The organism is Rossellomorea sp. FS2 (assembly GCF_047915635.1).
GTDB classification, from domain to species: Bacteria; Bacillota; Bacilli; order Bacillales; family Bacillaceae_B; genus Rossellomorea; species Rossellomorea marisflavi_A.
In genome coordinates this window covers 1-54052 of the sequence record NZ_JBLRVS010000009.1, presented here as the reverse complement: position 1 = coordinate 54052, position 54052 = coordinate 1, and the positions used below count along the sequence as shown (strand labels likewise).

55 protein-coding genes and 2 tRNA genes are annotated in these 54052 nt (G+C 48.6%); 54 read left to right on the top strand and 3 right to left on the bottom strand.

The genetic code is table 11. The features are described 5' to 3' along the window. Positions 1-720: 720 nt before the first annotated feature. The 10 genes from ACNA6I_RS22960 (at position 721) to rsmI (ending at position 7870) form a co-directional block, all read left to right on the top strand. Entirely contained in the window at positions 721-921 is a 201-nt protein-coding gene (locus ACNA6I_RS22960; RefSeq protein ID WP_048007703.1) for a sigma factor G inhibitor Gin, read from the top strand. Positions 922-1037: 116 nt separating this feature from the next. Continuing rightward, positions 1038-2468, top strand: coding sequence for an aminotransferase class I/II-fold pyridoxal phosphate-dependent enzyme (locus ACNA6I_RS22955; RefSeq protein WP_048014333.1), 1431 nt, complete (start codon positions 1038-1040; stop codon positions 2466-2468). Continuing rightward, positions 2468-3106, top strand: a complete 639-nt coding sequence (gene tmk, locus ACNA6I_RS22950; RefSeq protein WP_197082335.1) for a dTMP kinase — start codon at positions 2468-2470, stop codon at positions 3104-3106. The genes ACNA6I_RS22955 and tmk overlap by 1 nt, the downstream gene beginning before the upstream one ends. A gap of 65 nt (positions 3107-3171) precedes the next feature. Further along, entirely contained in the window at positions 3172-3501 is a 330-nt protein-coding gene (locus ACNA6I_RS22945; protein WP_048007747.1) for a cyclic-di-AMP receptor, read from the top strand. Positions 3502-3516: 15 nt separating this feature from the next. After that, entirely contained in the window at positions 3517-3957 is a 441-nt protein-coding gene (locus tag ACNA6I_RS22940; protein WP_048014334.1) for a YaaR family protein, read from the top strand. A gap of 15 nt (positions 3958-3972) precedes the next feature. After that, on the top strand, positions 3973-4956 hold the full coding sequence (gene holB / locus ACNA6I_RS22935; RefSeq protein ID WP_048007707.1) for a DNA polymerase III subunit delta': 984 nt from the start codon (positions 3973-3975) through the stop codon (positions 4954-4956). Positions 4957-4963: 7 nt separating this feature from the next. Then, on the top strand, positions 4964-5791 hold the full coding sequence (locus ACNA6I_RS22930) for a PSP1 domain-containing protein (RefSeq protein WP_416314218.1): 828 nt from the start codon (positions 4964-4966) through the stop codon (positions 5789-5791). A 14-nt stretch (positions 5792-5805) separates the two neighbouring features. Further along, positions 5806-6174: a DNA replication initiation control protein YabA gene (gene yabA, locus ACNA6I_RS22925; protein WP_048007709.1), complete on the top strand. Its 369-nt coding sequence runs from the start codon at positions 5806-5808 to the stop codon at positions 6172-6174. A gap of 72 nt (positions 6175-6246) precedes the next feature. Continuing rightward, positions 6247-7020 (top strand): tRNA1(Val) (adenine(37)-N6)-methyltransferase, encoded by a 774-nt coding sequence (locus tag ACNA6I_RS22920; protein ID WP_048007710.1) that lies wholly within the window; start codon positions 6247-6249, stop codon positions 7018-7020. Next, positions 6998-7870, top strand: coding sequence for a 16S rRNA (cytidine(1402)-2'-O)-methyltransferase (gene rsmI, locus ACNA6I_RS22915; protein ID WP_048014336.1), 873 nt, complete (start codon positions 6998-7000; stop codon positions 7868-7870). Before ACNA6I_RS22920 ends, rsmI begins: the two co-directional genes overlap by 23 nt. A gap of 50 nt (positions 7871-7920) precedes the next feature. Here rsmI and ACNA6I_RS22910 read toward each other — a convergent pair whose 3' ends face one another. Then, positions 7921-8202, bottom strand: a complete 282-nt coding sequence (locus tag ACNA6I_RS22910; RefSeq protein ID WP_048007712.1) for an AbrB/MazE/SpoVT family DNA-binding domain-containing protein — start codon at positions 8200-8202, stop codon at positions 7921-7923. 607 nt (positions 8203-8809) lie between these two features. Between ACNA6I_RS22910 and metG the strand changes: the two genes are divergently transcribed. The 26 genes from metG to ACNA6I_RS22780 all read left to right on the top strand — a co-directional run bounded on the left by metG (position 8810) and on the right by ACNA6I_RS22780 (position 34062). Beyond that, a complete protein-coding gene (metG, locus tag ACNA6I_RS22905) occupies positions 8810-10762 on the top strand; it encodes a methionine--tRNA ligase (RefSeq protein WP_416314219.1) in 1953 nt (650 codons plus the stop codon). Between the two features lie 362 nt (positions 10763-11124). Continuing rightward, complete coding sequence (locus tag ACNA6I_RS22900; protein WP_048007713.1) at positions 11125-11892, top strand: TatD family hydrolase; 768 nt, start codon at positions 11125-11127, stop codon at positions 11890-11892. 250 nt (positions 11893-12142) lie between these two features. After that, positions 12143-13384 (top strand): G5 and 3D domain-containing protein, encoded by a 1242-nt coding sequence (locus ACNA6I_RS22895; protein ID WP_187427121.1) that lies wholly within the window; start codon positions 12143-12145, stop codon positions 13382-13384. A 120-nt stretch (positions 13385-13504) separates the two neighbouring features. Further along, entirely contained in the window at positions 13505-14065 is a 561-nt protein-coding gene (rnmV, locus tag ACNA6I_RS22890) for a ribonuclease M5 (protein WP_048007714.1), read from the top strand. Next, positions 14058-14939 (top strand): 16S rRNA (adenine(1518)-N(6)/adenine(1519)-N(6))-dimethyltransferase RsmA, encoded by an 882-nt coding sequence (gene rsmA, locus ACNA6I_RS22885; RefSeq protein WP_416314217.1) that lies wholly within the window; start codon positions 14058-14060, stop codon positions 14937-14939. The genes rnmV and rsmA overlap by 8 nt, the downstream gene beginning before the upstream one ends. 147 nt (positions 14940-15086) lie before the next feature. Beyond that, complete coding sequence (gene yabG, locus ACNA6I_RS22880) at positions 15087-15965, top strand: sporulation peptidase YabG (RefSeq protein WP_048007750.1); 879 nt, start codon at positions 15087-15089, stop codon at positions 15963-15965. 268 nt (positions 15966-16233) lie between these two features. Beyond that, entirely contained in the window at positions 16234-16503 is a 270-nt protein-coding gene (gene veg / locus ACNA6I_RS22875; RefSeq protein ID WP_048007716.1) for a biofilm formation stimulator Veg, read from the top strand. A gap of 117 nt (positions 16504-16620) precedes the next feature. Beyond that, a complete protein-coding gene (locus ACNA6I_RS22870) occupies positions 16621-16803 on the top strand; it encodes a small, acid-soluble spore protein, alpha/beta type (RefSeq protein WP_048007717.1) in 183 nt (60 codons plus the stop codon). A 168-nt stretch (positions 16804-16971) separates the two neighbouring features. Beyond that, on the top strand, positions 16972-17826 hold the full coding sequence (ispE, locus tag ACNA6I_RS22865) for a 4-(cytidine 5'-diphospho)-2-C-methyl-D-erythritol kinase (RefSeq protein ID WP_048016357.1): 855 nt from the start codon (positions 16972-16974) through the stop codon (positions 17824-17826). A gap of 72 nt (positions 17827-17898) precedes the next feature. Continuing rightward, the gene (gene purR, locus ACNA6I_RS22860) at positions 17899-18735 is read left to right on the top strand and encodes a pur operon repressor (RefSeq protein WP_048007719.1); all 837 of its coding nucleotides are present in this window, start codon (positions 17899-17901) and stop codon (positions 18733-18735) included. 20 nt (positions 18736-18755) lie between these two features. After that, positions 18756-19130, top strand: a complete 375-nt coding sequence (locus ACNA6I_RS22855; RefSeq protein WP_048007720.1) for a RidA family protein — start codon at positions 18756-18758, stop codon at positions 19128-19130. Positions 19131-19324: 194 nt separating this feature from the next. After that, a complete protein-coding gene (spoVG, locus tag ACNA6I_RS22850) occupies positions 19325-19618 on the top strand; it encodes a septation regulator SpoVG (RefSeq protein WP_048007721.1) in 294 nt (97 codons plus the stop codon). 315 nt (positions 19619-19933) lie between these two features. Continuing rightward, complete coding sequence (glmU, locus tag ACNA6I_RS22845; RefSeq protein ID WP_048014340.1) at positions 19934-21307, top strand: bifunctional UDP-N-acetylglucosamine diphosphorylase/glucosamine-1-phosphate N-acetyltransferase GlmU; 1374 nt, start codon at positions 19934-19936, stop codon at positions 21305-21307. 13 nt (positions 21308-21320) lie between these two features. After that, positions 21321-22280, top strand: coding sequence for a ribose-phosphate diphosphokinase (locus ACNA6I_RS22840; RefSeq protein ID WP_048007723.1), 960 nt, complete (start codon positions 21321-21323; stop codon positions 22278-22280). A gap of 212 nt (positions 22281-22492) precedes the next feature. Next, positions 22493-23143 (top strand): 50S ribosomal protein L25/general stress protein Ctc, encoded by a 651-nt coding sequence (locus tag ACNA6I_RS22835; RefSeq protein ID WP_048007724.1) that lies wholly within the window; start codon positions 22493-22495, stop codon positions 23141-23143. Positions 23144-23226: 83 nt separating this feature from the next. Further along, positions 23227-23784 carry an aminoacyl-tRNA hydrolase gene (pth, locus tag ACNA6I_RS22830; RefSeq protein ID WP_048007725.1) on the top strand — a complete coding sequence of 186 codons (558 nt, stop codon included), beginning with the start codon at positions 23227-23229 and terminating at the stop codon, positions 23782-23784. A 67-nt stretch (positions 23785-23851) separates the two neighbouring features. Further along, positions 23852-24079, top strand: a complete 228-nt coding sequence (locus ACNA6I_RS22825; protein WP_048007726.1) for an anti-sigma-F factor Fin family protein — start codon at positions 23852-23854, stop codon at positions 24077-24079. Between the two features lie 90 nt (positions 24080-24169). Beyond that, positions 24170-27703 (top strand): transcription-repair coupling factor, encoded by a 3534-nt coding sequence (gene mfd, locus ACNA6I_RS22820; RefSeq protein WP_416314216.1) that lies wholly within the window; start codon positions 24170-24172, stop codon positions 27701-27703. Between the two features lie 303 nt (positions 27704-28006). After that, positions 28007-28543, top strand: a complete 537-nt coding sequence (spoVT, locus tag ACNA6I_RS22815; protein ID WP_048007728.1) for a stage V sporulation protein T — start codon at positions 28007-28009, stop codon at positions 28541-28543. Between the two features lie 212 nt (positions 28544-28755). Beyond that, entirely contained in the window at positions 28756-30330 is a 1575-nt protein-coding gene (locus ACNA6I_RS22810) for a putative polysaccharide biosynthesis protein (protein WP_375540512.1), read from the top strand. Positions 30331-30339: 9 nt separating this feature from the next. Next, positions 30340-31803, top strand: a complete 1464-nt coding sequence (gene mazG / locus ACNA6I_RS22805; protein ID WP_063190663.1) for a nucleoside triphosphate pyrophosphohydrolase — start codon at positions 30340-30342, stop codon at positions 31801-31803. 44 nt (positions 31804-31847) lie between these two features. After that, positions 31848-32117, top strand: coding sequence for an RNA-binding S4 domain-containing protein (locus tag ACNA6I_RS22800; RefSeq protein ID WP_048014352.1), 270 nt, complete (start codon positions 31848-31850; stop codon positions 32115-32117). Positions 32118-32195: 78 nt separating this feature from the next. Further along, positions 32196-32498, top strand: coding sequence for a sporulation protein YabP (yabP, locus tag ACNA6I_RS22795; RefSeq protein ID WP_048007754.1), 303 nt, complete (start codon positions 32196-32198; stop codon positions 32496-32498). After that, positions 32495-33145, top strand: coding sequence for a spore cortex biosynthesis protein YabQ (gene yabQ / locus ACNA6I_RS22790; RefSeq protein WP_048007729.1), 651 nt, complete (start codon positions 32495-32497; stop codon positions 33143-33145). Before yabP ends, yabQ begins: the two co-directional genes overlap by 4 nt. A 27-nt stretch (positions 33146-33172) precedes the next feature. Then, positions 33173-33550, top strand: coding sequence for an FtsB family cell division protein (locus ACNA6I_RS22785; RefSeq protein ID WP_048007730.1), 378 nt, complete (start codon positions 33173-33175; stop codon positions 33548-33550). 89 nt (positions 33551-33639) lie between these two features. Further along, the gene (locus ACNA6I_RS22780; RefSeq protein WP_048007731.1) at positions 33640-34062 is read left to right on the top strand and encodes a S1 domain-containing RNA-binding protein; all 423 of its coding nucleotides are present in this window, start codon (positions 33640-33642) and stop codon (positions 34060-34062) included. 132 nt (positions 34063-34194) lie between these two features. Here ACNA6I_RS22780 and ACNA6I_RS22775 read toward each other — a convergent pair. Together ACNA6I_RS22775 and ACNA6I_RS22770 are read right to left on the bottom strand one after the other, a co-directional pair. After that, positions 34195-34266, bottom strand: a tRNA-Glu gene (locus ACNA6I_RS22775). 9 nt (positions 34267-34275) lie between these two features. Then, positions 34276-34352 (bottom strand) — tRNA-Met (locus ACNA6I_RS22770). 274 nt (positions 34353-34626) lie between these two features. Here ACNA6I_RS22770 and spoIIE point away from each other — a divergent pair. From spoIIE to lysS, 18 genes are all read left to right on the top strand, one after another. Then, complete coding sequence (gene spoIIE, locus ACNA6I_RS22765) at positions 34627-37119, top strand: stage II sporulation protein E (RefSeq protein ID WP_048014345.1); 2493 nt, start codon at positions 34627-34629, stop codon at positions 37117-37119. A gap of 89 nt (positions 37120-37208) precedes the next feature. After that, positions 37209-37970, top strand: coding sequence for a VWA domain-containing protein (locus ACNA6I_RS22760; protein ID WP_079513602.1), 762 nt, complete (start codon positions 37209-37211; stop codon positions 37968-37970). Beyond that, complete coding sequence (locus ACNA6I_RS22755; protein ID WP_416314215.1) at positions 37939-38925, top strand: protein kinase domain-containing protein; 987 nt, start codon at positions 37939-37941, stop codon at positions 38923-38925. The genes ACNA6I_RS22760 and ACNA6I_RS22755 overlap by 32 nt, the downstream gene beginning before the upstream one ends. Positions 38926-38990: 65 nt before the next feature. Beyond that, entirely contained in the window at positions 38991-40391 is a 1401-nt protein-coding gene (gene tilS, locus ACNA6I_RS22750; protein ID WP_148796195.1) for a tRNA lysidine(34) synthetase TilS, read from the top strand. A 3-nt stretch (positions 40392-40394) separates the two neighbouring features. After that, positions 40395-40943 (top strand): hypoxanthine phosphoribosyltransferase, encoded by a 549-nt coding sequence (gene hpt, locus ACNA6I_RS22745; RefSeq protein WP_048007735.1) that lies wholly within the window; start codon positions 40395-40397, stop codon positions 40941-40943. A 103-nt stretch (positions 40944-41046) separates the two neighbouring features. Then, positions 41047-43017 carry an ATP-dependent zinc metalloprotease FtsH gene (ftsH, locus tag ACNA6I_RS22740; RefSeq protein ID WP_416314214.1) on the top strand — a complete coding sequence of 657 codons (1971 nt, stop codon included), beginning with the start codon at positions 41047-41049 and terminating at the stop codon, positions 43015-43017. A gap of 381 nt (positions 43018-43398) precedes the next feature. Then, a complete protein-coding gene (locus ACNA6I_RS22735) occupies positions 43399-44169 on the top strand; it encodes a type III pantothenate kinase (RefSeq protein WP_197082337.1) in 771 nt (256 codons plus the stop codon). A gap of 15 nt (positions 44170-44184) precedes the next feature. Beyond that, complete coding sequence (gene hslO / locus ACNA6I_RS22730; protein WP_048007737.1) at positions 44185-45063, top strand: Hsp33 family molecular chaperone HslO; 879 nt, start codon at positions 44185-44187, stop codon at positions 45061-45063. Between the two features lie 25 nt (positions 45064-45088). Further along, positions 45089-45976, top strand: coding sequence for a peptidyl-prolyl cis-trans isomerase (locus ACNA6I_RS22725; protein WP_082139822.1), 888 nt, complete (start codon positions 45089-45091; stop codon positions 45974-45976). Between the two features lie 208 nt (positions 45977-46184). Beyond that, positions 46185-47114 carry a cysteine synthase A gene (gene cysK, locus ACNA6I_RS22720; protein ID WP_048007739.1) on the top strand — a complete coding sequence of 310 codons (930 nt, stop codon included), beginning with the start codon at positions 46185-46187 and terminating at the stop codon, positions 47112-47114. A gap of 99 nt (positions 47115-47213) precedes the next feature. Then, positions 47214-48647, top strand: coding sequence for an aminodeoxychorismate synthase, component I (gene pabB / locus ACNA6I_RS22715; protein WP_416314213.1), 1434 nt, complete (start codon positions 47214-47216; stop codon positions 48645-48647). Next, positions 48644-49231, top strand: coding sequence for an aminodeoxychorismate/anthranilate synthase component II (gene pabA / locus ACNA6I_RS22710; protein ID WP_416314212.1), 588 nt, complete (start codon positions 48644-48646; stop codon positions 49229-49231). Before pabB ends, pabA begins: the two co-directional genes overlap by 4 nt. A 1-nt stretch (position 49232) precedes the next feature. After that, complete coding sequence (pabC, locus tag ACNA6I_RS22705; protein ID WP_048014348.1) at positions 49233-50090, top strand: aminodeoxychorismate lyase; 858 nt, start codon at positions 49233-49235, stop codon at positions 50088-50090. Positions 50091-50104: 14 nt separating this feature from the next. Next, entirely contained in the window at positions 50105-50938 is an 834-nt protein-coding gene (folP, locus tag ACNA6I_RS22700) for a dihydropteroate synthase (protein WP_048007743.1), read from the top strand. Beyond that, a complete protein-coding gene (gene folB / locus ACNA6I_RS22695; RefSeq protein ID WP_048007744.1) occupies positions 50931-51290 on the top strand; it encodes a dihydroneopterin aldolase in 360 nt (119 codons plus the stop codon). The genes folP and folB overlap by 8 nt, the downstream gene beginning before the upstream one ends. Before the next feature lies 1 nt (position 51291). Further along, the gene (gene folK, locus ACNA6I_RS22690; protein WP_048007745.1) at positions 51292-51816 is read left to right on the top strand and encodes a 2-amino-4-hydroxy-6-hydroxymethyldihydropteridine diphosphokinase; all 525 of its coding nucleotides are present in this window, start codon (positions 51292-51294) and stop codon (positions 51814-51816) included. Further along, positions 51768-51983 carry a helix-turn-helix domain-containing protein gene (locus ACNA6I_RS22685; RefSeq protein WP_063190656.1) on the top strand — a complete coding sequence of 72 codons (216 nt, stop codon included), beginning with the start codon at positions 51768-51770 and terminating at the stop codon, positions 51981-51983. Before folK ends, ACNA6I_RS22685 begins: the two co-directional genes overlap by 49 nt. Before the next feature lie 207 nt (positions 51984-52190). Further along, positions 52191-53675 carry a lysine--tRNA ligase gene (gene lysS, locus ACNA6I_RS22680; protein ID WP_048007746.1) on the top strand — a complete coding sequence of 495 codons (1485 nt, stop codon included), beginning with the start codon at positions 52191-52193 and terminating at the stop codon, positions 53673-53675. The last annotated feature ends 377 nt before the right edge of the window (positions 53676-54052 follow it).

The following is a 54052-nucleotide window of genomic DNA, read 5'->3' as shown; positions in this document are numbered from 1 at the left end:
TCAGATAAAGTATTCACTTATGTCCCTGACACCATTCGACATTCCTCGCAACATCTTTTCCCCATTTTGAGCACTTAAGGACCCATCGTTCCCCTTCAGGCACGAAAATACCTGCGAAATTCAACCATCTACTTGCGACATTTTTGATTTTATTTGTGAAAAACGACTTTTAATTTGCGAAACGTACCAATGGTCATTTTTCTATTTGCGATCCGACCCGTGTATTTGCGCAAGTCCGTGCATATTTGCGACCTTTCAATCGTAGTTTCAAGTTCGTAAGGGATAAAATTATTACGCTAGTCCCAAAAAAACCCATAACTTGACGTTCTGTCTGTGTACAATAAATGCGAAAAATGGTAAGAGGCACTATAAAAATAAATCGAAATATCCAATACCTCCCATAACTTGACGCTTTGTCTGTGTACAAAAACCATCGAATATGCTAACGATGTAAACCCCACCCTTGATCAAATTAGAAATTCCTCCCCATCAACCAGTTCATACCAAAACTTGACGTTCTGTCCCTGTACAAACCCAGAAAAGGATGATACAGTTCATCGTCACGAAGCGCCCAACTTTTTTCAGCCTGTGAACACAGACCAAGCCGGTGATACATAAGATGGTAGTACACCGTGATAATTCAGTTAGTTGAAAAGTTGATAATTGCGTATACAATTCGGCAGTTGGTGGCAGAATAGATGTATGGAGGAGGAGAGCCCTATGAGTAATGTGAACGCGAAGGCGGTTGGTGAATGCTGCATTGTTTGCAGTGAGGAGAAGCGGATCGGGATCCATCTGTATACATCGTTTATATGCTATGAGTGCGAGCGGGAGATGGTGGAGACGGAGACAAGTGATCCTCTTTATAAACTGTTCGTGCAAAGGTTGAAGAAAGTGAATACTCCAGAAATCTATTCATAGCCGATTTGGTTATGATTTTTTTTTTGCCCGGGAAGCTCAGGAAGAATAAGCCTGAGCGCAATGGAGCCTGGATATGATACGATAGATGGATAGAGTGTTGGAAGGGTTAGTGGAAGATGAACGTTGATCAATCAAAGATGCCGCTTGTGCAGGCAATCAATAAACATAGTAAAAACGATCCGATTTCGTTTCATGTACCGGGTCATAAAAATGGCATCCTTACGGGAGATCCTGCTCATAAAGGGGATTTGACGGAACTCACGGGTCTGGATGATTTACACGATGCCGAAGGGCCGATTGCGGAGGCGCAGGCGTTGCTTTCGGAATTGTATGGGAGCAGGTCGAGTTATTTGCTTGTGAATGGCAGTACATCAGGGAATATGGCGGCGATCCTGGCTACTTGTGAGGCCGGGGACTATGTACTCGTCCAGAGGAATTGTCATAAGTCGGTTTGGAATGGGATCAGGCTTGCGGGTGCTGTTCCGGTCCTGCTCGAAGCGGAGTGGGAGGAAAAGGGGCAATCCGTTCGTGGTGTCTCTTTAGATACGGTACAGGAGGCACTTGAGGCGTTTCCGGCGGCCAAAGCTTGTGTGCTGACCTATCCGACCTATTATGGATTTACCTACCCCATCCAAGAGATCATCGCGGAACTACACGGGAGGGGGATTCCCTGTATCGTGGATGAAGCGCATGGCGCCCATTTTCAGGCAAGCAATATGTTTCCCGATTCGGCACTCGCTCTTGGAGCGGATATCGTCATCCAATCCGCTCATAAGATGCTGCCTGCCATGACGATGGGTTCTTATTTACATCTGAAGGGTTCCAGGGTGGATGAGCACCGGTTGAAGGAGTATCTCTCCATGCTTCAATCGAGCAGTCCGTCCTATCCCATCATGGCATCCCTTGATTATGCCCGTTCTTACCTTGGGACGATGACACCATCCGATGTGGACAAGGGGTTAGCGGATATCGCCGGGTTCATCTCGGAACTTAGCAGGCTTCATCCGGGACTAAGGGTGGAGAAGCCGGATGATCCCCTTAAGGTTCTTGTCAGATTTTCCGGATGGTCCGGCTACCGCCTTCAGAAAAAGCTGGAGGAAGAGGGTATTTTTGCAGAGCTTGCCGACCCCAATCAGGTGTTGCTCATTTTTCCACTGATGAAGGAATCCGCTGCCTTTCCTTATGGGGAGGCCCTGAAAAGGATCAAGGGTATGCTTGAGGGGGAACCGGCCGGGGTGGAAAGGAAAGAGACGTTCATCCCACCGGCATCCAGCCGATCTTATAGTCTCTTGTCCATGGAGTGGAAGGAAATGAAGGTTCGGGAGGAAGAGGCAGTGTCTCTTCAATCGGCTGCAGGCCGCATTTCTTCCCAGATGGTCATACCGTATCCTCCGGGAATCCCCCTGCTCCTGAAAGGGGAACCCGTCACGGATGATGTGATTGGACGACTGAAGGAATATCTGGATGTGGGCGCAGCGATCCAGGGGCGTCACGAACTGAAAGAAAACAAGATTTTTGTGTTCAAGGAATTGGAGGAACAATCATGATGAATGGTAGCTTCATAACGGTTGAAGGGCCTGAAGGGGCCGGGAAGTCGACTGTATTGGCCGTACTGGCAAAACGATTGGAAGAGGATGGCGTACCCGTTGTCATTACCAGGGAGCCTGGTGGCATCAAGATTGCCGAACAGATACGGGAAGTCATTTTACATACAGAGAATACAGAGATGGATGAGCGAACGGAAGCTTTGCTTTATGCTGCAGCGAGGAGGCAACATCTCGTCGAGAAGGTGCTGCCGGCCCTCCGGGAAGGGAAGGTGGTCCTGTGCGACCGGTTCATCGATAGCTCCCTTGCTTATCAGGGAAAGGCGCGGGGAATCGGGATGCGCGCCATCGAGGAGATCAATGCGTTTGCCATCGAGGATCATATGCCTGACCTTACCCTTTACTTTGATATCGAGCCCGAGGAAGGTTTGAACCGCATCAATCAGCATAAAGGGAGAGAGGTCAATCGTCTAGATCTTGAATCGGTTGGATTCCACCATAAGGTACGGGAGGGGTATTTGGAACTTGTGAATAAATATCCAAACCGCATACAAGTGGTCGATGCGAGTCCTGATGTGACAGTTGTATCCGATGCGGCGTACGACATCGTAAAGGGCTTTTTACAGAAACGGACAGTGTAAGAAAGCACCGTTCAGTGCTATAATAGTAGGAAGTATATGGATGATTGAATGAGAGGATGATTCAGATGAAATTGATTATGGCTGTAGTTCAGGATAAGGATAGCAATAAATTATCAAATGCTCTGCGGGATCATAATTTTCGTTCGACAAAATTGGCGAGCACCGGTGGTTTCCTGAAATCGGGAAATACCACATTCATCATCGGAACGGAAGATATCAGGGTGGATAAAGCCCTTCAAGTCATCAAGGATAACTGTCAGTCCAGGGAACAGATGGTGGCCCCTGTCTCACCTATGGGTGGAAACGCCGATTCATACGTTCCCTATCCGATCGAGGTCGAAGTCGGCGGAGCGACGGTCTTTGTCATGCCGGTTGAGCAATTCCATCAGTTCTAAGAAGGACGTGTAGGGATGAAGATTAATCAGGACCTGCGGATACCCGTCGATAAGATGCCGAAAGATCAACGCCAAGCGGGATCGATGCAAGCCCGCTTCGGTCAAATGGTACAGCAGCATGATCAGAAGCTGCATCTGGAGCAGTTGAATCAACTGTTGTCGACCATCGGGAACGCCGGCTCCCGCTTAGGGAAGAGCCGGTCATTCCGGGATCTGGCCAAATATAAGACGCTAGTGAAGAAGTTCCTCAAGGAAGCGGTGGACTACGGGGTGGAGCTCCAGGAATCCCATACGTGGAATCAGTTTGGTGAAGGCAGGAAGCTTCGCCTCGTCGAGACCATCGACCAGCACCTGATCGATCTTGCCGAAGCGGTGATGGATCAGGAGAGGCCATCCATCGAAATCCTTGATAAAATCGGGGAAATCAAAGGATTGCTCATCAATTTATACAGGTAAGAGAGTGATTAGGAAATGATGATTGAAGAATTACAACCGTTCCAGCCCGTCGTTCTCCAAATGCTTCAGAACAGCATCCTGAAGGACCGGGTGGCCCATGCCTATCTGTTTGAAGGGGAGAAGGGGACAAGGAAAAAGGAAATGAGCCTGCTGTTTGCCAAGGCGCTCCTGTGTGAGCGGAAAGTGGACGGGCTTGCCTGCGGAGGGTGCTCCAACTGCAAGCGGATCGATAATGGGAACCACCCTGACCTCCATTTACTGGAACCGGATGGCCTTTCCATTAAAAAAGAACAGATCAAAGCGCTCCAGGAGGAGTTCTCCAAAACCGGAGTGGAGTCCAAGAAAAAGGTATACATCATTGTGCATTCGGATAAAATGACTGCCAATGCTGCCAATTCCCTGCTGAAGTTCCTCGAAGAGCCCCTTGCTGATACGACGGCGATCCTCGTCACGGAGAATGTGCATCGCATCCTGCCGACCATCCTGTCAAGATGCCAGGTTGTATCCTTCAAGCCCCTTCCGAAAGAGCAGCTCGTCAAACAGTTGCTGGAAGAAGGAATCGAACCCCAATTCGCATCTTTGGCCGCGAATTTGACCAATCATTATGAAGAAGCTGTAGAATTATGTCGCAATGAGTGGTTTGCACAAGCAAGAATAATAGTGTTAAAATTATATGAAGTCCTTCAGAAAAGTCCCTTCCAAGCGATGGTGAAAGTCCAGGAGGATTTTGTACAGCACTTCAAAGAGAAAGATCAAGTCGATCGCGCACTGGATCTTTTACTTCTGATATATAAAGACTTACTCCATATCCAGCTGGGAAAAGTCGAACAGCTTGTATACCCGGACCAAAAGGAAAACTGGAAATCCAACGCACTTCATGTATCGACGAACCGTCTTTCTACTAATATGACGGCCATACTTGAAGCCAAACGCAAGTTGAACGCCAATATGAATTCGCAGCTGCTGGTAGAACAGCTTATGCTAAAACTGCAGGGGTGATGGTCCTTTGTACGATGTTGTAGGAGTACGCTTTAAAAAAGCGGGGAAAATCTATTATTTCGATCCGGGTCAGCTCGACGTCCATAAGAATTGTTATGTGATCGTGGAGACGGTACGCGGGGTCGAATTCGGTAAAGTAGTTGTTGAACGTAAGTCAGTGGGTGAGAATGACGTGGTGCTTCCCCTTAAAAAAGTCATTCGGATCGCCGATCAAAAGGATCGGTTGATTGTGGACGAGAATAAGTCGTCCGCGGAGGAAGCCTATAATGTCTGCTGTGATAAGATCAATCAGCATCGTCTGGATATGAAGCTGGTTGACGTGGGATATACATTCGACCGCAATAAGGTCATTTTCTACTTCACAGCGGACGGACGCGTGGATTTCCGGGAGCTGGTCAAAGACCTGGCTTCCATTTTCCGTACGCGCATCGAACTTCGTCAGATCGGCGTTCGTGACGAAGCGAAGATGCTCGGTGGGATCGGTCCTTGTGGCCGTATGCTGTGCTGCTCGACGTTCCTGGGTGATTTTGAGCCTGTATCGATCAAGATGGCGAAGGATCAAAATCTATCCCTCAACCCTACGAAGATCTCAGGGTTGTGCGGACGCCTGATGTGCTGCCTTAAGTACGAGAACGATGAATATGAGGCGGCCAAGGAAGAACTTCCTGATATGGGGGCTGTGATCAAGACACCTCATGGAAAAGGCAAAGTGGTTGGTCTTAATATTCTTGAGCGTATCCTTCAAGTGGAGATCAAGGAGGAAGAACGCGTTCTTGAATTCACATTAGATGAAATTATGAATGAGAGTGCCGTATCATTCCAAGCCACAGAGTAACGGGGTGTAGCATTGTGGATAAGAAAGAATTCTTTGATTCAGTCAGTAATATGGAACAACAAATTGATCATTTACATCGTCAATTGGGTGAGCTCAAGGAGTTCCTGGCTGAGATGGTGGAGGAGAATCATTCTTTGAAGCTTGAGAATGAACATTTACGCCGCAGGCTGGAGCAAACGGAGGCCTCATCCGCAGCGGCTGCCGGGGAAGCGCAAGCGATGGAACGAGCAGGAGAAGGAGAGAAGGCATTGGATATCGGGGAAGGCTACGATAACCTTGCCCGCCTTTATCAGGAAGGCTTCCACATCTGCAATATCCATTTCGGCAGTCCGCGCAAGGATGAAGATTGTCTGTTCTGCCTTTCCTTTTTAAATAAAAAATAGGCAGGAAGAGAACGAAGGACTGATTCCCTAACCGGATTGGTCCTTTTTCTTGATGTAAAACAGGAGGAACGCATGCTTGAATTAAAAGATGATGAACGATTGGATTACTTATTGGCAGAAGATATGAGGATCATCCAGAGCCCCTCGGTGTTTTCATTTTCCCTGGATGCCGTCCTCCTTGCCCACTTCACCTACCTTCCATTGCAAAGGGGGAGGATCGTCGATCTCTGTTCGGGGAACGGAATCATTCCCCTTCTGATGGGAGCGAGGACGAATGTTCCCATCACGGGAGTGGAGATTCAGGAAAGGCTCCATGATATGGCGACGAGGAGCATCCGATACAATAAGCTCGATGATCAGATCGAGATGAAGCTCGGGGACGTGAAAGAGATCGGCGATCTTCTTCATCACTCCCATTATGATGTCGTCACGTGCAATCCCCCGTATTTCGATACACCTGCAGAGGACAAACGGAATGAGAACGAGCACTTTGCGATTGCGAGGCACGAAATCCTCTGCACGCTCGAAGACACGATAGAGGCTGCCGCCTTTGTGTTGAAGCAGCGCGGGAAAGCGGCGTTTGTCCATAGACCGGGACGGTTGCTGGATATCCTTTCTCTGATGAGGAAGCATAGACTGGAGCCGAAGCGATTGCGATTCGTCTATCCGAAAGCCGGGCGCGAAGCCAATACGATCCTGGTGGAGGGCATCAAGGACGGCAAGCCCGATCTGAAGATCCTTCCGCCATTATATGTATACGATGAACACGGAGAGTACACCGAGGAAGTAAGAGAGATGCTCTTCGGGAAGGGAGGCAACAAGGATGAACCAACAGAAAAGCTTTGAAGACACTCAGGCAGGAAGCCTTTACCTCGTCCCGACTCCGATCGGGAACCTGGAAGACATGACGTTCAGGGCAATCAGGATGATGAAGGAAGCGACGGTCATCGCCGCCGAGGATACGCGGAATACGAAGAAGCTCTGCAATTATTTCGAAATCCAGACCCCGATCGTCAGCTACCATGAACATAATAAGGAAGCAAGCGGGCCGAAGCTGATCGAACGGATGAAAGACGGGGAGACCGTAGCCCTTGTAAGTGATGCGGGCATGCCATCGATCTCAGATCCCGGGTATGAGCTTGTACAGCTTGCAATCGAAGAAGGAGTGGCTGTCATACCGCTTCCGGGTGCCAATGCTGCCCTGACCGCCCTTATCGCTTCAGGCCTCGCTCCGCAGCCATTTTACTTCTATGGCTTCTTGCATCGGGGGAAGAAGGATAAGAGGAACGAACTGGAGGAGCTGAAGCAGATCGAGAGCACGTTCATCCTTTATGAATCACCGCACAGGTTAAAAGAAACCCTCAAGGAGCTGCACGCCTCTCTGGGGAACCGCCAAATCGTCGTCTGCCGAGAGCTGACAAAGAAGTTTGAAGAATTCATCAGGGGCTCCCTTGAAGAAGTGATGGAATGGGCACAGGAGGGAGAAGTACGCGGAGAGTTCTGTCTGCTGATCGAAGGTCGTCCTGCAGGTGAAAGGGTGATCGAGGAAGAATGGTGGACATCCCTTCCGGTGAAAGAGCACGTTGAGCATTATATGGAGAAGGAAGGCGCATCTTCAAAAGACGCCATCAAGAAGGTGTCACTGGAGCGCTCCCTTCCGAAGCGTGACGTCTATCAAGCGTACCATGTAGAATAGCAGGGAATAAGAAAAGGACTGGCCAGGGCCAGTCCTTTTTATAACGACAATTATTTTGTAGTAAGCGCGTTTTGGATTTCTTTAAGAAGGATATCCGCACCTTCGCGGCTAAGGATGAGTTTACCGTCAGCTAGTTTGATGTTGTCATCAGATACTTCACCAGTGATTTGGCAAGTCATGCTTGGTTTGTATTTCTTAAGGATGATTCTTTCGTCATCAACGTAGATCTCAAGAGCGTCTTTCTCAGCAATGCCTAGTGTACGACGCAATTCGATAGGAATAACCACACGACCAAGTTCATCAACTTTTCTTACAATACCTGTAGATTTCATAGTAAATCTCCTCCATTAAATAGAAATGAATGTATATCTCTCTGTAGTTCGTCAATATTCGACAAATTTCTTTTACTGCTATTATCATACCAACGATTTGGTAACACGTCAACAAATTAATCTGTAAAAAATTACGAATTTATGGATATTCAAATGTTGTTATAACAACATTATCGGAACCTTGTAAAAAAATGTATTACCAATTAAACATAATTGTAATAAGTGTAACGAATCAGAATATTGTCGAATTTCATTTGCAGACAGCTATTATTCGACTTATTTCGACATGAATACGTCTTTGATTCGACATCGTTTGGGGGGATTCCACCATAGTTGCAGAAACCAGCATTTTTAGGTATATTTTGATGAGATAAGCGGTTAAGATGGTAAGAAGAAAATGGAATTACATAACAATTATACCACTGTAGACCTTTCGGCTGGAATGGGCTATTTGTGGGGGTCGTTTTTATCTAGGAAATGGTTTTTTAGGAAAGCAGGTCGGTGAAATTCCCTGAAGGATGCGGGATGGCCGATTTGTGACAGAAATGAAAACATTGCTCCAGATGAAGATGTTCATCGGGCATTAGGATAACGAGGAGGAATTATGGTGGAAGAGAAATTGAATACCTTCTATTTAACAACACCGATTTACTATCCAAGTGGAAATCTTCATATTGGACATGCGTACACGACTGTGGCGGGGGATGCCATGGCCCGATACAAACGGATGCGCGGGTTCGATGTTATGTATTTGACGGGAACGGATGAGCACGGACAAAAGATTCAGCGCAAAGCGGAAGAAAAGGGGATCACCCCCCAAGCCTATGTCGATGAAATCGTCAGCGGCATCAAGGATCTTTGGGGTAAACTCGACATCTCGTATGACGATTTCATCCGTACGACGGAAACCCGTCATAAGGAAATCGTCGAGAAGATCTTTACCCGTCTGTTGGAACAAGGGGACATCTACCTTGATCAATACGAAGGCTGGTACTGTACGCCGTGTGAATCGTTCTTCACGGAAAGACAGCTGGTGGATGGGAACTGCCCTGACTGCGGACGTCCCGTTGAAAAAGTGAAGGAAGAATCGTACTTCTTCAAGATGAGCAAATACGTTGATCGCCTTCTTGCTTATTATGAAGAGAATCCGGAATTCATCCAGCCTGAGTCCAGGAAGAATGAGATGGTCAATAACTTCATCAAGCCGGGCCTTGAAGATCTTGCCGTTTCCCGTACGACCTTCGATTGGGGAGTGAAAGTGCTTGGTGATCCGAAGCATGTGATCTATGTATGGATCGACGCTCTTTCAAACTACATTACCGCTCTTGGATACGGAACGGAAAACGACCAGAAGTACCAAAAATATTGGCCTGCAGATGTTCATCTTGTCGGAAAGGAAATTGTCCGGTTCCACACCATCTACTGGCCGATCATGCTCATGGCACTCGAGCTGCCGCTGCCTAAGAAGGTCTTTGCCCATGGCTGGCTGCTCATGAAGGACGGAAAAATGTCCAAGTCGAAAGGGAATGTCGTGGATCCCGTGACACTCATCGATCGCTATGGACTGGATTCCCTCCGCTATTATCTTCTCAGGGAAGTACCGTTCGGTTCAGATGGCGTCTTCACGCCTGAAGGATTCGTGGAGCGCATCAATTTTGACCTTGCCAATGACCTCGGAAATCTGTTGAATCGTACGGTTGCCATGATCAATAAATATTTTGACGGCGTCATCCCGAGCTATGCAGGCCCACGTGGCGAGTACGACCGGCAGCTTGCCGAGATGGGACTCGATACAGTGAAGAAATACGAAGAAGCGATGGAGAACATGGAGTTCTCGGTTGCTCTTTCAAGCCTGTGGCAGTTTGTCAGCCGCACGAACAAATACATTGATGAAACACAGCCTTGGGCACTTGCAAAGGATGAAGAAAAGCGCGAAGATCTCGGCAGTGTAATGAGTCACCTGGCAGAATCATTACGAAGGGTCGCCGTTCTATTACAGCCATTCTTGACGCGTACACCGAAGAACATCTTTGAACAGCTGAATCTGCATGATGAAGCTCTTCAAACGTGGGCAAGCCTTGAAACATTCGGAGTGATCCCTGCAGGAACTGAAGTGGTGAAGAAAGGGGAGCCAATCTTCCCCCGCCTTGACCTAGCTGAAGAAGTGGCCTTCATCAAAGAGAAGATGCAGGGGTCGGCGCCTGCTGCAGAGGAAAACCCATCCGTGGAAGAATCCGACGAAATCGCCATCGATGATTTCATGAAGGTGGACCTCCGTGTTGCTCAGGTGACGGCTGCAGAACCGGTGAAGAAAACCGATAAGCTGCTCAAGATCCAACTGGATCTCGGATATGAAAAACGACAAGTCGTCTCCGGCATTGCCAAATTTTATTCTCCGGAAGACCTGGTCGGTCGAAAGGTGATCTGTGTCACCAATCTGAAACCGGTCAAACTCCGCGGGGAATTGTCACAGGGAATGATTCTTGCAGGAGAGGAAAACGGCATCCTGTCCCTTGCAACCGTCGATCAAACCCTTGCCAATGGAGCACGGGTGAAATAAGAATGGAAAGGGGTGTTCCACGTGGAACACCCCTTTCTTCTTTTATTATAGTAAGAAAACGATTTTAAGCACGATCTGCATGAATGGATTGTATTGAGAGAAGATAAAGCTATTGCTTATAAAATAAATCATTACCCGATTATGTAATGTATCTTGCCGTTTCCGGTTGAGATCCAATAGACCTATAAACAGATCATTTTGGATTTAAGTCGGCTTTTTATACAATATGTGAAGGACAAAAAGCAACATAAATTACTAAAAACCAACCAATATAACCATAATATGTAACGCAATTGTTACAATTCTGAGAAGCTTGTCATGATTTTTTATATTAAACTAATCTCACACAAGGAGTGTTTAACATGCTATTTGACACACATGTCCACTTGAATGCAGAGCAATTCGATGAAGATGTAGAGGAGGTCATAGCACGGGCAAAAGAGGCTGGGGTTGAGAACATGGTCGTAGTCGGATTTGACCGGCCGACAATCGAAAGGGCAATGGAGCTTGTTGAAACCTATGATTTTCTTTATGCAAGTGTAGGGTGGCACCCTGTGGATGCCATCGATATGAAGGACGAAGATCTTGATTGGATCGAAGAATGGACAAAGCATCCGAAGGTTGTGGCCTTAGGTGAAATGGGCCTTGATTATCACTGGGATAAATCACCCGAGGATGTGCAAAAGGATGTGTTCAGAAGGCAGATCCGTCTGGCTAAGAAAGTGAAGCTGCCGATCATCATACATAATCGCGAAGCCACACAGGACATCGTCGATATCCTCAAGGAAGAGGGGGCTTCAGAAGTGGGGGGCATCATGCACTGCTTCAGCGGAAGTCCGGAAGTGGCGAAGGAATGTGTGGACATGAATTTCTATATATCCCTAGGGGGTCCTGTCACCTTCAAGAATGCGCGAAAGCCGAAGGAAGTGGCAAAGGAGATCCCTCTCGAGAAGCTGTTGGTGGAAACCGATTGTCCGTATCTTGCACCGCATCCCAACAGGGGCAAGCGGAACGAACCGGCCTATGTGAGGCTGGTTGCTGAACAGATTGCCGAGCTGAAAGAAATCTCCATCGAAGAGGTGGAAGCAGCTACAACCCGCAACGCAAAGAAATTATTCAACATTAATTGACAACAGCTGTTGTCGATTTGGGGGAGAGCTTGTCCGGTAGGGCTACAATAACAAAAAGTTCTACAAAGGAAAGTCCTTACATAGGATAACCTTGTCGACAACTCCCCCTTTTCTTTTTTTCTTTCTTTTTGCATAATATGTTTTGTGTTCCCTGAATTTCAACATTTTGCTAGATTAAGAAAAAAGAAGTACAGGTTGACAGTCTTTGGATTACTCTATATAATCACTCCGAGAAAAGGAGGCGTTTTTCATGAATGAGAAAAACATGAAAAGCCTGTTTTCCAAGTCTTTGAGTCGAGGGAAATGGATCGTGACGGTTGCAACGATCGTTACCAGTGCAGCGATCTTCGGAATTCTTTTTTATGAAGGTTCGAAGAAGGCGGTCGCATTGACCCTGGACGGCGAGCAAAAAGAGATAAGAACGCATGCAAATACAATTCAAGATATATTAGAAGAATTAGATGTTTCAAATCGCTCTGAAGACTATTTGTATCCCTCGGGAGATACAAAGGTATCCAACAATATGAAAATAGTATGGGAACCGGCTAAACAGGTAGAAGTGACAGTTGGAGATCAGAACAAGAAGGTCTGGACGACAGCTGACACGGTAAAGGATTTACTCTCTGAACAGGACATTGAATTAGGGGAGCACGACAAGATTCAACCGGACGTATCAGAGAAGATTGACGGGAACACGAAGGTAAAGATTGATACCGCATTTGCCCTGTCCCTTGTAGACGGCGGGAAAAAGAAGAAGGTATGGTCTACTTCGACTACGGTCGCTGACTTTTTAAAGCAACAGGGAATCACACTCAAGAAAACAGACCGAGTTGAACCAGAATTAGACACAGTCATTGGGGAAAAAGATGTCGTAAATGTTGTTCGAGTTGAAAAAGTCACCGATGTAGTGGAAGAGGCAACAGATTTTACGGTTGTTTCCAAAAAAGATGCCGATCTTGAAAACGGCCAGGAGAAGGTTGTTCAAGAAGGGAAAAAAGGTAAGAAGGAAAAGAAATTCGAGATCGTGAAGGAGAATGGGAAAGAAGTCTCCAGAAAGCTGATCAGTGAAAAAACCGTCAAAGAAAGTCAGGATAAGATTGTCAGTGTCGGCACGAAAAAGCTTGTAGCCCAGGTTTCCCGCGGGAAATCGACTGCTGCAGCCAAGCCCGTCAGCACCAGCGCCAAGGAAGAGTCGAGTGGCGGCAAGGAATTTTATGTGAGCTCTACGGCTTATACAGCTTCTTGTAATGGATGCTCGGGGCATACGGCTTCAGGTTTGAATCTAAAAGCCAATCCGAATGCAAAAGTCATCGCCGTGGATCCATCCGTCATTCCCCTCGGTACGAAGGTATACGTAGAGGGATATGGATATGCGGTTGCCGCTGATACAGGCGGAGCCATCAAAGGCAATAAAATCGATGTGTTCTATTCCGATCATGCCGACGCCTATCGCTGGGGCCGGAAAACCGTGAAAGTGAAGATCTTGGATTAAGGCAGGGGAATTCTCCTGCTTTTTTTTCATTTTTATCAGAAGAAGGTATAATGATCGTTAGGTATTCTATCTATAAGACGGGTGAGACCCGAAAAAAGTTTCAACGACTTTGGAGGAAATATGAAAATTAAAGAAATCATCGTGGTGGAAGGAAAGGATGACACGGTCGCGATCCGTCGCTCCGTGGATGCAGATACAATCGAAACGAATGGTTCTGCCGTTTCTCCCGTAACCATTGAAAAAATAAAGCACGCACATGAAAAGCGCGGGGTCATCATCTTCACGGATCCCGATTTCCCTGGGGAGCGGATCCGGAAGATTGTCAGTGATGCTGTACCTGGCTGCAAGCATGCCTTCATCCATAAGAAGGATGCCCTTCCCAAGGCGGGAAGGGGTATCGGCGTGGAGCATGCCAGTCCCGAAGCGATCCGGGAGGCCTTGAAAGAGGCCCAGGTCATTCAAGAAGATCAGGAAGAGCTGATCACTCAGGAGGACCTCATTGATGCAGGTCTGGTCGGCAGTCCGAAATCAAAGGATCGCCGGATTGCCCTTGGTGAGAAGCTTAGAATCGGTTACACTAATGGGAAACAATTGCACAAGCGTCTGCGGATGTTCAATATTCAAAAGGAAGAATTCAAGAAGGCACTAATGGAGATCATTCAGGAGGAAGAGCATGCATAAAGATATAGCGACACCTATACGAACAAAGGAAATCTTGGAGAAGCACGGATTCTCATTCAAAAAGAGCCTCGGACAGAACTTTTTGATCGATCCGAATATCCTCCGTAATATCACCGACCATGCCGGTCTATCCAAAGAGACGGCGGCCATCGAGATCGGACCCGGGATCGGGGCTTTGACGGAGCACCTTGCCCGGACTTCTGGGAAAGTGGTTGCGTTTGAAATCGACCAGCGCCTGATTCCAATCCTTGAGGACACCCTTTCGCCTTATGACAATGTGACGATCGTGAACCAGGATGTGCTGGAAGCGGATGTGGCATCGATCATCGATACGGAACTCGCTGGATATGAGGATATCATGGTCGTTGCGAACCTCCCGTATTACGTCACGACGCCGATCATCCTGAAGCTGTTGATGGAGCGCCTGCCGATCCGCGGGATCTGCGTGATGCTCCAGAAGGAAGTAGGGGACCGTATATCGGCCCGTCCCGGGACAAAGGCCTATGGATCCCTCTCCATCGCCATTCAGTACTATACCGAGGCAGAGATGGTCATGACCGTACCAAAGTCTGTCTTCATGCCGCAGCCGAACGTCGATTCAGCCGTCATCAGGCTGACGAAACGGAGCGTCCCTCCCGTCCAGGTACAGGATGAAGACTTCCTTTTCACAGTTTCCCGTGCTTCCTTTGCCCAGCGGAGGAAGACGATCCTGAACAACCTGACAAGTCAGCTTCCCCAAGGGAAAGAAAAGAAAGAGCTTATCCTGGCGGCCCTGTCGAAAGCGGGCGTCGATCCGACTCGTCGCGGGGAGACCCTTTCCATTGAAGAATTCGGCATCCTCAGTGACGCCTTACTACCTGATTTTAAAGAATAACGATGGAAGAGACCGGCTTGGCCGGTCTCTTTTTGTTTTCTTGGACCGCTGACACAGATCAATGGTGGGCTGCATAGGGTAAGTAAAGGAATCTGCAGGATGGATACCTCAGACCTGAGTCTTGATCGTCTATTGGGAGTGACGGATATGAATATCGAAATCAATGATGTCGTCGGCCGGCTATCGTATCAATGTGATATATTATTCCGCGTGATCGATATCCGTATGGTGAACGGCCAGAAAACGGCGATGCTGTATGGGGAAGATTATCGATTGATAGCGGATGCTCCTTTTCACGACCTGAAGAAGATGGATCCGAGGGAACGTGATCGGATCACCAGGGAATTCCGCAACCTCGAGGAGCAATCCTTTGACTTGTTCAAACAGGATATCGAACTCCTCAAACATAAGCAGGAATACAGAGTGACCAATGCCTACAGGGAAGACTATAACTACTTCCAGGTCCCTGGCAAAGTCCTTCATCTTGATGGGGACCCCAGTTATTTAAGGAAATGCCTCGATCTGTACGAAAAGATCGGCGTGCCCGTCAAAGGGATACACTGCAGTGAAACCGAGATGCCGAATCGAATCGGTCCTCTGATTGATAAATACAGACCGAACATTATCGTCCTCACCGGACACGACGCGTATACCAAATCGAAAGGTGGTAAAGGGGAAATCAATGCCTACAGGCACTCTAAGTATTTTGTGGAGGCCGTCAAGGAAGCCAGGAGGAAATCTCCCCATCTTGATCAACTTGTCATCTTTGCAGGGGCATGCCAGTCTCATTTTGAGTCGCTGATCCATGCCGGGGCCAATTTCGCAAGCTCGCCTTCGAGGGTGAATATCCATGCCCTCGATCCCGTCTACATTGTGGCGAAGATCTGCTTTACGGGTTTCAAGGACTCTGTCAACGTGTGGGATGTGATCCGCAATACGCTCACGGGTGAAAAGGGCCTTGGGGGAATCGAGACCAAAGGGGTGCTCCGGACGGGAATGCCATTCAAGATCACAGACGACGAATGAAGATACATCGAGATCTTACAAGGGGATTGTAAGGTCTTTTTGTGTGCTTGTACATTGTGAGATAGCCTGGAACCGGGGTCATATAAGGGCTTTGGACGATTCCTACATAATTTTTCAACTTCTGGGGAAAGGTAGGGGTGTAGAAAAAACGTACTTTTTGTTGAATAAAATATGTTGACAGGTATTCATGGTTCTTGTTAAAATAATAAATTTATTTGACTGAAATTACATAATGTGTTATACTTATCTTTAGTGAGGTGGAAGCGAAATGCCAAAAACATTAGCCGACATTAAAAGGTCCCTTGATTCCAATCTCGGGAAGCGATTAATGCTCAAAGCAAACGGTGGACGTCGCAAAACGATTGAGCGTTCAGGCGTTCTTGCCGAAACGTATCCTTCAGTGTTCGTGGTTCAGCTCGATCAAGAAGAGAATGCGTTTGAAAGAGTTTCTTACAGCTATGCAGATGTTCTCACTGAGACAGTTCAACTAACATTTTATGATGAAGCAGCAGGAAATATCATCTTTAGCCAGCAGTAGACAATCCGTTTACTGCTTTTTTATTTGTCCAAAAAGTCCAATTGGTGCAAACTCCCTTCGTATCCGGCCAGGTGCAGGTACATACTAAGCCCAGGTGGATCTTGAAGGAGGATGACTATGGCTAAACGAAAAGGTGTCATGTCTGATCAATTGAAGGCGGAACTCGCCAAAGATCTTGGTTTTTATGATGTCGTGGAACGCGAAGGCTGGGGCGGCATTTCCTCGCGGGACGCAGGCAATATGGTGAAGCGGGCTGTGGAACTCGCAAGCCAGCAGCTGACCTCCAGGAATCAGTCGTAGTCTGCCGACCTTTATCATTTACCGAAGGAGCCTTCCTGTTCAATGGAGGGCTCCTTTCCTTTCAACTGCCCATCGTGATAAAATTACTTACTGCTTTGATGTAAAACACTCGTTATAATTAGTGTATGATACAATATAGAGCAAAGAGATTGGTAAGAAGGTGATGATATGAGGTTATCAGTAAAGGCGCCTGCAAAGATCAACCTGTCTTTGGATGTGTTACATAAGCGGCCGGACGGTTACCATGAAGTCGAAATGGTCATGACGACGATCGATCTTGCGGATCGAATTGAACTGGTGGATCTACCAGAAGATAAAATTACAATTCTTTCGCATAATCGGTTTGTTCCGGATGACGGACGGAATCTTGCTTATCAGGCAGCCCAGTTGTTAAAGAAGAAGTTCAATATCAAAAAGGGTGTGGCCATCACCATCGATAAGGTGATCCCTGTGGCAGCAGGACTGGCAGGTGGCAGCAGCGATGCGGCCGCCACGCTGAAAGGTCTGAACGAGCTGTGGGGTCTTGGATTGAGCATGGACGAGCTTGCGGATCTTGGGGCTGAAATCGGCTCTGACGTTTCGTTCTGTGTGTACGGGGGGACGGCCCTGGCATCGGGTAGAGGGGAGAAGATCCGCCATCTTCCATCCCCGCCGAACTGTTGGGTCATCCTGGCCAAGCCTACGATCGGTGTATCGACGGCAGACGTCTATAAGAATCTGGATGTGAAAAATCTGAAGCATCCGGATACACAAGCGATGATCAATGCGCTGGAAAATGAGAGCTATCATGGGATTTGTGATCATCTCAGCAATGTTTTGGAATCTGTCACATTAAATATGTATCCTGAAGTGGCGCATATTAAAGATCAAATGGAGCGCTTCGGTGCCGATTCGGTATTGATGAGCGGAAGCGGTCCGACGGTATATGGATTGGTGCAATATGAATCGAGGGTCCACCGGATCTACAACGGCCTGCGCGGCTTCTGTGATCAGGTGTTCGCGGTCAGGATGCTTGGTGAATAAGAGGTTCTTGCCTAAATCCGTATAATAATGATATATTTACATTATATTATTCGGATTCGGGAGGTTTCTTTAGTGAAGTTTAAACGAAGTGAGCGATTAATCGACATGACCCATTACATGTTGGATCGTCCTCATCAACTTGTCCCTTTGACTTTTTTCTCTGAGCGGTACGGTTCAGCCAAGTCTTCCATCAGTGAAGACCTGACCATCATCAAGGAGACATTCGAAGGGCGCGGGGTAGGCACGGTCCAGACGGTTCCAGGGGCAGCGGGCGGAGTGAAATATATCCCCAAGGTGAATACGGAGGAAGCAAAGGCGATCATCAGTGAGCTTTGCGAACATATGGAAAGTTCCGATCGTCTTCTGCCTGGAGGATATCTGTTCATGACGGATCTTCTGGGAAATCCTCAGCTGATGAAGAAGGTCGGGAAAATGCTCGCTTCTGCATTCGCTGAAAAGGAAATCGATGTCATCATGACGGTGGCGACCAAGGGGATACCCATTGCCAACGCCATTGCATCATTCCTGAACGTGCCCGTTGTGATCGTCCGTCGCGATAGCCGCGTAACGGAAGGATCCACTGTGAGCATCAATTACGTGTCGGGGTCTTCAAAGCGGATCCAATCCATGGTCCTGTCCAAGCGGAGCCTGAAAGAAGGATCGAAGGTATTGGTCGTCGATGACTTCATGAAGGCTGGTGGTACAGTGAACGGGATGAAGAATCTGCTCGAGGAATTCTCTGCCACTCTGTCGGGGATCGGGGTCCTTGTCGAATCGGATACGTTGGATGAACGGCTGGTGGATGACTATGTTTCCATCCTGAAGCTGTCAGAAGTCAATGAGCGGGATAAACAGATCTCGTTGACGGAGGGGAATTACTTTCAGTCAGGGGTAACGTTTTTACCATAAAGACATGAGGAGGAATACCAATGCGTACAGTTTCAACGAATCAGGCACCTGCAGCCATCGGACCATACTCTCAGGGGATCGTGGTGAATAATCTGTTCTACAGTTCAGGACAGATTCCATTGACTCCGGAAGGGATGATGGTAGAAGGAGATGTGCAGGCGCAGACACATCAAGTGTTCCGCAATCTTCAAGCCGTGCTGAAAGAAGCCGGTGCAAGTCTTGAATCCGTCGTGAAGGCGACCGTGTTCATCAAGAACATGGATGACTTCGGGGCAATCAATGAAGTGTACGGGGAGTATTTCAGCTCTCATAAACCGGCTCGGTCCTGCGTAGAGGTAGCGAAGCTGCCGAAGGACGCACTGGTAGAAATCGAAGTCATCGCACTCGTGAAGTAACGCTTCACGGGTGTTTTTTTGTGGGGGCGAATATGCAAACGGTACCATTTCAAAAGAAGACTAGTTCCTTTGAAATAGAAAAATACGGATAATAAAATAAAATTTTGAAAAAAATATGATCTTTAAGAAGGAATATTCAAAAAAATGTTGAATACATACAGTAGATTTCATCTAGGGAAAAGGTGGTGAACAGAATGGAAGTGACAGACGTAAGATTACGCCGTGTTAACACCGATGGCCGAATGAGAGCGATTGCATCTATCACGTTGGATAATGAATTTGTCGTACACGACATCCGTGTGATCGATGGGAACAATGGCTTATTTGTGGCAATGCCAAGTAAGCGCACTCCTGATGGGGAATTCCGAGATATCGCCCACCCGATTAATTCAGGTACCCGAGGTAAGATCCAAGATGCTGTTTTAGAAGAGTATCATCGTCTAGGTGAGTTAGAAGAAGTAGAACTGGAAGAAGCGGGGGCTTCTTAAGAATTGAATGCATCTAGAGCCTACTACTACGTAAGGCTCTTTTTTTATGTGCGGGGTTTTTGTTTCGCTTACCTAATACCCTCTGTTAAGGGGGATAAACCTGTTTTTGTGAACTTTTTTCAAAATATGGGTGATTCTTCATCAGGACGGGCAGCCATCGGATGAATCGCTTTCAATTTTCAGGGTGACATTTTTCCTCTTCCATGCAAGCATCCTCTCCTTTAACAAATATATGTACTTTTAGAGGAATCCTTGAAATGGTAGAGTTTTTAGGATATATTCGTTATGGATAAAAAGGTTATTGGAGGATCCGAGATGACAAATAGATACGCCGTTATTTTAGCTGCCGGTCAGGGTACCAGGATGAAGTCTAAGTTATATAAAGTGCTTCATCAGGTGTGCGGGAAGCCCATGGTTGAGCATGTGGTCGATCAAATTTCCACATTGAATGTGGAAAAGACGGTCACGGTTGTCGGTCATGGTGCAGAGCTCGTCAAATCCCATCTTGAAGGGAAGAGCGATTTTGCCCTTCAGTCGGAGCAGCTGGGAACGGCTCATGCGGTAAGGCAGTCGGAAGATGTGTTAGGGAATCTGGAAGGCACTACTTTAGTCGTATGCGGAGATACTCCCCTCATCAAGGGAGAGACGATGGAAGCGTTGGTCGAGCATCATGAACGACTCGGCGCGAAGGCGACCATCCTTACGGGGCATACGGAATCGCCGGATGGATATGGACGTATCATCCGTAATGATCAGGGACTGGTCGAGCGGATCGTTGAGCACAAAGATGCGACAGACGAAGAGCGACGCGTGAAGGAGATCAATACGGGAACGTACTGCTTTGACAATAAAGCTCTTTTCGACGCTTTGACGAAGGTATCCAATGATAATGTCCAAGGGGAATATTACCTCCCGGATGTCATTGAGATCCTTAAGTCAGAAGGGGAGACTGTCAGCGCATATCAGACAGGCGATTTCGCTGAAACGCTTGGTGTGAATGATCGCGTGGCCTTGGCACAGGCCGAGATCACCATGCAGGGGCGCATCAACGAATTTCATATGAGAAATGGTGTAACCATCAAAGATCCACAAAATACGTACATTGATTCAGATATTACGATAGGGAGAGATACGGTCATCCTGCCCGGGACGGTGCTCAAGGGGAACACGGTCATCGGTGAGGATGCAGTGGTCGGACCGAACTCGGAAGTGAAGGATTGCACAATTGGCGACCGCACTGTATTGAGACAATCCGTCGCACACGATAGTTTCATAGGAGCGGATGTCCAGATCGGCCCATTTGCTCATATCCGACCGGCTTCGAACATCGGTGATGAAGTGAAGATCGGGAATTTTGTCGAGGTTAAAAAGGCTTCATTCGGCAAAGGAAGCAAAGCGTCGCATCTCAGCTACATCGGCGATGCCGAGGTAGGCAGTGACGTGAATCTCGGCTGTGGCTCCATCACGGTGAACTATGACGGAAAAAATAAATTCCTCACCAAAATCGAGGATGGTGTATTCGTAGGATGCAACTCGAACCTCGTGGCACCGGTGACGATCGGCCAGGGTGCCTATGTGGCTGCCGGATCGACCATCACGGAAGACGTACCGGGTGAGGCACTCTCTATCGCAAGAGCGCGCCAGGTAAATAAAGAAAATTATGCTCAAAATCTAAATCATAAGAAATAATTGGAGGTCCACCATGCCAAACTCTTATATCAATTCGAAGCTTAAAATATTCTCTCTTAATTCCAACTACCATTTAGCGAAGGAAATCGCAGATGAAGTAGGCGTGGAACTCGGTAAATCTTCTGTTAAACGATTCAGCGATGGAGAAATCCAGATCAATATCGAAGAAAGCATCCGTGGCTGTGACGTATTTGTCATCCAATCGACATGCGAGCCGGTGAACGAAAACCTGATGGAACTTCTGATCATGGTGGATGCCCTCAAACGTGCGTCTGCTAAAACAATCAGCATCGTCATGCCTTACTACGGTTATGCCCGTCAAGACCGTAAAGCGCGTGCCCGTGAGCCTATCACGGCGAAGCTTGTGGCGAACCTTCTGGAGACGGCGGGAGCAGACCGCGTCATCACGCTTGATCTTCATGCTCCGCAGATTCAAGGATTCTTCGATATCCTCATCGATCACCTCATGGGTGTTCCGATTCTTGCGGATTATTTCGAGAAGAGAGACTTCAACCGCGATGACCTCGTGATCGTATCCCCTGACCACGGTGGAGTGACACGTGCCCGTAAGCTTGCAGAACGCCTTAAAGCACCAATCGCCATCATCGACAAACGCCGTCCGCGTCCGAACGTAGCGGAAGTCATGAATATCGTCGGGAATATCGATGGGAAAGTGGCCATCCTCATCGATGACATCATCGATACGGCTGGAACCATCACCCTGGCAGCCAATGCCCTTGTGGAAAATGGAGCGAAGGAAGTCTATGCATGCTGTACGCATCCTGTCCTTTCAGGTCCGGCCATCGAGCGCATTGATAACTCCATGATCAAAGAACTTGTTGTCACGAACTCCATTCCTCTCGGAGACGAGAAAAAGATCGGTAAAATCAAACAGCTTTCCGTTGCACCGCTCATCAGTGAAGCGATCATCCGCGTCTATGAGCAGCAATCTGTCAGCACGCTGTTCGATTAAGTTTATGAAAGGATCCTCCAGGTGACTGGAGGGTCTTTTTTTTCGTTTTTCCCAGAAAAAGCTCGAACGCGCACAACCCTTGATATGCCGGCATCCCTCCCACCCCGCCAGGATGGTCAGGCCGCATTCATGTTTAAATCGATACTGAATGGGGAATGAAATAGATATAGAAATTTTCATTCAAACGAATTTGGGAAGGTGTTGGATAACTTATGGCAACAGAATTGAAAGCAACGAAACGTAAAGACTTCAAACGTTCTTCACTAACGGAACTACGACATAAAGGTAGCATCCCTGCAGTAGTGTACGGGTATAAAACGGATAATACGGCCATCGAGATCGATGCCATTACATTCATCAAGACGATTCGCGAAGTTGGACGCAACGGGATCATTTCCCTTAATGTGGATGGCAGCAAGCAGAACGTCATCCTGAACGATTATCAGCAGGATCATCTCAAGGATGCCGTCACCCACGTGGACTTCCTGGCAGTCAACATGTCACAGGAAATCGACGCCGATGTACGCATCGATCTATCGGGTGAGTCGGCAGGCGTGAAAGAAGGCGGCGTCCTTCAGCAGCCACTGTATGAAGTATCCGTATCAGCCAAACCGTCTGATATCCCAGACAGCATCGAAGTCGACATCGCCGGACTGCAAATCGGGGATACCGTCACGATCGGAGATATCCGTGATCAATTTAACTTCACCATCAACGATGAAGACGAAACAACCATCGCTTCCGTACTCGCACCGCGTCAAGAGGAAGACATTGATTCCGGTGAGAAGCAGGAAGAAGATTCTCCTGAAAGCGAAGGCGGGGAGTCGGAATCCTCTTCTGAAAGCGGATCTGAAGAAGAATAATTTAACGTTTTACAGCGTAACCTTTTGCAGGTTACGCTTTTTGCGTTATTCTATTGATATAAGGTCAAAACGAGGTGTAAGAAATGAAATTGATAGTAGGATTAGGAAACCCGGGTGCGCGCTTTGATCAAACGCGTCATAATATCGGGTTCGACATTATAGATGCCCTTTCAGACAATCTGGGTACCCCCCTCGATCAGTCGAAGTTCAAGGGAGTATATGGGATACACCGGCATAATGGAGAAAAGATCGTCCTTCTCAAGCCGCTTACGTTCATGAATCTATCTGGTGAAAGCATCGTTCCGCTGATGGATTACTTCGACATTGCCAACGAAGACCTCCTCGTCATCTATGATGATCTGGATCTGCCTGTCGGTAAGATCCGACTCCGCCAAAAAGGGAGCGCGGGTGGTCATAATGGAATCAAATCCACGATTGCCCATCTCGGTTCCCAGAATTTCAACCGTATCCGGATCGGGATCGACCGACCGACAAACGGGATGAGCGTCCCTGATTACGTTCTTGGGAAGTTCTCCAAGGAAGATCAGGCGGAGCTCGACAAAGTCATCGCTTCAAGCGTGGAAGCGTGTAAAACGTGGTTTGAAAAACCGTTCATCGAAGTGATGAATCACTTCAACTGATGAATGAATACTTCCTTCCAAAGCCGTTCATACTAATGGGTAACGAAAGGTTTGGAGGGAAGGAAATTTGGCTATTCATTATCAGTGCCGGCACTGCGGTACAAAGGTCGGGACCCTTACCCATGCATGCAACTCTGAAACCCTCGGTCTTGATCGGCTGTCGGATGAGGAGAGGCTGCACATGATCCATTACCGGAATGACGGTGATATCGAGATTAAAACCATTTGTGAAGACTGTCAGGAAAGCCTTGAGCGGTATCCTGACTATCATGGGTTGGACCATATCATCCAGTAAGACGCTTTGGTGAAGAACCAAAGCATTTTTCTGTTTAAATATGATAGAACGATCATATATATAGATTGAAACACGGGGAGGAGCGTACTCTTGAAAGGAATTCTAACATATGTCCATCAGAGCGAAGAAGTCCAGTCCCTGATCACAGGGATCGAGGAACGTCTTTCAGAGCAGCTTGTGGCAGGACTTTCGGGTTCTTCCAGAAGCGCCTATATAGCAGATGTTTATCTGCAGACGAAGCGGTCGACGATCGTTGTCACACATAATCTGTTCCAGGCACAGAAGATCTATGAGGATCTTGTGCAGTTCCTCAGTGAGGATGAAGTCTATCTTTATTCAGCCAATGAACTGATCGCAGCTGAGCTGAGCGTGGCGAGCCCGGAACTCAGGGCGCAGAGGATTGAAGTGCTGAACAAGCTTTCCCAGCGGCAGAATGGGGTGTACATCGTTCCGGTGTCGGGATTGAGAAAGATCCTGCCGCCGATGGACCTGTGGACCAAAAATCAAATCCGTTTCAACGTCGGTGAAGACATCGATTTGGACGAGGTCTTGAATCAGCTTGTCCAGATGGGCTATCAGCGCGCAGGCATGGTAAGCACACCAGGTGAATTCAGCCTCAGGGGAGGGATCGTCGATATTTTCCCGTTGACATCACAGCATCCGGTTCGGATTGAGCTGTTTGATACGGAGATCGATTCCATCCGTACGTTCTCCGTGGAGGATCAACGGTCCATCGACAAACTGAAAACGGTCGATATCGGGCCGGCGACAGAGGTTCTCCTCACCTATCAGAACATCGAGCGGCTCATTGGAGAGATCAATCAAGGTCTGTCAAAGAGCTTGAAAAAGGTTAAATCCGCAGGCGTCAAAGAAAAGATGACGGAATATATCGGTCATGAAATCGAGCAGCTTGAGAACGGTCAGGTGCCTGAACAGATCTTCAAGTATCTGTCACTCGCCTATGAAACGCCTGCTAGTCTATTAGATTATCTGCCTGAAGACGGTGTCCTCTTCTTCGATGAGTACAGCCGTGTGCAGGAGATGAGCGAGTCCCTTGAGAAAGAGGAGGCCGAATGGTATACCTCGTTGTTGTCCGAGGGGCAGATCATCCACGACATGGTCGTGTCGCATCCTTTTGCATCCCTGATATCAAATGCCAAACGTTCAAAGGTGTATTTCTCCTTGTTCCTTCGTCATATACCGAATACGAGCCCTCAGAATATCTTCAACGTATCCACCAAGCCCATGCAGAACTTCCACGGGCAGATGAATGTGTTGAAAGCGGAGCTTGACCGGTGGAAAAAAGGAAAGTATACCGTCGTTCTACTGGGACCGGATGAAGAGCGTGTGAAAAAGCTTCAGCGCGTGCTGGATGATTATCAGATCGAAATCGCATTCGTGAAAGACGGGGCTCCCCTTCTTGACGGCAAGATCCAGATGATCAATGGAAGTTTGACGAACGGCTTCGAGCTTCCTCTTCAGAAGCTCGCCGTCATCACGGAAGAAGAGCTCTTCAATAAACGTACGCAGAAAAAACCGAGAAGGCAGAAGATGTCCAATGCCGAGCGGATCAAGAGCTATTCCGAGCTGAAGGTTGGAGATCTCATCGTCCATGTGAATCACGGGATCGGGAAATACCTCGGGATCGAAACGCTTGAGATCAACGGTGTTCACAAGGACTATCTCCATCTAAAATACCAGGGCAGCGATAAGCTCTATGTACCGGTCGATCAAATCGACTTGGTCCAAAAATATGTCGCGTCGGAAAATAAAGATCCGAAGCTGTATAAACTCGGCGGGAACGAATGGAAGAAGGTTAAATCGAAGGTTGCGTCCTCCGTACAGGATATTGCCGATGACCTCATCAAGCTATATGCGGAAAGGGAAGCGGCTAAGGGATATGCCTTCTCACCTGACGGGGATATGCAGAGGGAATTCGAGATTGCCTTCCCATATGAAGAGACCGAAGATCAGCTCAGGTCCATCCATGAAATCAAGCTGGATATGGAACGGGAGCGTCCCATGGACCGCCTTCTGTGCGGGGATGTCGGATACGGGAAGACCGAAGTTGCTATCCGCGCGGCCTTCAAGGCCATTGCCGACGGAAAACAGGTCGCCCTCCTTGTGCCGACGACGATCCTGGCTCAACAGCATTATGAAACCATCAAGGAACGATTCCAGGACTTCCCGGTGGAGATCAGCCTCTTGAGCCGCTTCAGGACGAGGAAGCAGCAGCAGGAGACCACGAAAGGCCTGAAGGACGGAACGGTCGATATCGTTGTCGGTACCCACAGGCTGTTATCGAAAGATATTCAATACCGTGACCTTGGCCTTCTCATCATCGATGAAGAACAACGCTTCGGGGTCACGCATAAAGAAAAGATCAAACAGCTGAAGACCAATATCGATGTGCTGACGCTCACGGCGACACCGATTCCACGTACCCTTCATATGTCCATGCTCGGGGTGAGGGATCTGTCGGTCATCGAAACGCCGCCTGAAAACCGTTTCCCTGTGCAGACCTATGTGATGGAGTATAACGGTGCCCTCATCAAAGAGGCGATCGAGCGTGAGATGGCACGGAACGGTCAGGTCTACTTCCTATATAACCGCGTCGAGGATATCGAGCGGAAGGCAGATGAAATCTCCATGCTGGTGCCGGATGCCAGGGTGGCGTACGCCCACGGCCAAATGTCAGAGAATGAACTGGAAGCCGTGATCCTCAGCTTCCTGGCAGGGGAATACGATGTACTCGTCACGACGACCATCATCGAGACAGGGGTAGATATTCCGAACGTCAATACCCTCATCGTCTTCGATGCAGATCGAATGGGCCTCTCACAGCTCTATCAATTGAGGGGACGTGTCGGAAGGTCCAACCGCGTGGCGTATTCGTACTTCACTTATCGCAAGGATAAAGTCCTGACGGAGGTGGCGGAAAAGAGGCTTCAGGCCATCAAAGAATTCACGGAACTCGGGTCTGGATTCAAAATCGCCATGCGCGATCTGACCATCCGGGGAGCCGGGAATCTGCTCGGTGCCCAGCAGCATGGATTCATTGATTCCGTCGGTTTCGATCTATATTCCCAGATGCTCAAAGAAGCAATCGAGGAGCGTAAAGGCGATCGGCCGAAGCAGCCGGAAGCATCCCTTGAAGTCGATCTTGATCTTGATGCCTACATTCCTGATACCTATATCAAGGACGGACACCAGAAGATCGAGATGTATAAACGGTTCCGTGCCCTTTCTTCCCTCAAGGAAGTCGAAGAGCTCGAAGAAGAGATCCTTGACCGGTTCGGTGAATACCCTGAAGAAGTGGGCTATCTGTTCCTGATATCGGAAATGAAGATCTATGCGAGGAATACAAGGCTCGACAGCGTCAAGCAGGATAAGAAGGGCGTGAACATCTTCATGTCACCGGAAGGGACGGCAGCCATCGACGGATCGAAGGTATTCGACATCTGTTCGAAGCATGGCAGGGTCGTCGGACTCGGCATGGAAGGGTCCAAACTCAAGATCTCCATCAACACCACAAGGCTGAAAGCAGACAAGTGGTTCAATATGGCATATGACATTGTGAAGAATTTGGACCAGGCTTTGAAAACGGAAGTTCATGAAGCCTGACCAATCTTAATATTTGTCATAGAAAACATATACAGTGCCGGTTTTCCTTACCAATCGTTATGATAATGTAACTCAAATGTAAATGCGCTCGTAGTTTGATTTTACTATGATAAGGGTATTAGTATTAATGCAGCTGCCATTGATGGAAAAAGATACCTCTATTAGCATTTAAGAGAAATGACAGAAATAATAACTGATTGTGTATAGAACTTCTAAGTTGTAAGATACTAAACTCAATTACGGTAGAGCGGCTTCGATTGCTTTACCCTATAAAATCATCTGATGAAAGTGAGGCAGCTATAGATGAAGGCAACTGGTATTGTTCGTCGTATTGATGATTTAGGTCGTGTAGTCATCCCAAAAGAAATCCGAAGGACCCTGAGGATCCGTGAAGGGGATCCCCTGGAGATCTTCGTCGATCGCGACGGCGAAGTCATCCTGAAGAAATACTCCCCGATCTCGGAGCTTGGAGACTTTGCGAAAGAGTATGGTGAAGCATTGTATGACAGTCTCGGAAGTGCAGTATTGATCTGCGACCGTGATGCCGTCATCGCCATCTCAGGGGCATCCAAGAAGGAATACCTCAATAAGAATGTCGGTGAACTCATCGAGAAGGTGATGGAGGACCGCGCATCCCTCCTTCACACCCAGCAGGGACAAGCCGAGCTTGTTGACGGCCATGGTGAGGATCTTGCTTCCTACACCATCGCTCCGATCGTTGCCAATGGCGACCCCATCGGCGCAGTGGCGATCTTCTCTAAAGATCGCACAGTTGGTGAAGTGGAACAAAAAGCGGTTGAAACGGCAGCTGGCTTCTTGGCAAGACAGATGGAGCAATAATATTTTCATGGGAGCGGCTCTTAGCCGCTCTTTCTTTTTTTTTGTGGATATTGGAACTCATCCCGCCACTTTCATTTGTGGTAAACTGTTTTTAAGAATCCCATGCTTCGATTTATGGGAATACGCAGGGTCCCTTCATAGAAGGAAGCCTTGGAAAGGCAGAGATTTCATTGGGTCATACATACTCCTCCAAAGGGTTTCTGAAAGGTGCGATGATCCTCACCATGGCGGCACTTTTGACAAAGTTATTGAGTGCCGTCTATCGGATCCCTTTTCAGAATATCGTAGGAGATATTGGATTTTATATTTATCAGCAGGTGTATCCTTTTTACGGCATCGCCCTCGCCCTCTCCACTTATGGATTCCCTGTGATCATCTCAAAAATGGTGGCAGAGAAGGTCGACCGGGGTGATCAGGAAGGGGCAAAGAAGGTGGCGGCCACATCCTTCATCTTCCTCCTTCTCGTGGGAGTGATCTGGTTTGTCGCCGTCTATGCAGGGGCCGATATCATTTCGACCTGGATGGGGGATCCGCAGCTCGCCCCATTGATCCGTGTCATTTCCTTATCCTTCTTGCTGCTTGCCCCTCTATCAGTCCTTAGAGGGTACCATCAGGGGAAGGAGCAGATGGTGCCTACGGCGGTGAGCCAGGTGGCAGAGCAAAGCGTCCGTGTCGTGACGATCCTTGTTTCATCCACGGTCCTCCTTGCCAAGGGGAATTCTCTCTACGCTGCCGGACAGGGGGCTCTATTCGGCTCGATCACGGGAGGACTAGCAGCTGTGATCGTCCTGGTTTTATTCACCGCAGCAAAAAAAGAAGGATTGCTGGGGGGCGCATCCTTTTTCCCGAAAGGGTTCAAGGGAGTCTGGACAGCCCTCATGAAGGATGGAACGGCCATCTGTGTGAGTGCCATGCTCCTCGTCCTCCTTCAGTTTGTCGATTCCCTGAATGTATATGCCTTGTTGACTGCACACGGGGTAGAAGAGGGAGCCGCAAAGACCCTTAAAGGTGTATACGACCGGGGACAGCCCTTCATACAGCTTGGGACCGTTGCGGCCACTTCCATCTCACTGACGATCGTTCCCCTGGTCACGACGGCCTACCTGAAAGGGAAGAAGGAGCTGGTAAGGGACTACAGCCAGCTTGCGTTGAAGATCAGCATCCTCATCGGTTTTGCAGCAACACTCGGGCTCGTGAACATCATGGTGCCCACGAATACGATGCTGTTTGAGAATGCAGATGGATCCAGCGTGCTGGCGGTGTTTTCCCTGTCGATTTTCTTTAGCTGTCTGATCCTGACGTTTTCTGGCATCCTGCAGGGGATCGGGAGGATTTATTACCCCGCAGCCATCATCATTGGAGGCATCCCGATCAAGTTCATCCTGAATATGCTCCTTATACCGGTGTTCGGGGTCATGGGTGCCTCCCTGTCCACGGTACTTACTTTGGGACTGATTACGATCGGCCTCGTAGTGAAGATGAAGCGATTATTCGGGATAAATTTGATCACCCCGTCATTTTATAAGAGCCTGTTTATCAGCGGTGCAGGAATGACCCTTGTCCTGCAGGGCTTGTTGCTTGGCTACAGGTGGCTCCTGACAAACGGGGCACATGAGCGGATGACCTCGGCGTTCTTCGCCCTTGTGGGGGTGGCAGTGGGAGCGGTGGTGTTTCTCCTCTTGTTCTTAAGAGGGGAGCATCTATCGGAAGAAGAAATCAGCTTTTTGCCATTCGGCAGCAAAATGAACCGGGTGAAGAAAGGCCTTCAGCCCCGGTATAGAAAGTAGTGAATGCAAATGAGCCATACCATCACAGTCATCGGACTCGGTGCAGGGGATCTTGATCAGATCCCCATGGGTGTATATAAACAGTTGAAAAAAGAACAGCATCTTTTCCTCCGTACAAAGGAACATCCTGTCGTGAAGGAATTGGAATCGGAAGGGATGACCTATACATCCTTCGATGCCGTATACGAAAAGCACGAGCGCTTTGAAGCGGTATACGAAGAGATTGTACAGGAGCTTGTGGACGCTTCCATGGAGTATCCTGTCCTCTATGCGGTTCCGGGACATCCCCTCGTGGCAGAGAAGACCGTACAGCTTCTCCTGGACCTCCGGGAGAATGGCGAAGCAGAGGTCGTGATCGGAGGGGGGCAAAGCTTCCTCGATGCCCTGTTTGCTTCCGTGGGTGCCGATCCCATCGATGGCTTCCAGCTGCTTGACGGGACGAGCCTCAGCGTCCACGATATCCAGATGACGCAGCAGCTCATCATCGGGCAGGTGTACGACGGCTTCATCGCCTCGGAAGTCAAACTGACGCTCATGGAGCTTTATCCATATGATTACGAAGTCATGCTTGTAACGGCGGCCGGAAGCTCAGAAGAGAAGGTGGAGCGACTTCCCCTTGTGGAGCTCGATCGTGCTGCACAGCTAAGCAATCTCACCAGCCTGTATGTACCTGCGGTAAAAGATCGATCTCAGCGATACAAGCAGTACAGCGCCCTGAGGGAAATCATTTCGACTTTGAGGGGACCGGACGGATGTCCGTGGGACCGTGAGCAGACCCATCAGTCCCTGAAGAAATACTTGATCGAAGAAACATACGAGCTCTTGGAAGCGATTGATGAGGATGACATCGATCATATGGTTGAAGAATTGGGTGACGTCCTGCTCCAGGTCCTCCTCCATGCCCAGATCGGGGAAGATGAAGGAATGTTCAATATGGAGGAAGTAATGGAAGGACTGTCATCCAAAATGGTGCGGAGGCATCCTCACGTTTTCGGTGATGTCGAGGTCGGGAATTCGGAAGAAGTCAAAGCGAACTGGGCAGAAATCAAGAAGCAGGAAAAAGGCGTAGAGAGCCAGCCGCCGCTTCTAAAAGGTGTCGCCAAAGGGGCACCTGCCCTAATGAAGGCCTACGAATATCAGAAAAAGGCGGCAGGTGTCGGCTTTGATTGGGACAACGTCAAGGGTGCCTGGGAAAAAGTATGGGAAGAACTGAAGGAATTCGAACAGGAAGCCGAGAATGGAAGTGAACAGGACCGGAAGCAGGAGTTCGGTGACGTCCTGTTCGCCCTCGTGAATGTGTCAAGATTTTACCGCATTCACCCTGAAGAGGCCTTGTCCATGACCAATTCAAAGTTCTATCACCGATTCTCCCACGTGGAAGAACGGGTAAAAGAATCAGGGAAATCATTCGAAGAGCATTCCCTTGAAGAGCTGGATGCATTTTGGGATGAAGCGAAGAATCAATCACATTAATGGCTGTTAAGCCGTCAAAGGAGAGAATGAGAATGGCAACCACCATGAGGCTGGATAAGTTTTTGAAGGTATCACGTCTGATCAAACGGAGGACCCTTGCCAAGGAAGTGGCCGACCAGGGAAGGATCTCCATCAATGGAACCCAGGCCAAAGCAAGCTCCAATGTAAAAGTCGGGGATGAGCTCAGTGTGAGGTTTGGGCAAAAGGTCATGAGGGTAAAGATTGAAAGGCTTTTAGAGACGACGAAAAAGGAAGAAGCAAGCGGCCTGTATACGGTCCTTTCAGAGGAAAGGGTCAACCAGGAGGAAGAGTGACCCCTGTTTTGGTTCTAATTCCATCATCCACACCATAACATGGTACAAAGCTTGTACTATGGGATGTGAGGGATGAAGATGAATCAATATCATGATGGCAATAAAGAAAAGGCAGTCTTTCAGGAACATGATGTCATGATGAGGGGACGCAAACTCCTCGATATCACGGGAGTCAAGCAGGTGGAGAGCTTTGATAATGAAGAGTTCCTTCTGGAGACGGTCATGGGCTTTTTATCCGTCCGTGGGCAAAACCTCCAGATGAAGAATCTTGATGTGGATAAGGGAATCGTCTCGATCAAAGGGAAGGTGTTCGACCTCGTCTATCTTGATGAACAAAGCGGGGAGAAAGCTAAAGGTTTCTTTAGCAAGCTGTTTCGATGACACTCACCACCCAATTCTATACGATGCTCTCCATGATCGGCATGGGGGCATTATTCGGGGCGTCCTTGGACACGTACCATCGATTTCTCAACAGGAGCCAGCGGAAGCGCTGGTTCGTCTTCATCAATGATGTCCTGTTCTGGGTCCTGCAGGCCCTCGCCATGTTTTACATTTTATTTGTCGTAAACTTCGGCGAGATCAGGGTGTACATATTCGTGGCCCTGCTCTGTGGATTCGCGGCGTATCAGGCGCTTTTCAAGACCTTGTATACGAACCTGCTGGAGAGGCTCATCCGCTTCACGATTTCCTTTTACCGCTTCTTGGTGAAGATGGGTCAAAAGCTCATCTATTCACCGGTGAAATGGATCATGTTCATGCTTCTTGCAGTTATCCTCTGGCTACTGAAAACGGTATATGCCATCATCCGATTTGTCATCAGGACAGCATGGCGGATCGTATATGGAATACTGAAGGTCGCATTGGCTCCGATCTGGTGGATTTTTCGAACAATATGGAAACTATTGCCGAACCATCTTACAAAAAGAGTCGATAAGTTATATAATAAAATGGCAGGAATTATGAAGTCTAATGGCAAAAAAGTATATACATGGATCCGGAAATGGACCATTAAAAAAAATAAAAAATGACCGCATCGGGGAAAGGGAGGTTTGGAAATGGGAAGAAACGTCACTCCGATGGAGAATGAATATGTCCGCCAGCAGGAAAACAAGCATAAAGCATCCTCTAAAAGAAAAAAACGTTTAGTCCGCCGTCTTTCCGTGTTCTTTGTCCTAGCAATCGCCATCACAGGATTTATGGTCTCGACGCTCATTTCCAGGGCTCAGGTGCTTGAAGACAAGAAAGCAGAAAAGGTGCAGCTCGAGAAAAACCTCGAGGCATTGAAAGAAAAACAAACGGCATTAGAGGAAGAAATCGTTAAATTGAATGATGATGATTATATCGCCAAACTGGCCAGGCGTGATTATTTCTTATCGGATAATGGAGAGATTATCTTTAATATTCCAGAATCAGGTAAGGATAAAGAAAACTAAAGGAGAGGTGTCTTATTGACACTCTTTTTTTTAATTGGCTATAATATAGAGTAGGTTTATCTAACATTCTAAGGAGGAGCATTTCTTTTATGTCAATTGAAGTAGGCAGCAAGTTACAGGGTAAGGTAACAGGAATTACAAATTTCGGAGCGTTCGTGGAATTAGCAGAAGGTACGACGGGGCTGGTTCACATCAGTGAAGTAGCCGACAATTATGTCAAAGACATCAACGAGCACCTTAAAGTTGGAGACGAAGTCACAGTTAAGGTTATCAACGTTGAGAAAGATGGAAAGATCGGCTTGTCCATCCGTAAAGCTAAAGACCAACCACAACGCCCACAGCGCCCGCAACGTCCTCAACGCCCACGCAATAACAAACCGGCTGACACCCGTACGAAGGAAAACTTCGAACAAAAGATGGCGCGCTTCTTGAAAGACAGTGAAGACCGCTTATCTTCCTTGAAAAAAAATACAGAGTCTCGCCGTGGTGGAAGGGGAGCAAAAAGAGGGTAACTTGCTGTCTATTAATCCATATAGCAGGTCCTAATGCAGATGCATTCAATGAATGTATCTGTTTTTTTATTGTTCTCCACCCGCAATCATACAAAAAAGGACCACTTCATGTGAAGTGGTCCTTCTGTATGATGACCCGTACGGGATTCGAACCCGTGTTACCGCCGTGAAAGGGCGGTGTCTTAACCGCTTGACCAACGGGCCTAAAAGATATGGTAGCGGCGGAGGGGATCGAACCCCCGACCTCACGGGTATGAACCGTACGCTCTAGCCAGCTGAGCTACACCGCCATATTATGGCCTTCAAGGCACAAAAACTATAATACCCACAAAGAAATGCAAAGTCAATACTATTTCATAAATAATTTGTCAAAACACCGTTAAGCCTGATAGGAGTTGGGTTCGGGGGCGAAAAGGGAAGAATCACCGATTTATTTTCTGAATATTTTACCACTTCGTCCGGAAACACGTCGAAACTTTTTGGGTATACATTCCCTCATTCTGACAAAGTTCTGAGCATGTCCCATTTATACTAGTAAAAAAAGTTATGGGGAGTGTTTGTTACATGGGGAAAGCTGATCAAACAATCATCGAACCTGTTCAGAACGTAGACATCGAACAAACGAGGGTCGAGATGTCCAAGGGGATCAAATCGATTTATTCGAAGCTGGAGTGGCTCTTCATTGAAAAGGGACTGGCTCTGTTTGTGATTGGCTTTTTACTGGGAAGGGCATTGATTCTCTCTCATCTTACACCCTTTGCCCTGCCGTTCTTTGCAGCTGTCTATCTTGTCCGAAGGGAAAAATCGCCCATTGCGCTCATGGGTCTGCTGGCCGGAGCTGTCACCTTATCCTTCTCCAGTATCAGTTATACGTTCGCAACGGCAATTATATTCCTCCTTGCGTTCCGGCTGACGCAAAAATTCCACCAGAATGATATGAAGATCGTATCCTTTTACGTCCTCTTTTCCGTTGCTTTCGTCAAGCTCGGCTTTGATTACGTCCAGCAGGGGCAGGTTCTCACCCTCTATAATGGAGTGATGGCACTCATCGAGGCGTTCCTTGCTTTCCTCCTTACCTATATCTTCATCCAAAGCGTTCCGTTCGTCACCGTCCAAAGGAGAAGGAGGTCCCTGAAGACGGAGGAAGTCGTCAGCCTGATCATCCTTCTTGCTTCCATCATGACCGGAACCATCGGTTGGGCCTTTCAGGGGCTGTCTGTTGAGCATATCCTCTCAAGGTATCTTGTCCTCCTGTTCTCCTTTGTCGCAGGAGCGACGGTCGGCTCGACGGTTGGCGTCGTCACAGGGCTTGTGTTCAGTCTTGCCAGTGTGGCGAGCTTTCAACAAATGAGCCTTCTTGCTTTTGCGGGCCTTCTCGGGGGCTTGATGAAGGAAGGGAAGAAGTTCGGAGCTGCCATCGGGTTGCTCATTGCCACCCTCCTTATGGGGATGTACGGGGATAACAGTATGGTACTGACGACCACCCTTTATGAGTCAGGGGTGGCGATCGTGCTTTTATTCCTCACGCCCCAGAGCCTGGTCAAGCGGATCGCCAAGCATATCCCGGGCACGGCCGAGTACCATCAGGAGCAGCAAGGCTATATGCGCAAGGTGCGGGACGTGACGGCAAGCCGCGTCACGCAGTTCTCTTCTGTCTTCCAGGCACTTTCGAACAGCTTCCAGCAGGTGGAGGAGAAGATGAAAATGGAAGAAGTCGAGGATAAAGAGTTTGACTATTTCCTCAGCAACGTCACGGAGAAGACGTGCCAAACCTGCTTCAAGAAGGACCAGTGCTGGGCGCGGAATTTCGATAAAACCTACAATATGATGAAAGAGGTCATGACTGAATACGACCAGGGCAGGGTACCGCTGTCTTCCCGATTGTCAAGAGAGGTGGAGAAGCACTGTACAAGGGAGAAAAAGCTGAAAGAGACCATCTATCAGGAGCTGACGTTCTATCAGGCGAATCTGAAGCTGAAGAAGCAGGTGCAGGAAAGCAGGAAGCTTGTGGCCGATCAGTTGCTCGGGGTCTCGGAAGTCATGGGCAACTTTGCGAAGGAGATCCAACGCGAGAGGGAGAACCATTATCTGCAGGAAGAGCAGATCCTGGCGAGCATCGGCGAGTTCGGAATTGAAATCGATCATATTGAAATTTATAACCTTGAACAGGGGAACGTTGATATCGATATGGTGATCCCGTACTCCGGCGGGCACGGTGAAGGAGAAAAATTGATTGCTCCGATGCTGTCGGATATCCTTGGCGAAAACATCGTCGTACAAAAAGAGGACTGTTCCCAATTCCCCAATGGGCAGTGCCATGTCACCTTCCAATCAGCGAAGAAATTCGTAGTGGACACAGGTGTGTCCCATGCAGCCAAAGGGGGAGGTCTGGTTTCAGGAGACAGCTACTCCATGATCGAGCTCGGAAGGGGCAAGTATGCCGTCGCCATCAGTGATGGGATGGGGAACGGGGAACGGGCCCACTATGAGAGCAACGAGACGCTCAGGCTCCTTAAAAAGATCCTTGAATCCGGAATCGAAGAGCAGGTCGCCATCAAGTCGATCAACTCGATCCTGTCCCTGCGGACGAATGACGAGATCTTTTCGACACTGGATCTTGCCATGATCGACCTACAGAATGCTTCATCCCGTTTCCTGAAGATCGGATCGACACCGAGCTTCATCAAAAGGAATGACCAAATCATGAAGATTGAAGCGAGCAACCTTCCCATGGGGATGCTGCAGCAGGATTTCGACGTGGATGTCGTCTCCGAGCAACTGAAGGCAGGGGACCTTTTGATCATGATGAGTGACGGGGCATTCGAAGGACCGAAGCACGTGGAGAACTACGATGTATGGATGAAACGGAAGATCAAAGAGCTGCAGACCGATGAGCCTCAGGAAGTGGCTGATATCCTCATGGAAGAAGTGATCCGCTCGAGCTCGGGCATGATCGATGACGATATGACGATCGTCGTCTCCAAGATCAATCATAATATCCCGAAATGGTCATCGATCCCGATCCAGAAGAGCAGGCAGAAAAAGCAGATTTCCTGAAGAAAGGTTCACGTGACCGCCACAAAGAGAGAAGAAAGTAGTTCACTAGAGTATAAATTCCTCCCCATCAGGCGAAGATGATAGCAACTATGAAGGAGGAGGAGACTCTTATGAAAGCAGGTACACTTCGTCAGATTCTATTGATCACGGATGGATGCTCCAATCAGGGGGAAGACCCCATTGCCATGGCCGCGTTAGCAAAGGAACAGGGAATCTCCGTCAATGTCATCGGCGTCATGGACAATGACGTCATCGATCAAAACGGAATGGTGGAGATCGAGGGGATCGCTCTATCAGGAGGAGGGGTCAGTCAGGTCGTTTATGCCCAGCAGCTTTCCCAAACCGTCCAGATGGTCACGCGGAAGGCGATGACCCAGACGCTCCAGGGCGTCATCAATAAAGAGCTGAAGTCGATACTCGGGAAATCGGCCTCCATGGAGGAGCTCCCCCCGGAACAACGCGGTGAAGTGATGGAAGTAGTGGATGAACTGGGTGAATCGGTGGATATGGAAGTGTTGATCCTTGTCGATACGTCTGCAAGCATGAAGCACAAGCTTCCCACTGTGAAGGAAGCGCTTTTGGACCTGTCCCTCAGCTTGAATGCCAGAATGGGAGATAACAAATTTTCCGTTTTCGTATTTCCCGGGAAACGACAAGATGTCGAAAAATTACTGGATTGGACCCCGCGTCTAGAAACCTTATCAAGTATATTCTCGAAACTTTCCCCAGGAGGCATCACACCGACGGGGCCGGCGATTTCAGAGGCAATCACCCATTTCAAGAAAAAACGTTCACTAAGGGGACTGCTCTCTCGTGGCGATGATGAACAATACTTCGAAGAAACCATTTAATCTTCCACCCGGTACGACCATAACGGGGAAATGGCATGGGGCTTCTTATACCATTATGAGAGAGCTCGGATACGGGGCCAATGGAATCGTGTATCTGGTCAGGGACGGGCATGGCTACCAGGCCCTCAAAATGAGCGATAATAATGTGACCATTACATCCGAAGTGAACGTACTCAAAGCCTTTTCCAAACTTCAGGGTACCCCTCTCGGCCCAGGGCTCATGGATGTGGATGACTGGGAATACAGGGGTAAGAAGATCCCTTTTTATACGATGGAATACATCCAGGGTCCTACGCTTCTCTCCTTCGTACAGGGAAAGGGGTTCTCCTGGACGGGTGTCCTCGTAGCCCAGCTCCTTGCCGACCTGGAGCGGATCCATCAGGCAGGATGGGTATTTGGGGATCTGAAACCCGAGAATCTGATTGTCACCGGCGCACCCCATCGGATCAGGTGTATCGATGTGGGGGGCACGACCATTCAGGGACGCGCCATCAAGGAATTCACGGAGTTCTTCGACAGGGGCTACTGGATAGGGGGGTCCCGCAGGGCGGAACCCAGCTATGATCTATTCGCTGTCGGGATGATCCTGATCAACCTTGCCTATCCGAACCGATTTCCCAAGCGTGAGAACGGCCAGCTGCAGCAGCTTAAGCTAGCAGTTGAAGGAAAGGACAGCCTGAGGAAGTATCGGGGGACGATCTTCGGTGCATTGGAGGGGACTTTTTCCTCCGCTCAGGAAATGAGAGAGGACCTTCTAAGGGGCATTTCCCGCTCAGCCAATCACGGTCCGGCTAAGAAACGGGCACACAAGCCTGCGGCAGCCCGGAAGACACCCCAAGTTTCTCCGAAGAAGCCGGCTAAACAATCAAGGGCAAGCAGATCCTTGGAGACCGTCCTTATCATCCTCATTGTGGGGTTGATCTATTTCCTCTACATCTACGGGGAACTGTTGTAGCGTCTCCCGTGAGTTTCAAAAGGGATACTGATACAATAAGGAAAAAGGATGGAAAGAGGATTGGTATGCTGGAACAGACATCCCGGGAATTTATTCACATGCATCGATTAATCGAAAAAGGAGACCGGCTCCTCGTTGCCGTTTCGGGTGGCCCTGATTCCCTGGCCCTTCTCCATTTTCTTCATGCACTTCGGGAAGAACTGGACGTGGAAGTCGCCGCGGCCCATGTGGATCACATGTTCAGGGGGCGGGAATCATATGATGATCTGTTGTTCGTCGAAGGGTTCTGCAAGGATCGGGACATCCCCTTTTTTGGGGAGCGCATCAATATACCGGCTATGATGAAAACGGAAAAAGGCAGCCTGCAGGAGATGGCCAGAAAGGCACGCTATGCGTATCTTGAGCAGGTGATGACCAAATACGGAGGCAACAAACTTGCACTTGGGCATCACGGGGACGATCAGATTGAAACGATCCTGATGAAGTGGACGAGGGGAGCAGGCGGCAAGGGCCGTGCCGGCATCCCGTTCAGGCGCCCTTTCTCAACGGGGGAGATCATCCGGCCGTTCCTTTCGGTGACCAAGGCCGATATCCTGGATTACTGCGAACGGGAGCGGCTATCCCCGAGGATCGATCCAAGCAATCGCAAGGATACATATACAAGGAATCGATTCCGCTCCAGGGTGCTGCCCTTCTTGAAGGAAGAGAATCCGAATGTCCATCGGAATTTCCAACAATTCAGTGAAGAATCATTGGAAGACGAAGAGTTTTTGGAGGAATTGACCAGGGTAAAGTTGAATAAGGTATGGAAGGTGGAGGAGGATTTTTCCACTCTTGATATCAAACGCTTTCTCCAGATGGCTCAGCCTTTACAAAGAAGAGCGATTAATCTAATATTAAACTATCTTTATAAACTTAAACCCGCTTCTTTATCGTCTATACATATTTACGATGTATTATGTCTGTTAAAGGGGGAGAATCCCAATGCCCAATTGGATTTACCCTCGGGGCTTAAGGTTACAAAGGCTTATCAGACATGTTATTTTCACTTCGGGAACCTTTCCGGAGGTCCATACTATTTTGAACTGGAAATCCATTCATCGATCGACCTTCCGACCGGAATCCGGATTTCGCTCATGCCCTCGCCGGGATATGTGCAGGATGACGGGGATGAAACGATCCATGTGAAAAGGGATCAAGTCACCCTTCCGCTGATTGTACGCACGAGGGAATCAGGGGATCGCATGAAGGTGAAAGGGATGGAGGGCACGAAGAAGCTCAAGACCCTTTTCATCGATGAAAAAATCCCTTTGCATCTTAGGGATCGGTGGCCGGTCGTCACTGATTCTGAAGGCAGGATCCTTTGGGTTCCCGGATTAAGGAAGTCCGTTTACGATACGGGAGAGGGACGCGAGGATAGTTTAGTGTTACAAGTCAAGAGCAATCATCTTCTAGGAGGCAGTTGAACATTGTTAAATCAGGATATTGAAAAGGTACTTATTTCAGAAGAAGAACTTCAAGAAAAGATCAAAGCGCTGGGTGCTGAACTGACGGATGCCTATCAAGATAAGTTTCCACTTGCAATCGGCGTACTGAAAGGCGCGATGCCATTCATGGCGGATCTGTGCAAGCGCATCGATGCCCATATGGAAATGGACTTCATGGATGTGTCCAGCTACGGCAGTTCCACTGTCTCTTCAGGAGAGGTAAAGATCGTCAAAGACCTCGATACGAAAGTGGAAGGGCGCGACATCCTGATTATCGAAGATATCATCGACAGCGGCTTGACGCTGAGCTATCTTGTCGAACTGTTCCGCTACCGTAAGGCAAAATCAATCAGCATCGTCACTCTGCTCGATAAGCCAACGGGACGCAAAGCAGACATCAAGGCAGATTATGTAGGCTTCATCGTACCGGATGAGTTCGTTGTCGGTTATGGCCTTGATTATGCGGAAAGATACCGTAACCTCCCTTACATCGGAGTACTGAAACCAGCGGTGTATACAACAGGGGAATAACGTCCATCTTAAGAAGAGTCTTCGCAAGTGCAATTTGTTGTAATGCCATGATTTACTATGATACTATTTTACGTAGTTTGTTTACCGTGGGAGGAGGTAAGGGATGAAACGGATCTTTTCTAACACCATATTCTATTTACTGGTATTTCTACTGATCATAGGTGTGGTGAGTTTTTTCAACAACAACAACGAACCAACCAAAACGATCGATTACAGTACGTTTATTAATAAGTTGGAAGACAATCAAGTCAAATCATTCTCCGTCCAGCCTTCAAGGGGCGTCTATGAACTGAAGGGGCAGATGAGGGATTCCAAGAAAGATGAGTACTTCGTCACGCATATCCTGTCTACCGATGGCAAGCTGATGGATCGCATCAATGATGCTGCCACTGGTACAAATGGGGAAAATGCCCTCAAGAAGGTAGATGTTGAAATCCTCGAAGCAAAAGAAACCAACGGGTGGATTTCCGTCTTTACGACGATCATCCCATTCGTCATCATCTTCATTCTCTTCTTCTTCTTGCTCAACCAGGCTCAGGGCGGTGGAAGCCGTGTCATGAACTTCGGTAAGAGCAAAGCCAAGCTATACAGCGAAGAGAAGAAGAAAGTCCGCTTCAAGGATGTTGCCGGAGCAGACGAAGAGAAGCAGGAACTTGTGGAAGTCGTTGAATTCCTCAAGGATCCACGCAAATTCTCTGAAATCGGTGCACGCATACCAAAGGGTGTCCTTCTTGTAGGACCTCCGGGTACCGGTAAAACATTGCTTGCCCGCGCAGTAGCCGGTGAAGCAGGCGTTCCGTTCTTCTCCATCAGTGGTTCGGACTTCGTGGAAATGTTCGTAGGGGTCGGTGCATCCCGTGTACGTGACCTGTTCGAAAATGCGAAGAAAAATGCTCCATGTATCATCTTCATCGATGAGATCGATGCAGTCGGTCGTCAACGTGGGGCCGGACTTGGCGGAGGTCACGATGAACGTGAGCAGACGTTGAACCAGCTTCTTGTTGAAATGGACGGATTCGGTGCCAACGAAGGAATCATCATCGTTGCTGCGACGAACCGACCTGACATCCTTGACCCTGCATTGCTTCGTCCAGGACGTTTCGACCGTCAAATCACAGTCGATCGCCCGGATGTAAATGGTCGTGAGGCGGTGCTGAACGTCCATGCGAAGAACAAGCCGCTTGATGATTCAGTGGATATGAAAGCTATCGCTCAAAGGACACCTGGTTTCTCTGGTGCTGATCTTGAAAACCTTCTGAACGAAGCTGCCCTTGTGGCTGCCCGTGAAAATAAGAAGAAGATCGACATGCGTGACATCGACGAAGCGACGGACCGTGTCATTGCAGGTCCTGCCAAGAAGAGCCGTGTCATCTCAGAGAAGGAACGAAAGATCGTTGCTTTCCACGAAGCAGGCCATACCGTCATCGGTTGCGTCCTCGATGAAGCCGATATGGTTCACAAAGTGACCATCGTACCTCGTGGCCAGGCCGGAGGATATGCGGTCATGCTACCTAAAGAAGATCGTTACTTCATGACGAAGCCGGAACTCCTTGATAAAATCACAGGACTTCTTGGTGGACGCGTAGCGGAAGAAATCATCTTCGGAGAAGTTTCGACCGGTGCCCATAATGACTTCCAGCGTGCCACAGGCATCGCCCGCAAAATGGTGACGGAATATGGAATGAGTGAAAAACTCGGACCTCTACAATTCGGTCAGCAGCAAGGCGGTCAGGTATTCCTTGGACGTGACATCAACAGCGAGCAAAACTATTCAGACGCCATTGCTCATGATATCGATCTTGAAATGCAGCGCTTCATCAATGAAAGCTATGCGCGTGCTAAAAAGATCCTTACTGAGAATCGCGACAAACTGGAACTCATTGCTAAGACGTTACTTGAAGTCGAGACTCTTGATGCCGCTCAGATTACGAACCTAATGGATCACGGTAAACTTCCAGAGCGTGTATATGAATCCGACGTCGAAACAAGCGACGTGAAGGTCAACATCCAGAAGAAAAATGATGAACCGGCTAGTGGAGACTCCTCAAACGGAGACGATACCGACCGCGCATAATAACGGTTGGGTTTCCAACCAAATGAAAATCCGAACAGCCATTCGATATCCTTCCAGGAATCGGGTGCGTTCGGATTTTTTTGTGATCTTTTTTAGGATCACCAGTAAAGTGTGAAGGTCCATGGCAAGCGGGACGACCCGGAAGAGAGGGGCGTCCAATCTGCTTGCGCATCCACTAGGAGGAAAGCCAGGAAGTCGATCCTTCCTTGTTTTTCAAAAAATCAATGCCTCGCAAACGAAATAACTCCCGCCCCATCCCATACGCGATGGCCTTTCAGTGCTTGTTGGATATTCCCCAACCGATTCTACCCAGTCGCCTCCCCAAACGGATTATGGTATGATGTTGGCAGTGTGAAAACAATGACCGAGTAGGTGAAAATTGTGATTTTTGTAATGGATGTTGGAAATACGAACATTGTGTTCGGTGTATATGAAAATGATGAATTGAAGTATCACTGGAGAGCCGAGACGAATCGCCATAAGACCGAGGATGAATTTGGTATGCTTGTAAAGAATTTGTTTGAGCATGCGAAGCTATCCTTTGATGATATTGATGGTATTATTATATCTTCCGTTGTTCCTCCGATCATGTTCAGTCTTGAAAGGATGTGCGTAAAGTACTTCCACATCACGCCGCTTGTTGTAGGACCTGGAATCAAGACGGGCTTGAACATCAAATATGATAATCCCAAGGAAGTAGGGGCCGACCGTATCGTCAATGCCGTAGCCGGGATTCACGAATATGGAGGACCACTGATCATCGTTGACTTTGGTACAGCGACCACCTATTGCTATGTAAACGAAGACAAGCAGTATATGGGCGGAGCCATTGCCCCTGGGATCGGGATCTCGACGGAAGCACTCTATTCAAAGGCGGCGAAATTACCCCGGATTGAAATCGCACGTCCGGAGAATATTATTGGAAAGAATACTGTCACTGCCATGCAAGCCGGTATTTTATACGGATATGTCGGACAAGTGGAAGGCATCGTACGCCGTATGAAAGAACAAAGTACCCAGGAGCCGACGGTCATCGCCACCGGCGGGTTGGCGACACTGATCTCGAAAGAATCGACGATCATCGATGTGGTCGATCCATTCCTGACGCTGAAAGGCTTGAAGCTGATTTATAAACGCAACATCAACGGATAAGGAAGGAGCTTTTATATGAGCGACTATTTAGTAAAAGCATTGGCCTATGATGGCCAAGTAAGGGCATATGCCGTCAAAAGTACAGAAACCGTAGGGGAAGCGCAGCGCCGCCATAATACATGGCCGACTGCATCTGCAGCCCTTGGACGTTCCATGAGTGCAGGTCTCATGATGGGGGCCATGCTCAAAGGTGAGAACAAACTTACGATAAAAGTGGAAGGTGGCGGACCGATTGGCGCCATCATCGTCGATAGCAATGCAAAGGGTGAAGTAAGGGGATATGTCACCAACCCCCACGTCCATTTTGACCTGAATGAACATGGTAAATTGGATGTGCGACGTGCCGTTGGGACAGAGGGTACCCTCTCTGTTGTCAAAGATATCGGCATGAGGGATAACTTCTCCGGACAGGTGCCGATCGTATCAGGCGAACTTGGAGAAGACTTTACCTATTATTTTGTGACCAGTGAACAGGTTCCTTCTTCTGTCGGAGTCGGTGTACTTGTGAACCCTGACAATACGATCCTGGCATCAGGCGGCTTCATCCTTCAGCTTCTTCCTGGAGCAGAAGATGAGACGATCACGAAGATTGAGGAACGCCTAGGGAAGATCGAGCCGATTTCAAAGCTCATCCAACGCGGTCTTTCACCTGAGCAGATATTGGATGAGGTCCTTGGTGAGGACAATGTGAAGGTCCTTGAAACCATGCCTGTCAACTTCCAATGTCAATGTTCGAAGGAGCGGTTCGGTGATGCGATCATCAGCCTCGGTGAAGAGGAAATCAAAGATATGATCCAAGAAGACGGCATGGCCGAAGCCAAATGCCACTTCTGCAACGAAACCTATATCTTCTCTGAAAAAGAACTGAAAGAGCTTCAGCTGCAAGCAAAATAATACGATCTCAGGCCGGGGAGAATGGATGATGAGAATTAAACGTTCCGTCCTATTGACGGTGATCGGACTTTTATTGGTTACAAATATCCTGACGCTCATCTTCTCCGGTAAAGGGGAAGGAAAGAACACAGAGAGCGTGGCAAGCATCGACGGGAAGGATATCACCCGGGAGGAGTGGCTCCATTCTCTTGAAGACAAGTATGGTAAAGAGGAACTGAAGGTGCTCATCAACCGGAAAGTAATGGATCGATTGGCCCTGAAATACGATATCTCCGTCTCACAGAAGGAAATCGACCGGGAATTCGCCATGATCCAGTCCGCTTATAATGTGTTCGACGAAGGCACCCTGCAGGATGAGAAAGACATCAAGTCCCAGATCAAAGCGGATCTCCTCTTGGAAAAACTCCTCACAAAAGACGTGGAGATTTCCGATAAGGAACTGAAGAAGTATTATGAACAGAATGAACGCGTCTATTCCATACCTAAAATGCTGAAATTGAAGCAGATCCAAGTACCGGATCAGTCCGAAGCGGACCAGGTTCTCGAAGAATTAAAAGATGGCTCAAGCTTTGAAGCACTTGCCATGGAAAAATCCACTGACCAAAAGACCGCCCCCCTCGGGGGAGATCTTGGATACATCCCTGAAGACGGGGACATCCTGACCGAGGAAGCAAAAGCAGAGGTCAAGACCCTATCCAAGGGGGAGTGGAGCAAACCTGTTCCGGCTGATGATGGATATCTCATTTATTTTGTGGAGGATACAATCAAGAAGAACCACTATTCCTTCAAACAGGTGAAGGAGCAAATCAGGCGGAAGATCGCCCTTGAACAGGTTGAGTCCCCCATGCGTGCGGAGTCTTTCTGGGATGAGCTCGATGTGGATTGGTATTATGGGGAAGAGCGTACGAAATAAGAATGTTTGGGTCACCGATTGAGTATCGGTGGCTCTATTTTAATTCCTCGGAAAAAATGCTTTTGCCTGATGCAAATCATAGTAATGATCCGAAAGGCATATGTTAAGTTTGTGTAGGGTCTGGAGTCATATGTGTTGACAAATAAATTGAAAATTGTTACTTTTAATTAAAACCAACAAAAATGCTTGGAATTAGGAGTGAGGAATCATGGTCAGAGTAGCTAATTCAATTTCGGAATTGATCGGGCAGACGCCGATTGTGAAACTGAATCGAATTGTGGAAGATGGAAGTGCCGATGTATATTTGAAGCTTGAATATATGAATCCTGGAAGCTCGGTAAAAGATAGGATTGCCCTTGCGATGATCGAAGCCGGGGAAGAAGCAGGAACTTTGAAAGCCGGGGATACAATTGTGGAACCGACGAGCGGAAACACGGGAATCGGCCTTGCCATGGTGGCTGCGGCGAAAGGGTACCGTGCCCTTCTTGTCATGCCTGATACGATGAGTATGGAGCGTCGCAACCTCCTGCGTGCCTACGGTGCCGAGCTTGTCTTGACGCCTGGGGCAGAAGGGATGGGCGGAGCCATCCGCAAAGCCGAAGAGCTTTCGAAGGAGAAGGGTTACTTCATGCCTCAGCAGTTTAAGAATACGGCCAATCCGAAGGTGCACCGTGAAACGACGGGGCCTGAGATCGTGGAGCAGATGGGTGATCAGCTCGACGCCTTCATCGCAGGGATCGGTACAGGCGGGACCATCACCGGTGTCGGTGAAGTCCTGAAAGAGAAGTATCCTGATATCAAACTGTATGCTGTCGAGCCGTCGGATTCCCCTGTCTTGTCCGGTGGTAAGCCGGGTCCTCATAAAATCCAGGGGATCGGTGCCGGTTTCGTGCCGGATATCCTGAATACCTCCCTTTATGATGAGGTCATCCAGGTCGGGAAGGAAGAAGCGTTCGACTATGCAAGGAGAGCTGCCAGTGAAGAAGGGATCCTTGGCGGAATCTCATCCGGTGCGGCGATCTATGCGGCGAATGAAGTGGCGAAGAAGCTTGGGAAAGGGAAGAAAGTCCTTGCCATCATCCCGAGTAACGGAGAGCGCTATTTGAGCACGCCTCTCTATCAGTTCGACGAAGAGTGATATAACATGCGACCGTGGAGCAGTCTTTGCTTCACGGTCGTTTTTTTGCCTGTATTTTTCATACTTTAATCGATGAAACCTTGTGCTTCTTCATGTATCATGAAAGAAGAAAAACATGAGGGAGTGTGGCCATTGCAGCACGTATACTTTCTGAAGCATCCATCATCCAAAGAACAATTTTTCACATCATATGAACGGATCAGCCGTCATGAATCACATCATGTCCTCCTGGAGAGCGGGCGCGGAGGAAGGTATAGCATTGCTGGCATCAGGCCGGAAGCCATTCTTACCGGAGTTCCCGACGGTCTTGAAGTCGATAGGGAAGGGTCTGTCGAAGTGCTGGAGGGTGATCCCCTCGTGCAGTTGGAAGGGTGGCTGGCCCAAAGGAAAGCCCCGAGACATGAAGAACTGCCCGACTTTCAGGGGGGTGTGATCGGGTTAATCACCTATGACTATGCGAGGCAGATCGAACGCATCCCGAACGTTGCCCATGATGATCAGTCCCTGCCTGATCTCTACTTTTATTATTTCAACGAGTGGGTGGTCTTTGATCATGAAACCGACTGCCTATGGATCATGATGCTCTCTTCCTTGGGGGATGAGGGCGCTGAGAGCAGGCTGAAAGAACGGCTGGCTGAATGGCGCGAGCCTGCAGGGGGGATCGCTTCAGGTGAAGATGTGTATGAACCGGGAGAGATTCAGGTATCCATGGACGAAGAAGCTTTTTCAGATGCGGTCAGGAAGATCCAGGCGTACATCGCACAAGGCGACGTTTTCCAGGTGAACCTATCCGTTCGGCAATCACAGGAATTGAAAGTAGACCCGTTCCTGGTCTATAAAGAGCTCCGCCTATTGAATCCTTCCCCTTATATGAGCTACCTCCATTCCCCGGATATGCAGGTGGTATCGGGTTCTCCTGAGCTGCTCGTCAAAAAGCAGGGTCTTGAAGTCAGCACCCGGCCGATTGCCGGGACGCGCTCAAGAGGGGCAGACGATGAAGAAGACGCACGCCTAGCTTCCGAGCTCATCCATAATGAGAAGGAGCGCGCCGAGCATGTGATGCTCGTCGACCTTGAGCGGAACGACCTCGGAAGGGTCTGTGAGTATGGAACCGTAGAAGTGAATGAATTCATGGTCATTGAAAAATACTCCCACGTGATGCACATCGTCTCCAATGTGAGAGGAAGGATCCACCCCACGAAGACGGGGGCGGACTTGATCCGCTCGGTGTTCCCTGGTGGGACCATCACCGGTGCCCCGAAGGTAAGGACGATGGAAATCATCGAGGAGCTGGAGCCTGTGAGAAGGGGGATCTATACGGGATCGGTCGGGTGGATCGGCGTGAACGGTGATATGGAACTGAATATTGTCATCCGCACGATGTTGGTGAAGGACGGAGTCGGCCACATCCAGGCTGGAGCGGGTGTCGTCATCGACTCCAATCCTGCCCACGAGTACAAAGAATCCCTCAAGAAGGCAAAGGCCATGTGGGTGGCGAAGGACCGCGCGGAAGGAAGGGGAGTGAAGGCATGATCCTTATGATCGATAACTATGATTCATTTACGTATAATCTGGTTCAATTCCTAGGGGAGCTTGGTGAAGAGCTCATCGTGCGAAGGAATGACGACATTACGATTGCCGGGATCGAGGAGTTGAATCCGGACTATCTGATGATTTCTCCCGGGCCCTGCACCCCAAATGATGCAGGGATCAGTCTTGAGGCGATCCGGACCTTCAAGGGACGAATCCCCATCTTTGGTGTCTGCCTCGGCCACCAATCCATCGCGCAGGTATTCGGTGGAGAAGTGGTCCGGGCCGAGCGACTGATGCACGGCAAGGTCTCCCTTGTTCACCATGACAGAAAGACGATTTTCAAGGATCTTCCCGCTCCGTTTGCCGCCACCAGGTATCATTCCTTGATTGTAAAGAGGGAGACGCTTCCTGACTGTCTGGAGATCACGGGTGAAACGGAAGAAGGGGAAATCATGGGGATCCGTCACAAGCAACTTCCCATCGAAGGCGTGCAGTTCCACCCCGAGTCCATTATGACCGAAGGCGGAAAGCAGCTCCTGGGAAACTTCCTTGCAACCTATAAAAGCACAGGGGTGACGGTATAGGATGTATATCTACTTGAACGGTCAGATCGTACACAGGGATGAAGCCCGCATATCACCATTCGATCACGGGTTTCTATATGGTATGGGCCTGTTTGAAACGTTCCGCACCTACGAGGGACATCCCTTCCTCGTCGGGGACCATCTGGACAGGCTCTCAAGATCCCTCCAGGATATGAAGATCCACTGCTCCCTGCCTGAAAGCAAGGTCGTCGGGATCGTGAAGGACCTACTTGAGCAAAATGGATGGGAGGACGCCTATTGTCGTTTGAATATCTCCGGTGGTCCGGGGGAGATCGGTCTTCCTTCATCGCCTTATGAGGATCCTACGATCATTCTGTTCCAGAAGCCCCTTCCTGACAAAGGACCGGCTTCCAAAGAAGGAGTCTTCCTGTCATTGGCTCGCAATACACCTGAAACCGGTGAGCGGCTTAAATCCCATCACTACCTCAACAACCTGGCCGGTAAAAGGGAAGTGGGCCCTTCCCCGGGCAAAGAGGGCATCTTCTTAACGGAGGAAGGCTGGATCTGCGAAGGAGTGACTTCCAACCTCTTCTGGATGAAAGACGATGTCCTATATACTCCGGCTGTCGGAACGGGGTTGTTAAATGGGATCACCCGCCGCTTCGTTATGGCCCTGGCAGAAAAAGAAGGCATTAGGGTAAGAGAAGGGTACTATAAAAAGGAAGCTCTTCTAGAAGCCGATGAAATCTTTTTCACCAACTCGGTTCAGGAAGTGGTACCGGTCCATCAAATGGGAGAGACCATGTATCCCGGAGCGGAGGGAAGGTGGACTGTGCAGCTGCAACGGGAATATGCAGCCTGCACCTCCACCCTTACAAGAATCAGTGAATTGAGCTAGGAGGCAACAGCGGAATGAAGCAAGTAATCAAATGTGGAAAGTACGAACTCGATTTCAGCGCAAAGACGTTGATCATGGGAATCCTTAATGTGACCCCCGATTCCTTTTCGGACGGAGGGAAATACAATCATATAGAAGCCGCAGTGGAGCGTGCCAAGGAAATGGTGGAAATGGGCGCGGATATCATCGATATCGGAGGCGAGTCCACCCGGCCGGGCTATGAACCTGTATCGGCCGAGGAAGAAATCGCCCGCGTTGTCCCCGTCATTGAAGCGATCGCTTCCCGAGTCGACGTACCGATCTCGATTGATACATTCAAAGCTGAGACGGCCAGAAGGGCCATTGAAGCAGGTGCATCTATCATCAATGATGTATGGGGCGCAAAGAAGGATCCGGATATGGCGAGGGTTGCTGCCGATGCGGGTGTCCCCATCATCCTGATGCACAACCGGGAGACGGAAGAATATGAAGACTTTGTCCGTGACAGCATCCAGGACATCCAGCAAAGCATTTTTCTCGTGAAACAGGCGGGGGTGAAGGATGATCAGATCATCCTCGATCCCGGCATTGGCTTTGCGAAAACGATGGATGACAATATGATGATGATGAGGAATCTTGATATTCTTGTGTCGCTGGGTTACCCTGTCCTTCTCGGTACATCGAAGAAGCGGCTGATCGGTCATGTCCTGGATCTTCCTGTCGACCAACGGATGGAAGGGACGGGTGCAACGGTATGTTACGGTATCCAGAAAGGCTGCCACATCGTTCGGATCCATGATGTGAAGGAAATGGCGAGGATGGCGAAAATGATGGACGCATTAGTCGGAAAGGGGAAGTGGAATGGATAAAATCTATGTGAACGAAATGGAATTCTACGGATATCACGGGGTGTTTGAAGAAGAGAACAAGCTGGGCCAGCGTTTCAGGGTGAGTGCCGAACTTCACCTGGATCTCAGCACATCCGGGAAGAGCGATAACCTGGAAGACTCGGTGAACTATGCTGAAATCTACACGGTCACCAAATCGGTTGTGGAGGGTGAAGCCTTGAACCTTGTTGAGGCAGTGGCAGAGAGGATTGCCGGCAGCCTGCTTGAGTCCTTCCCGAGCGTTGCCGAGTGCAAGATTACCGTTATCAAGCCGGATCCCCCGATTCCCGGTCATTATAAATCCGTAGCGGTCGAAATCACCAGGGGCCGATAATATGTATACCGCTTACATTTCTCTTGGATCCAATATCGGGAACCGGGAGGCATATTTGGAAAAAGCCATTCAAATCCTCGGCAGTCATGGTAAGATAGAAGTCAAAAGGCTCTCTTCCATTTATGAAACAGAGCCTGTCGGATATACGGATCAAGGCGAATTTTTGAACATGGTCATTGCAGTTCAAACCAGTTTGCGTCCAGAAACGCTGTTGCATCAATGCTTGCAGGTGGAAATTGATCTTGGTCGGGAAAGGGAGTTCAAATGGGGTCCAAGGATCATCGATCTTGACGTGCTGCTGTATGAACAAGAGACGATCGAAACCACGGATCTTCTCATCCCCCACCCGAGGATGCAAGAAAGAGCTTTTGTCCTCATACCGCTGTTGGAGATCGCTCCCGGCCTGGAACATCCCTCATTCGGTGCCCCGTTGGAGAATCTTCTGGACGAAATACCTGACAAAGAAGGAGTTCGGCTATGGAAACAGATAAATGGGGAAGACGCATTCGTGCATTCAGGAAATTAAAAGGATTTACACAGGACGGCCTGGCAAAAGAACTCGGAGTGTCTGTCTCGGTCCTGGGAGAGATCGAGCGGGGGAGTCGTGCTCCGAGCGATGATTTTCTCACAAGCGTCTCCGAGGCGTTGAGTGTCCCGGTGGAGGAGCTCTCCCCCTCTGAAGATGAAGAGTGAATAGTGCCCGCATTAGCGAACGCTTGGGACAAGCATATGAAAAAGGCTTGAGAAGGTGAGCGGTTGAACCCGCCTGCCCGATCGGCCTTTTTTGGATGTTTTTAGAAGCGGATACTTTAGGGGTGTTACAAACCGAGATATTGTGTAAAATAGTAGGGTATATAATTTAGACAGTCAGTGAAAGTAGATAGAATAGGAGTGAAACAAATGAGCGAAGAAATAAATGACCAGCTTCAGGTCAGACGCGACAAAATGGAAGCCATCCGTGAAAAAGGATTGGATCCATTCGGTAAACGTTTCGACCGTTCTCATAGCTCTCGCGAAATCAAATCTCAATTTGACGAGTTTTCAAAAGAAGAGCTTGAAGAGAAAGACATCACGGTAACCATCGCAGGACGGATCATGACGAAGCGTGGAAAAGGTAAGGCAGGATTCGCGCATCTTCAGGACCTCGAGGGCCAAGTGCAGATCTATGTCCGTAAAGACGCCATCGGTGAAGAGGCTTATGAACTTTTCAATTCAGCAGACCTTGGAGACATCATCGGGGTGACCGGTACGGTCTTCAAAACGAAGGTTGGGGAACTTTCCGTCAAAGCGAAGGAATTCCGCCATCTATCAAAAGCCCTTCGCCCGCTGCCAGAGAAGTTCCACGGACTCAAAGATGTTGAACAGCGTTACCGCCAACGCTATCTTGACCTCATCACGAGCCAGGAGAGCAAAGAAACCTTCATCGCAAGAAGCCGCATCATCCAGTCCATGAGACGCTATCTTGATACAAACGGCTATCTTGAAGTGGAAACACCGATGATGCACAGCATTGCAGGTGGAGCGTCTGCCCGTCCGTTCAAAACGCACCATAATGCCTTGGACATGCCGTTATTCATGAGGATCGCCATCGAGCTTCATCTGAAGCGCCTCATTGTCGGTGGTCTTGAGAAGGTATACGAAATCGGACGCGTATTCCGTAACGAAGGCGTATCAACCCGCCACAATCCAGAGTTCACCATGATCGAACTGTATGAAGCTTATGCGGATTACCGTGATATCATGGCACTGACTGAAAACCTGGTTGCCCATATCGCAAAAGAGGTATTCGGTTCCACCACCGTCCCTTACGGTGACTACGAAGTGAACCTCGAACCGCAATGGACCCGTCTTCACATGGTCGATGCCGTCAAGGAACATTCAGGTGTAGACTTCTGGAAGGAAATGAGCGACGAAGAGGCTCGTGCACTTGCCAAAGAACACGGCATTGAAATCAAAGACAATATGACGTATGGCCACGTCGTGAATGAGTTCTTCGAACAGCTGGTAGAAGAGAAGCTTATTCAGCCTACCTTCATCTATGGTCATCCGGTTGCCATCTCCCCGCTTGCGAAGAAGAACGACGAAGACCCAAGGTTCACGGATCGTTTCGAGCTGTTCATCGTCGGTCGTGAACATGCAAATGCCTTCACCGAGCTCAACGACCCTATCGATCAGCGTGAGCGTTTTGAAGCTCAGTTGAAAGAACGGGAAGAAGGGAACGATGAGGCCCATATGATGGATGATGATTTCATTGAAGCACTAGAGTACGGAATGCCTCCTACAGGAGGACTGGGTATCGGGATCGACAGGCTTGTCATGCTTCTGACAAACTCCCCTTCGATCCGCGACGTCCTGCTCTTCCCCCAAATGCGTCATCGCGACTGATTTACCTGAAAAGGCTGCGGATATCCGCGGCCTTTTTCTATGCCTGAGATCGATGATTAATCATATATATAGAAACAATCTTTTTAGGAGCGGTAAGATCATCGGTAAGGGTTGAAATGTTTTTTTTACAAAGTCGAAATAAAATCGAAAAAAACTATTGCACACCCTTTGACATGGTGGTATAGTATTATCTGTTGCCGCAAACGAGCAACGTTGAAACAACAAGATGAAAAAACTTTTTGAAAAAAGTTATTGACATCGAAACGAAAATCCTGTAACATTATAAGGGTCGCTTCAAACGAAGCAATGAACATTTGAACCTTGAAAACTGAACAAAACAAGACAAACACGTCAACGTTAATTCTAGATTTATTTTA

Excerpts from the sequence above, each read along its gene's own strand:
- ACNA6I_RS22840 (WP_048007723.1), top strand. The coding sequence starts at position 21,321 with ATGCCAAACTCTTATATCAATTCGAAGCTTAAAATATTCTCTCTTAAT.
- rsmI (WP_048014336.1), top strand. The coding sequence starts at position 6,998 with ATGAACCAACAGAAAAGCTTTGAAGACACTCAGGCAGGAAGCCTTTAC.
- ACNA6I_RS22945 (WP_048007747.1), top strand. The coding sequence starts at position 3,172 with ATGAAATTGATTATGGCTGTAGTTCAGGATAAGGATAGCAATAAATTA.
- ispE (WP_048016357.1), top strand. The coding sequence starts at position 16,972 with ATGAGGTTATCAGTAAAGGCGCCTGCAAAGATCAACCTGTCTTTGGAT.
- yabQ (WP_048007729.1), top strand. The coding sequence starts at position 32,495 with ATGACACTCACCACCCAATTCTATACGATGCTCTCCATGATCGGCATG.
- ACNA6I_RS22835 (WP_048007724.1), top strand. The coding sequence starts at position 22,493 with ATGGCAACAGAATTGAAAGCAACGAAACGTAAAGACTTCAAACGTTCT.
- folB (WP_048007744.1), top strand. The coding sequence starts at position 50,931 with ATGGATAAAATCTATGTGAACGAAATGGAATTCTACGGATATCACGGG.
- tilS (WP_148796195.1), top strand. The coding sequence starts at position 38,991 with ATGCTGGAACAGACATCCCGGGAATTTATTCACATGCATCGATTAATC.
- folP (WP_048007743.1), top strand. The coding sequence starts at position 50,105 with ATGAAGCAAGTAATCAAATGTGGAAAGTACGAACTCGATTTCAGCGCA.
- hslO (WP_048007737.1), top strand. The coding sequence starts at position 44,185 with ATGAGCGACTATTTAGTAAAAGCATTGGCCTATGATGGCCAAGTAAGG.
- spoVT (WP_048007728.1), top strand. The coding sequence starts at position 28,007 with ATGAAGGCAACTGGTATTGTTCGTCGTATTGATGATTTAGGTCGTGTA.
- ACNA6I_RS22900 (WP_048007713.1), top strand. The coding sequence starts at position 11,125 with ATGCTATTTGACACACATGTCCACTTGAATGCAGAGCAATTCGATGAA.
- rsmA (WP_416314217.1), top strand. The coding sequence starts at position 14,058 with ATGCATAAAGATATAGCGACACCTATACGAACAAAGGAAATCTTGGAG.
- pabC (WP_048014348.1), top strand. The coding sequence starts at position 49,233 with ATGTATATCTACTTGAACGGTCAGATCGTACACAGGGATGAAGCCCGC.
- ACNA6I_RS22755 (WP_416314215.1), top strand. The coding sequence starts at position 37,939 with ATGATGAACAATACTTCGAAGAAACCATTTAATCTTCCACCCGGTACG.
- spoIIE (WP_048014345.1), top strand. The coding sequence starts at position 34,627 with ATGGGGAAAGCTGATCAAACAATCATCGAACCTGTTCAGAACGTAGAC.
- yabG (WP_048007750.1), top strand. The coding sequence starts at position 15,087 with ATGAATATCGAAATCAATGATGTCGTCGGCCGGCTATCGTATCAATGT.
- spoVG (WP_048007721.1), top strand. The coding sequence starts at position 19,325 with ATGGAAGTGACAGACGTAAGATTACGCCGTGTTAACACCGATGGCCGA.
- cysK (WP_048007739.1), top strand. The coding sequence starts at position 46,185 with ATGGTCAGAGTAGCTAATTCAATTTCGGAATTGATCGGGCAGACGCCG.
- pabA (WP_416314212.1), top strand. The coding sequence starts at position 48,644 with ATGATCCTTATGATCGATAACTATGATTCATTTACGTATAATCTGGTT.
- yabP (WP_048007754.1), top strand. The coding sequence starts at position 32,196 with ATGAATCAATATCATGATGGCAATAAAGAAAAGGCAGTCTTTCAGGAA.
- ACNA6I_RS22940 (WP_048014334.1), top strand. The coding sequence starts at position 3,517 with ATGAAGATTAATCAGGACCTGCGGATACCCGTCGATAAGATGCCGAAA.
- ftsH (WP_416314214.1), top strand. The coding sequence starts at position 41,047 with ATGAAACGGATCTTTTCTAACACCATATTCTATTTACTGGTATTTCTA.
- veg (WP_048007716.1), top strand. The coding sequence starts at position 16,234 with ATGCCAAAAACATTAGCCGACATTAAAAGGTCCCTTGATTCCAATCTC.
- tmk (WP_197082335.1), top strand. The coding sequence starts at position 2,468 with ATGAATGGTAGCTTCATAACGGTTGAAGGGCCTGAAGGGGCCGGGAAG.
- ACNA6I_RS22960 (WP_048007703.1), top strand. The coding sequence starts at position 721 with ATGAGTAATGTGAACGCGAAGGCGGTTGGTGAATGCTGCATTGTTTGC.
- ACNA6I_RS22685 (WP_063190656.1), top strand. The coding sequence starts at position 51,768 with ATGGAAACAGATAAATGGGGAAGACGCATTCGTGCATTCAGGAAATTA.
- pabB (WP_416314213.1), top strand. The coding sequence starts at position 47,214 with ATGAAAGAAGAAAAACATGAGGGAGTGTGGCCATTGCAGCACGTATAC.
- ACNA6I_RS22785 (WP_048007730.1), top strand. The coding sequence starts at position 33,173 with ATGGGAAGAAACGTCACTCCGATGGAGAATGAATATGTCCGCCAGCAG.
- ACNA6I_RS22870 (WP_048007717.1), top strand. The coding sequence starts at position 16,621 with ATGGCTAAACGAAAAGGTGTCATGTCTGATCAATTGAAGGCGGAACTC.
- folK (WP_048007745.1), top strand. The coding sequence starts at position 51,292 with ATGTATACCGCTTACATTTCTCTTGGATCCAATATCGGGAACCGGGAG.
- glmU (WP_048014340.1), top strand. The coding sequence starts at position 19,934 with ATGACAAATAGATACGCCGTTATTTTAGCTGCCGGTCAGGGTACCAGG.
- ACNA6I_RS22910 (WP_048007712.1), bottom strand. The coding sequence starts at position 8,202 with ATGAAATCTACAGGTATTGTAAGAAAAGTTGATGAACTTGGTCGTGTG.
- lysS (WP_048007746.1), top strand. The coding sequence starts at position 52,191 with ATGAGCGAAGAAATAAATGACCAGCTTCAGGTCAGACGCGACAAAATG.
- ACNA6I_RS22895 (WP_187427121.1), top strand. The coding sequence starts at position 12,143 with ATGAATGAGAAAAACATGAAAAGCCTGTTTTCCAAGTCTTTGAGTCGA.
- pth (WP_048007725.1), top strand. The coding sequence starts at position 23,227 with ATGAAATTGATAGTAGGATTAGGAAACCCGGGTGCGCGCTTTGATCAA.
- ACNA6I_RS22760 (WP_079513602.1), top strand. The coding sequence starts at position 37,209 with ATGAAGGAGGAGGAGACTCTTATGAAAGCAGGTACACTTCGTCAGATT.
- ACNA6I_RS22955 (WP_048014333.1), top strand. The coding sequence starts at position 1,038 with ATGAACGTTGATCAATCAAAGATGCCGCTTGTGCAGGCAATCAATAAA.
- rnmV (WP_048007714.1), top strand. The coding sequence starts at position 13,505 with ATGAAAATTAAAGAAATCATCGTGGTGGAAGGAAAGGATGACACGGTC.
- mazG (WP_063190663.1), top strand. The coding sequence starts at position 30,340 with ATGAGCCATACCATCACAGTCATCGGACTCGGTGCAGGGGATCTTGAT.
- holB (WP_048007707.1), top strand. The coding sequence starts at position 3,973 with ATGATGATTGAAGAATTACAACCGTTCCAGCCCGTCGTTCTCCAAATG.
- ACNA6I_RS22920 (WP_048007710.1), top strand. The coding sequence starts at position 6,247 with ATGCTTGAATTAAAAGATGATGAACGATTGGATTACTTATTGGCAGAA.
- ACNA6I_RS22780 (WP_048007731.1), top strand. The coding sequence starts at position 33,640 with ATGTCAATTGAAGTAGGCAGCAAGTTACAGGGTAAGGTAACAGGAATT.
- ACNA6I_RS22855 (WP_048007720.1), top strand. The coding sequence starts at position 18,756 with ATGCGTACAGTTTCAACGAATCAGGCACCTGCAGCCATCGGACCATAC.
- ACNA6I_RS22725 (WP_082139822.1), top strand. The coding sequence starts at position 45,089 with ATGATGAGAATTAAACGTTCCGTCCTATTGACGGTGATCGGACTTTTA.
- ACNA6I_RS22800 (WP_048014352.1), top strand. The coding sequence starts at position 31,848 with ATGAGGCTGGATAAGTTTTTGAAGGTATCACGTCTGATCAAACGGAGG.
- ACNA6I_RS22810 (WP_375540512.1), top strand. The coding sequence starts at position 28,756 with ATGATCCTCACCATGGCGGCACTTTTGACAAAGTTATTGAGTGCCGTC.